This window comes from Paraburkholderia phymatum (assembly GCF_038900715.1).
GTDB classification, from domain to species: domain Bacteria; phylum Pseudomonadota; class Gammaproteobacteria; order Burkholderiales; family Burkholderiaceae; genus Paraburkholderia; species Paraburkholderia phymatum_A.
Genome location: NZ_JAYMRZ010000001.1, coordinates 343,838 through 400,248, shown reverse-complemented (window position 1 = coordinate 400,248; position 56,411 = coordinate 343,838). Strand labels below are relative to the sequence as shown.

General features: G+C 64.4%; 52 protein-coding genes, 4 tRNA genes and 1 riboswitch (2 of these 57 running past the window's edge). Of the genes, 21 read left to right on the top strand and 35 right to left on the bottom strand.

The features are described from left to right. The 6 genes in view from VSR68_RS01810 to VSR68_RS01785 are tightly spaced (at most 2 nt apart) and all read right to left on the bottom strand, a layout consistent with a single transcriptional unit that may run on beyond the window. Window positions 1–210: the start of an AMP-binding protein gene (locus VSR68_RS01810; RefSeq protein WP_342938157.1), read on the bottom strand. It extends 1,494 nt beyond the left edge of the window; 210 of the gene's 1,704 nt are visible here — the first part of the coding sequence; its start codon is at window positions 208–210; the stop codon falls past the left edge of the window. Next, window positions 207–905: a hypothetical protein gene (locus VSR68_RS01805; protein WP_342938156.1), complete on the bottom strand. Its 699-nt coding sequence runs from the start codon at window positions 903–905 to the stop codon at window positions 207–209. The genes VSR68_RS01810 and VSR68_RS01805 overlap by 4 nt, the downstream gene beginning before the upstream one ends. Then, a complete protein-coding gene (locus VSR68_RS01800; protein WP_028369852.1) occupies window positions 905–1,156 on the bottom strand; it encodes an acyl carrier protein in 252 nt (83 codons plus the stop codon). Before VSR68_RS01800 ends, VSR68_RS01805 begins: the two co-directional genes overlap by 1 nt. A 2-nt stretch (window positions 1,157–1,158) precedes the next feature. Continuing rightward, complete coding sequence (locus VSR68_RS01795; RefSeq protein WP_342938155.1) at window positions 1,159–1,458, bottom strand: phosphopantetheine-binding protein; 300 nt, start codon at window positions 1,456–1,458, stop codon at window positions 1,159–1,161. Beyond that, the gene (locus VSR68_RS01790; RefSeq protein WP_342938154.1) at window positions 1,439–2,233 is read right to left on the bottom strand and encodes a lysophospholipid acyltransferase family protein; all 795 of its coding nucleotides are present in this window, start codon (window positions 2,231–2,233) and stop codon (window positions 1,439–1,441) included. The genes VSR68_RS01795 and VSR68_RS01790 overlap by 20 nt, the downstream gene beginning before the upstream one ends. Then, a complete protein-coding gene (locus VSR68_RS01785) occupies window positions 2,217–2,930 on the bottom strand; it encodes a beta-ketoacyl synthase chain length factor (protein WP_342938153.1) in 714 nt (237 codons plus the stop codon). The genes VSR68_RS01790 and VSR68_RS01785 overlap by 17 nt, the downstream gene beginning before the upstream one ends. Window positions 2,931–3,470: 540 nt before the next feature. Then, window positions 3,471–3,655, top strand: a riboswitch (yybP-ykoY riboswitch). A gap of 55 nt (window positions 3,656–3,710) precedes the next feature. Between VSR68_RS01785 and VSR68_RS01780 the strand changes: the two genes are divergently transcribed. Further along, entirely contained in the window at window positions 3,711–4,283 is a 573-nt protein-coding gene (locus tag VSR68_RS01780; protein WP_090867853.1) for a TMEM165/GDT1 family protein, read from the top strand. Between the two features lie 114 nt (window positions 4,284–4,397). On the opposite strand, the gene VSR68_RS01775 is transcribed toward VSR68_RS01780, so the two are convergent. After that, window positions 4,398–5,093 carry a DUF4136 domain-containing protein gene (locus tag VSR68_RS01775; protein WP_342938152.1) on the bottom strand — a complete coding sequence of 232 codons (696 nt, stop codon included), beginning with the start codon at window positions 5,091–5,093 and terminating at the stop codon, window positions 4,398–4,400. A 189-nt stretch (window positions 5,094–5,282) separates the two neighbouring features. Between VSR68_RS01775 and pepN the strand changes: the two genes are divergently transcribed. The 3 genes from pepN to VSR68_RS01760 all read left to right on the top strand — a co-directional run bounded on the left by pepN (window position 5,283) and on the right by VSR68_RS01760 (window position 9,569). Beyond that, window positions 5,283–7,985: an aminopeptidase N gene (gene pepN, locus VSR68_RS01770; RefSeq protein WP_342938151.1), complete on the top strand. Its 2,703-nt coding sequence runs from the start codon at window positions 5,283–5,285 to the stop codon at window positions 7,983–7,985. Window positions 7,986–8,394: 409 nt separating this feature from the next. Beyond that, window positions 8,395–9,411, top strand: coding sequence for a class 1 fructose-bisphosphatase (locus VSR68_RS01765; RefSeq protein ID WP_342932709.1), 1,017 nt, complete (start codon window positions 8,395–8,397; stop codon window positions 9,409–9,411). An 82-nt stretch (window positions 9,412–9,493) separates the two neighbouring features. Then, window positions 9,494–9,569: transfer RNA gene (locus tag VSR68_RS01760), tRNA-Thr, on the top strand. 125 nt (window positions 9,570–9,694) lie between these two features. Here the strand turns inward: VSR68_RS01760 and VSR68_RS01755 are convergent. From VSR68_RS01755 to VSR68_RS01745, 3 genes are all read right to left on the bottom strand, one after another. Then, window positions 9,695–12,781 (bottom strand): autotransporter domain-containing protein, encoded by a 3,087-nt coding sequence (locus VSR68_RS01755; RefSeq protein WP_342938150.1) that lies wholly within the window; start codon window positions 12,779–12,781, stop codon window positions 9,695–9,697. 178 nt (window positions 12,782–12,959) lie between these two features. Beyond that, window positions 12,960–14,099, bottom strand: coding sequence for an acyl-CoA dehydrogenase family protein (locus VSR68_RS01750; protein ID WP_342938149.1), 1,140 nt, complete (start codon window positions 14,097–14,099; stop codon window positions 12,960–12,962). Further along, window positions 14,092–15,324, bottom strand: a complete 1,233-nt coding sequence (locus tag VSR68_RS01745; protein ID WP_342938148.1) for a CoA transferase — start codon at window positions 15,322–15,324, stop codon at window positions 14,092–14,094. The genes VSR68_RS01750 and VSR68_RS01745 overlap by 8 nt, the downstream gene beginning before the upstream one ends. Before the next feature lie 99 nt (window positions 15,325–15,423). On the opposite strand from VSR68_RS01745, the gene VSR68_RS01740 reads away from it, so the two are divergent. Further along, window positions 15,424–16,356 (top strand): LysR family transcriptional regulator, encoded by a 933-nt coding sequence (locus tag VSR68_RS01740; RefSeq protein ID WP_342938147.1) that lies wholly within the window; start codon window positions 15,424–15,426, stop codon window positions 16,354–16,356. 33 nt (window positions 16,357–16,389) lie between these two features. Here the strand turns inward: VSR68_RS01740 and VSR68_RS01735 are convergent, their stop codons facing one another. The 3 genes from VSR68_RS01735 to VSR68_RS01725 all read right to left on the bottom strand — a co-directional run bounded on the left by VSR68_RS01735 (window position 16,390) and on the right by VSR68_RS01725 (window position 20,551). Then, entirely contained in the window at window positions 16,390–16,857 is a 468-nt protein-coding gene (locus VSR68_RS01735) for a TlpA family protein disulfide reductase (protein ID WP_342938146.1), read from the bottom strand. Next, window positions 16,854–18,041: an exo-alpha-sialidase gene (locus VSR68_RS01730; RefSeq protein ID WP_428983445.1), complete on the bottom strand. Its 1,188-nt coding sequence runs from the start codon at window positions 18,039–18,041 to the stop codon at window positions 16,854–16,856. Before VSR68_RS01730 ends, VSR68_RS01735 begins: the two co-directional genes overlap by 4 nt. A gap of 203 nt (window positions 18,042–18,244) precedes the next feature. Continuing rightward, window positions 18,245–20,551: a TonB-dependent receptor gene (locus VSR68_RS01725; protein ID WP_428983444.1), complete on the bottom strand. Its 2,307-nt coding sequence runs from the start codon at window positions 20,549–20,551 to the stop codon at window positions 18,245–18,247. On the opposite strand from VSR68_RS01725, the gene VSR68_RS01720 reads away from it, so the two are divergent. Then, window positions 20,541–20,678: a hypothetical protein gene (locus VSR68_RS01720; protein ID WP_342938144.1), complete on the top strand. Its 138-nt coding sequence runs from the start codon at window positions 20,541–20,543 to the stop codon at window positions 20,676–20,678. The two genes, VSR68_RS01725 and VSR68_RS01720, sit on opposite strands and share 11 nt — an antisense overlap. A 105-nt stretch (window positions 20,679–20,783) precedes the next feature. Here VSR68_RS01720 and VSR68_RS01715 read toward each other — a convergent pair whose 3' ends face one another. After that, entirely contained in the window at window positions 20,784–21,164 is a 381-nt protein-coding gene (locus VSR68_RS01715; protein ID WP_342938143.1) for a DUF2946 domain-containing protein, read from the bottom strand. 220 nt (window positions 21,165–21,384) lie between these two features. On the opposite strand from VSR68_RS01715, the gene VSR68_RS01710 reads away from it, so the two are divergent. Next, window positions 21,385–21,534: a hypothetical protein gene (locus tag VSR68_RS01710; protein WP_342932699.1), complete on the top strand. Its 150-nt coding sequence runs from the start codon at window positions 21,385–21,387 to the stop codon at window positions 21,532–21,534. A gap of 342 nt (window positions 21,535–21,876) precedes the next feature. Continuing rightward, window positions 21,877–22,473, top strand: a complete 597-nt coding sequence (locus tag VSR68_RS01705) for a chorismate mutase (protein WP_342938142.1) — start codon at window positions 21,877–21,879, stop codon at window positions 22,471–22,473. Here the strand turns inward: VSR68_RS01705 and VSR68_RS01700 are convergent. Both VSR68_RS01700 and VSR68_RS01695 read right to left on the bottom strand, forming a co-directional pair. After that, complete coding sequence (locus tag VSR68_RS01700; protein WP_342938141.1) at window positions 22,470–23,657, bottom strand: exonuclease domain-containing protein; 1,188 nt, start codon at window positions 23,655–23,657, stop codon at window positions 22,470–22,472. The genes VSR68_RS01705 and VSR68_RS01700 overlap by 4 nt on opposite strands. A 339-nt stretch (window positions 23,658–23,996) precedes the next feature. After that, window positions 23,997–24,200 carry a cold-shock protein gene (locus VSR68_RS01695; RefSeq protein WP_342938140.1) on the bottom strand — a complete coding sequence of 68 codons (204 nt, stop codon included), beginning with the start codon at window positions 24,198–24,200 and terminating at the stop codon, window positions 23,997–23,999. Between the two features lie 412 nt (window positions 24,201–24,612). Between VSR68_RS01695 and VSR68_RS01690 the strand changes: the two genes are divergently transcribed. Together VSR68_RS01690 and VSR68_RS01685 are read left to right on the top strand one after the other, a co-directional pair. Further along, window positions 24,613–24,855 (top strand): hypothetical protein, encoded by a 243-nt coding sequence (locus tag VSR68_RS01690; RefSeq protein ID WP_342938139.1) that lies wholly within the window; start codon window positions 24,613–24,615, stop codon window positions 24,853–24,855. 524 nt (window positions 24,856–25,379) lie between these two features. Then, window positions 25,380–26,543 (top strand): porin, encoded by a 1,164-nt coding sequence (locus VSR68_RS01685; RefSeq protein WP_342938138.1) that lies wholly within the window; start codon window positions 25,380–25,382, stop codon window positions 26,541–26,543. Window positions 26,544–26,699: 156 nt separating this feature from the next. Here VSR68_RS01685 and greB read toward each other — a convergent pair whose 3' ends face one another. Then, window positions 26,700–27,275 carry a transcription elongation factor GreB gene (greB, locus tag VSR68_RS01680; protein ID WP_342938137.1) on the bottom strand — a complete coding sequence of 192 codons (576 nt, stop codon included), beginning with the start codon at window positions 27,273–27,275 and terminating at the stop codon, window positions 26,700–26,702. A gap of 120 nt (window positions 27,276–27,395) precedes the next feature. Here greB and VSR68_RS01675 point away from each other — a divergent pair. Continuing rightward, a tRNA-Arg gene (locus tag VSR68_RS01675) sits at window positions 27,396–27,472 on the top strand. Between the two features lie 93 nt (window positions 27,473–27,565). Further along, window positions 27,566–27,642: transfer RNA gene (locus VSR68_RS01670), tRNA-Arg, on the top strand. Between the two features lie 142 nt (window positions 27,643–27,784). Here the strand turns inward: VSR68_RS01670 and VSR68_RS01665 are convergent. The 5 genes from VSR68_RS01665 to VSR68_RS01645 form a co-directional block, all read right to left on the bottom strand. After that, a complete protein-coding gene (locus tag VSR68_RS01665) occupies window positions 27,785–28,276 on the bottom strand; it encodes a phage protein NinX family protein (RefSeq protein ID WP_342938136.1) in 492 nt (163 codons plus the stop codon). 76 nt (window positions 28,277–28,352) lie between these two features. Beyond that, window positions 28,353–30,740, bottom strand: coding sequence for a bifunctional (p)ppGpp synthetase/guanosine-3',5'-bis(diphosphate) 3'-pyrophosphohydrolase (locus VSR68_RS01660; RefSeq protein WP_342938135.1), 2,388 nt, complete (start codon window positions 30,738–30,740; stop codon window positions 28,353–28,355). 76 nt (window positions 30,741–30,816) lie between these two features. Then, complete coding sequence (rpoZ, locus tag VSR68_RS01655) at window positions 30,817–31,020, bottom strand: DNA-directed RNA polymerase subunit omega (RefSeq protein WP_087737994.1); 204 nt, start codon at window positions 31,018–31,020, stop codon at window positions 30,817–30,819. A gap of 62 nt (window positions 31,021–31,082) precedes the next feature. Next, window positions 31,083–31,745, bottom strand: a complete 663-nt coding sequence (gene gmk, locus VSR68_RS01650; protein ID WP_342938134.1) for a guanylate kinase — start codon at window positions 31,743–31,745, stop codon at window positions 31,083–31,085. An 18-nt stretch (window positions 31,746–31,763) separates the two neighbouring features. Continuing rightward, window positions 31,764–32,687 (bottom strand): YicC/YloC family endoribonuclease, encoded by a 924-nt coding sequence (locus VSR68_RS01645; protein WP_342938133.1) that lies wholly within the window; start codon window positions 32,685–32,687, stop codon window positions 31,764–31,766. Between the two features lie 394 nt (window positions 32,688–33,081). On the opposite strand from VSR68_RS01645, the gene rph reads away from it, so the two are divergent. From rph to VSR68_RS01605, 8 genes are all read left to right on the top strand, one after another. Then, window positions 33,082–33,822, top strand: a complete 741-nt coding sequence (rph, locus tag VSR68_RS01640; RefSeq protein ID WP_342938132.1) for a ribonuclease PH — start codon at window positions 33,082–33,084, stop codon at window positions 33,820–33,822. Further along, window positions 33,815–34,459 carry an RdgB/HAM1 family non-canonical purine NTP pyrophosphatase gene (gene rdgB / locus VSR68_RS01635; RefSeq protein WP_342938131.1) on the top strand — a complete coding sequence of 215 codons (645 nt, stop codon included), beginning with the start codon at window positions 33,815–33,817 and terminating at the stop codon, window positions 34,457–34,459. Before rph ends, rdgB begins: the two co-directional genes overlap by 8 nt. After that, window positions 34,456–35,670 (top strand): radical SAM family heme chaperone HemW, encoded by a 1,215-nt coding sequence (gene hemW, locus VSR68_RS01630; protein WP_342938130.1) that lies wholly within the window; start codon window positions 34,456–34,458, stop codon window positions 35,668–35,670. Before rdgB ends, hemW begins: the two co-directional genes overlap by 4 nt. Before the next feature lie 57 nt (window positions 35,671–35,727). After that, window positions 35,728–35,817 (top strand) — tRNA-Ser (locus VSR68_RS01625). A gap of 268 nt (window positions 35,818–36,085) precedes the next feature. Then, window positions 36,086–36,592, top strand: a complete 507-nt coding sequence (locus tag VSR68_RS01620; protein WP_342938129.1) for a TonB family protein — start codon at window positions 36,086–36,088, stop codon at window positions 36,590–36,592. A 503-nt stretch (window positions 36,593–37,095) separates the two neighbouring features. Next, window positions 37,096–38,403: an MFS transporter gene (locus VSR68_RS01615; RefSeq protein WP_342938128.1), complete on the top strand. Its 1,308-nt coding sequence runs from the start codon at window positions 37,096–37,098 to the stop codon at window positions 38,401–38,403. Window positions 38,404–38,646: 243 nt separating this feature from the next. Next, a complete protein-coding gene (locus VSR68_RS01610) occupies window positions 38,647–38,826 on the top strand; it encodes a hypothetical protein (protein WP_342938127.1) in 180 nt (59 codons plus the stop codon). Window positions 38,827–39,275: 449 nt separating this feature from the next. Then, the gene (locus VSR68_RS01605) at window positions 39,276–39,506 is read left to right on the top strand and encodes a hypothetical protein (protein ID WP_342938126.1); all 231 of its coding nucleotides are present in this window, start codon (window positions 39,276–39,278) and stop codon (window positions 39,504–39,506) included. A 109-nt stretch (window positions 39,507–39,615) separates the two neighbouring features. On the opposite strand, the gene waaC is transcribed toward VSR68_RS01605, so the two are convergent. Beyond that, window positions 39,616–40,623, bottom strand: coding sequence for a lipopolysaccharide heptosyltransferase I (waaC, locus tag VSR68_RS01600; protein WP_342938125.1), 1,008 nt, complete (start codon window positions 40,621–40,623; stop codon window positions 39,616–39,618). A gap of 387 nt (window positions 40,624–41,010) precedes the next feature. Here waaC and VSR68_RS01595 point away from each other — a divergent pair, with 387 nt between their 5' ends. Beyond that, the gene (locus VSR68_RS01595) at window positions 41,011–42,378 is read left to right on the top strand and encodes a chloride channel protein (protein WP_342938124.1); all 1,368 of its coding nucleotides are present in this window, start codon (window positions 41,011–41,013) and stop codon (window positions 42,376–42,378) included. Window positions 42,379–42,733: 355 nt separating this feature from the next. On the opposite strand, the gene VSR68_RS01590 is transcribed toward VSR68_RS01595, so the two are convergent. The 12 genes from VSR68_RS01590 to VSR68_RS01535 form a co-directional block, all read right to left on the bottom strand. After that, window positions 42,734–43,036, bottom strand: coding sequence for a hypothetical protein (locus tag VSR68_RS01590; RefSeq protein WP_342938123.1), 303 nt, complete (start codon window positions 43,034–43,036; stop codon window positions 42,734–42,736). Between the two features lie 310 nt (window positions 43,037–43,346). Beyond that, window positions 43,347–43,601, bottom strand: a complete 255-nt coding sequence (gene minE / locus VSR68_RS01585) for a cell division topological specificity factor MinE (protein ID WP_007583338.1) — start codon at window positions 43,599–43,601, stop codon at window positions 43,347–43,349. Between the two features lie 15 nt (window positions 43,602–43,616). Beyond that, window positions 43,617–44,432 carry a septum site-determining protein MinD gene (minD, locus tag VSR68_RS01580; protein ID WP_342938122.1) on the bottom strand — a complete coding sequence of 272 codons (816 nt, stop codon included), beginning with the start codon at window positions 44,430–44,432 and terminating at the stop codon, window positions 43,617–43,619. A gap of 89 nt (window positions 44,433–44,521) precedes the next feature. Then, window positions 44,522–45,343 carry a septum site-determining protein MinC gene (minC, locus tag VSR68_RS01575; protein WP_342938121.1) on the bottom strand — a complete coding sequence of 274 codons (822 nt, stop codon included), beginning with the start codon at window positions 45,341–45,343 and terminating at the stop codon, window positions 44,522–44,524. A 219-nt stretch (window positions 45,344–45,562) separates the two neighbouring features. Beyond that, complete coding sequence (locus VSR68_RS01570) at window positions 45,563–46,111, bottom strand: GNAT family N-acetyltransferase (protein WP_342938120.1); 549 nt, start codon at window positions 46,109–46,111, stop codon at window positions 45,563–45,565. A gap of 305 nt (window positions 46,112–46,416) precedes the next feature. After that, complete coding sequence (gene map, locus VSR68_RS01565) at window positions 46,417–47,202, bottom strand: type I methionyl aminopeptidase (protein ID WP_342938119.1); 786 nt, start codon at window positions 47,200–47,202, stop codon at window positions 46,417–46,419. 240 nt (window positions 47,203–47,442) lie between these two features. Then, window positions 47,443–48,039 carry a PqiC family protein gene (locus tag VSR68_RS01560; RefSeq protein ID WP_342938118.1) on the bottom strand — a complete coding sequence of 199 codons (597 nt, stop codon included), beginning with the start codon at window positions 48,037–48,039 and terminating at the stop codon, window positions 47,443–47,445. Continuing rightward, window positions 48,036–49,634, bottom strand: coding sequence for an intermembrane transport protein PqiB (locus VSR68_RS01555; RefSeq protein ID WP_342938117.1), 1,599 nt, complete (start codon window positions 49,632–49,634; stop codon window positions 48,036–48,038). The genes VSR68_RS01560 and VSR68_RS01555 overlap by 4 nt, the downstream gene beginning before the upstream one ends. Beyond that, window positions 49,631–50,983: a paraquat-inducible protein A gene (locus tag VSR68_RS01550; RefSeq protein WP_342938116.1), complete on the bottom strand. Its 1,353-nt coding sequence runs from the start codon at window positions 50,981–50,983 to the stop codon at window positions 49,631–49,633. Before VSR68_RS01550 ends, VSR68_RS01555 begins: the two co-directional genes overlap by 4 nt. Further along, complete coding sequence (locus VSR68_RS01545; protein WP_342938423.1) at window positions 50,980–52,539, bottom strand: efflux transporter outer membrane subunit; 1,560 nt, start codon at window positions 52,537–52,539, stop codon at window positions 50,980–50,982. The genes VSR68_RS01550 and VSR68_RS01545 overlap by 4 nt, the downstream gene beginning before the upstream one ends. Before the next feature lie 58 nt (window positions 52,540–52,597). Next, window positions 52,598–55,849, bottom strand: a complete 3,252-nt coding sequence (locus tag VSR68_RS01540) for a multidrug efflux RND transporter permease subunit (protein WP_342938115.1) — start codon at window positions 55,847–55,849, stop codon at window positions 52,598–52,600. Between the two features lie 39 nt (window positions 55,850–55,888). Next, window positions 55,889–56,411: the final stretch of an efflux RND transporter periplasmic adaptor subunit gene (locus VSR68_RS01535; RefSeq protein ID WP_342938422.1), read on the bottom strand. 749 nt of this gene lie beyond the right edge of the window; 523 of the gene's 1,272 nt are visible here — the last part of the coding sequence; the start codon falls outside the window, past its right edge — the gene reads right to left on this strand; its stop codon occupies window positions 55,889–55,891.

The following is a 56,411-nucleotide window of genomic DNA, read 5'->3' as shown; positions in this document are numbered from 1 at the left end:
CAACGCGCACGCGAAGTCGAACGGATCGTCGATGCACAGCGCGTAGCGTCGCGCATGCGCGCCACGCAAATGCGCGGCGATCGCGGCAACGCGCGCGCGGAACGACGCGAAGTCGATCGTGGCGTTGGCTTCGCCGTCGCGAGATGTATTGCGGCAGACGGGCGCGCGATCGTCATGGCCGCGCGACAGCAAATCGTGCAGCGCGATCATGCCGCCTCCGAACGCCGTGCGCGCGGCTGGATCACCAGATAGCGCCACGCGATTTCGCCCACCAGCAGCACGCCGATCAATGCATACGCAATCGCGCCGTTATAGAGCGACCACGCTTCGCGCGACCAGTACAGCGCGGTGTACAGCGAGAACGCGCCGTTGAGCACGAAGAACACACACCAGATCTGCGTCACGCGGCGCGTGTAGCGAATCGCGGGCGCGCTCAAATCCGGCGTGCCGATGCGCGCGAATTTTTCGATCATCGTCGGGCCGCGCACGAGCGTCGCGCCGAACGCGATCAGCAGACCGAGATTCACCAGCGACGGATAGATGCGCAGCAACAGTTCGCTGTTGGTCCATACGATGGCAGCCGATGCGATGCTCTGCATGAACGCGACACTCCAGTCGACGCGCGTGAGCCTGCGCAGCGACGCACCGAATACGCCTGTGCCCGCGCAACGCTGCAGCCACAACAGCGCGAACAGCAGACAGCCGACATAGCGCGGCGTGTCCCAGAACCACGCGCACAGAATGACAGCGGGATACGCGAGCTTCGCGACGATCGAGAGCGCGAGCCCTGCCCAGCCGGGCCGATTCACTGCGGACGCGCGTGCGTCGTCGTGCGGCCGTTGTGCCGAGGCTTTCATCTGCGCTTCGTCCGAAGCGTCGCGTGCGCGCGAACGTTGCGCGTGCATCAGCCCTGCGCCGCGAGCAGCGACTCGACAGCGACGATCACGTCGCCGACCGTGCGCACCGACTTGAACTCCTCCGGCTTGATCCGGCGGCCCGTCATCTCCTGCAGCTTGATCGCGAGGTCGACGGCATCGATGCTGTCGAGATCGAGTTCCTCGAACAGATGTGCTTCGGGCGTCACGCGTTCGGGCTCGATCGCAAAGTTCTCTTTGAAGATCGCGCGGATGCGCTCAAGAATCTCGGTGTCGGTCACGGTCATTCCCCTTTCTTCGTGGTTTCGCCCGACTCATGCGCGAGTTCGCGCTGGCTCGCCACCAGCGCTGCAAGCGTATTGATCGAGCGGAAGTGCTCTCGCGTGCGTTCGTCTTTCGCCGCGATCGTCAGTTGATAGTGTTTGCGCAGCACGATGCCGATCTCGAGCGCGTCGATCGAATCGAGACCGACGCCGTCGGTATCGAAGAGCGGCGCATCGTCGTCGATGTCGGCGGGCGTCAGGTCTTCCAGATCGAGCGCTTCGATCAGAAGCTGTTTGATTTCAAGCTTTAAAGAATCCATAGTCGAACAGGTGCCGGGTAATGTGTGCTTCGATTGCGCTCGTCACCGCGCGCGCGGCGAGCGCGGGCGGTTCGCCGTGCGCTGCCAGCCCGTCCGCGCCGACGGATTCGAGCACGTTGACGCGCATGCGGAACGCGCGCTCGGGCACGTCGTACCAGCGCATGCCCTTCGTGAATGCCGGCGGATCGCAGTCCATCAGGACGGGCAGGATCGGCGCGCCGGACTTGAGCGCCATGTGCGCGAAACCGCGCGAAAAGGCATGCATCCGGTTGCGTGCCGGGCTGCGCGTGCCTTCCGGAAAGATGATCATCGTGTAGCCGTGCGCCAGTTGACGCGCGCCTGCGTCGACGAGCTCGACGGGGTCGGCGTTGCTCACGTACTCCGCCGCACGCACGACGCCCCAGAAAAACGGATTGCCCCAGTGCGCGCTCTTCACGACGCAGCATGCATGCGGCGTCAGCGACAGCAGCACCATCACGTCGAGCCACGTCGGATGATTCGCGACAACGATCGCGGGGCCCTCGCCGTCGCGGCGCAGCGCTTCGACACCGTGCGCGTCGAGCTCCATCACGCCCGCCCGCTGCAGCACGGCGACGAGCGCGCGGAAGAACGCATGGATGATCGCGGTGACGGCGCGCTGCTTCGACGCGCGATGCGGCCACATCCACGCGATCGGGAACAGGATCAGCGAAAAGCCGAGCCCGCAGACGCCGAACGCCGTGAACGCGAGCGCCGTCGCGACGAGGCGCCAGTGATAGTCAAGCCACGCCTTCATGCCAGCTCCATGCCCAGGCGGCGTGCTCGCCGCGCCACTGCGCGGCCGTGCGCGTGTCGAGGCAGTGATGCACGGCCTGGCTCTGGGTTGCAAAGACGGTGCCCGAGTCGCCCTTGCCGCCTGGCGCGTCCGTTGCAATCGCAACCGTGCGGGCGCAGGTCAGCCGCGCTGTTGCCGCGGAATCTTCGAGCAGGATCGCGAGCGCGCCGCCGTGCACTTCCTCTTCGATCGTGCCGTAGGCGGGATCGGCGGGCTCGTCGGCGTAGACGAGCAGCACGGGCGTCGACGGGTCGGTCGCGTATTGGGCGTGCGCTTCGAGCAGCGCGTAGCCGAGCGTCTCCGCGCCCGCGGACAGCGCGCTTGCCGCCGCTCGGTCGCCGCGCGAGATGCCGAACACGCCCGTCATCGCGTTGAGCACGGAAAGACTGAACGACGTCGGCGAGACGGGCTCGCCCGCGCTGATGTTGCGCAGGATATCGGTCGTGCGGCGCAGCTCGCCGTGGCGCGACGCGAAAACGATCCGCACGTTCGGGTAGTTGGCGGCGCAATCGTGCGCGACCTTCAGCGCAACCCGCGACAGCGTACTCAGACGACGCCGCACCATCGGCTCGATGAAGCCAATGTCGGGGGCGACGGCTGCGACGGCAGGCCACGAAGACCAGCGAGCAACCGGAATTGTCCAGTGCAGATCGGGCATATCGGTGTTCGCGCGTGAAGGCTGCTGGCGCCGTGGGCGCGCCTGCCGTCGACAGCACGTGGGGCGCGCTACTCCGGGGCGGGGCGCGACGTCAAGGTGATTCCAGGTATTGTTTTAAGGAATCACCGAAACACGGCACGCAGCGATGATTATTTAGGGCGGGATGCCAAAACCGGGCTTTCGTCTGGTCATTACCTCGGCCGCCCAAAAAGATAGAGAGCATTCTGGCCGAAATCGGCCAGAAAAGACGTATCCATCTGTATCCGTCTCTTGCACGCGACGAAAGCGTTTTCCTGCGTTTCCCCGCGTTTCCCGTCAGGCGGCAGCCTGTTCCGAGGGGTTTCGCCGCGTCCGGCCGAACGCAGGGACGGAACAGTACCACGCGTTTTGTTACTTCCCCATTCCCGTGGGACGCATACGACGATTCCGTTAAAAATCGACATTCGGGCTCCGCGCCGCAACGACTTGCTGTAAGCGAGCGAAGGGGCGCCACACGTCGAGTAAAACGCGGCTCGGCCGTGCAGGCCACCGTGCTATACTCCGTCGCTCATTGGGGAGTAGCCGCCCCGTTTCTTGCCCGCGCAACGGTTCGGTCAGACCGAACAGCGAGCGCAGCGCGCATGAATAGCGGGGGCGCCTGTCAACAGACTTGGCCGTATCGGCCATGGCAGACGCAGCCTCTGGCCTGGCGAGACCGATGATCCACCACCGCCGCTCTAGGGCCCGGCGCGTCGTGGGTCGTCGCTCGCACACATCTCGGCCCGGGGAATCAATTAAAACGTGGAACAAGCTTTTCTGATCTCGACCGGCGCCGTCGCGCTCGCTGAAATCGGCGACAAGACGCAACTGCTCTCGCTGGTCCTCGCCGCGCGCTACCGCAAACCGCTTCCCATCATTCTCGGCGTGCTCGCCGCGACGCTCATCAATCACGCGGGCGCCGGCGCGCTCGGCGCGTGGCTCGGCTCGCTCGTCACGCCGACCGTGATGCGCTGGGCGCTGGCCGCCTCGTTCATCGGCATGGGCTTGTGGATTCTCGTGCCCGACAAGCTGGAGGACGAGGAAGCGAACACCAGCCGCACGCACTTCGGCGTGTTCGGCGCGACGGTGGTCACATTCTTTCTCGCCGAAATGGGCGACAAGACGCAGATCGCGACCGTCGCGCTCGCGGCGCGCTTCCACGAATTCTTCGGCGTCGTCGCGGGCACGACGCTCGGCATGATGATCGCGAACGTGCCGGCAATCCTGCTCGGCGACCGCTTCGCCCACAAGCTGCCGACGAAGCTCGTACATGGCATCGCGGCGATCATGTTCGTCGTGCTGGGTGCAATGGCGCTGATGGGCATCGGCGTTTGACGATGCGGGCCGCACTTTGTGCGCGGCGTCGCTGAACGAAAAAGCCGCATCGCTCACACGCGATGCGGCTTTTTTCTTCGCGCGAAAACGCGCTTATCCGAAGGTCTTCGGCGCTTACTCGACCGTTTTCGCGCCCGACGCCGGAGCCGGCGGCGCCGCGCCGCCCGCCGCGACCTCGTTCTGCGCGCCTTCTTTGCCGTTCAGAGGAATCTTCACCGTGCGCACCGCGCCGTTACTCAACGGGAAATCGGACATCGCGCTGCGCGCGAGAAAAGGCATTGCGGCGAACAATGACGACTGCTCGTCCGTATTGCGCGCCGTCACGTTGTAGACCTCCTTGCCCGACGCGCGCTCGGTGATGCGAATGCCTAGCAGGTGCGTGTACACCGGATAGCTCTGGTTCACATAGGTCGGCGGGAACGGACCCCACGGGCCCCACGGATCGAATGGCCTTCCCCAGTAGTACGGGCCAGGCCACGGGTTGTAGTAGTAGACGGGCTGCGCGACCGTCACGGTATCGGAGCGCATGCCCCACGCGAGCGCCACCAGATAGCGCGCGTCGTGCGCATCGGCTTGCCGGAACGCATGCAGCGCGAGTTCGTTCGCGACGATCTGTTCGTAGGTGGCCTGTTCGAGATTGTTCTTCTGCTCCGGCGCGCGCGTGAATGCGTAAGTGCGCGTCGTGTCGCTGCCGCTCCAGTCGGAAAAGGCTGTCACCTGCGTCGTGACATAAGTCGTGCAACCCGCCAGCAGCGTAGCGAGCGCCGCCAGCGCGAGTGCCGCGTGGCGGGTCAATCGGTCGAGCTTCATGGTCTACCTCGTTGATATCGTCGCCCGCATCTGCCGCGCGAGCGGCCCGATAATACGCTGACCGATGCGGCCGGTAAAAAGTTCTGTCCGCACGATCCGCACGATCGGCCGAGGCTTTGTACAATGGTCCGACCCGCCCGGCCTGCGCACGACGCTCGCCGGCTTCGAGCTTTCTTCCGTCACGACACCATGGCCGATACCGAAACGCCTCAAGTGATCCGCCGCGCCGACTACGCGCCGCCCGCCTTTCTCATCGATACCGTCGCACTCGAATTCGATCTCGTGCCCGAGCGCACCGTCGTCAGGAATACGATGCGCATCCGCCGCAATCCCGATGCCGTGCGCGCCACGCATCTCGAGCTGATCGGCGAGCAACTGGAATTCGTCGAGGCGTCGCTCGACGGCAAGCCTTATGCCGGCGTGCACGCGCACGAACATGGCCTGACCGTCGACAACGTGCCCGACTCGTTCGAACTGACGGTGACGGGCATCTGCAATGCCGCCGCGAACACGACGCTCTCGGGCCTCTACGTATCGAGCGGCAACTTCTTCACGCAGTGCGAAGCGGAAGGCTTCCGGCGCATCACGTGGTTCCTCGACCGCCCCGACGTGATGGCCACCTACACGGTGACGATGCGCGCCGACAAAGCCACCTACCCGGTGCTGCTGTCCAACGGCAATCTGCTCGAACAGGGCGATCTGCCCGACGGCCGCCACTTCGCGCGCTGGGAAGACCCGTTCAGGAAGCCGAGCTATCTGTTCGCGCTCGTCGCGGGCAAGCTCGTCGCGCTCGAAGAACGCGTGAAGACGAGCTCCGGCAAGGAAAAGCTGCTGCAGGTGTGGGTCGAGGCGCACGATCTCGACAAGACCCGTCACGCGATGGATTCGCTCGTCCATTCGATCCGCTGGGACGAAGAGCGCTTCGGCCTCGAACTCGATCTCGACCGCTTCATGATCGTCGCCGTGAGCGACTTCAACATGGGCGCAATGGAGAACAAGGGCCTCAATATCTTCAACACGAAGTACGTGCTCGCCAATCCCGAAACCGCGACCGATACGGACTTTTCGAATATCGAAGCCGTCGTCGGCCACGAATACTTCCATAACTGGACGGGCAATCGTGTCACGTGCCGCGACTGGTTTCAGTTGAGCCTGAAAGAAGGGCTGACCGTATTTCGCGACCAGGAGTTTTCCGCGGATATGGCAAGCGGCGGCAGCGCCGGCCAGGATCAGGCAGCGCGCGCGACGAAGCGCATCGAAGACGTGCGCGTGCTGCGTCAGATGCAGTTCGCCGAAGATGCCGGCCCGATGGCCCATCCCGTCCGTCCGGAAAGCTACGTCGAGATCAACAACTTCTACACGATGACCGTCTATGAGAAAGGCTCGGAAGTCGTGCGGATGTATCAGACGCTGTTTGGGCGTGAAGGCTTCCGGCGCGGGATGGATCTGTACTTCAAGCGCCACGACGGGCACGCGGTGACATGCGACGACTTCCGTCACGCGATGGCCGACGCGAACGGCCGCGACCTCGCGCAGTTCGAGCGCTGGTACAGCCAGGCGGGCACGCCGCGCATCACGGTCGCAACGAACTACGACGCCGCGCAAAAGCGCTACGCCGTGAAGCTCACGCAGGGCTTCGGCGACGCGTCGCCGGCCGCGCGCGAAACGCAGAAAGGCCCGCTGCTGATTCCGTTCGCGATCGGCCTGATCGGCGCGGACGGCCAGGACTTGCCGCTGCGCCTCGAAGGCGAAGCATCGGCGTCGCCGCAATCTACTCGCGTGCTCGACTTCACCGAGACCGAGCAGACCTTCACGTTCGTCGATGTCGCCGAAAAGCCGCTGCCGTCACTGCTGCGCAATTTCTCGGCGCCCGTCGTCGTCGAATATGACTACACGGCCGCTGAACTCGCGTTCCTGCTCGCGCATGACAGCGATCCGTTCAACCGCTGGGAGGCCGGCCAGCGACTCGCGACGCGCGAGCTGCTGACGCTCGCCGAGCGCGCGGCAACGGGCAAGACGCTCGAACTCGACGATACCGTCGTCGCCGCGTTTGGCCGCGTGCTGAACGACGAGACGTTGTCGCCGGCGTTCCGCGAACTCGCGCTGATGCTGCCGTCGGAGGCGTATCTCGCCGAGCAGATGGACGAGTCGAACCCGGCCGCCGTGCATAGCGCACGGCAGTACGTGCGCAAGCGTCTCGCATCGGCGCTCAAGAGCGACTGGCTCGCCATCTACGAACGGCATCAGACGCCGGGCGCGTATGAGCCCACGCCGAAAGCGGCCGGCCATCGCGCGCTGAAGAATCTGGCGCTCGCCTATCTCGCCGAACTCGACGATCCCGCCGATGCCGTGCGTCTCGCGAAGGCGCAGTACGACGCGGCGGACAACATGACGGATCGCGCGTCGGCGCTGTCGGCGTTGCTGACGGCCGCAGCATCGAACGGCAGCGCGGCCGCCGCCGATGCGCTCGACGACTTCTATCGCCGCTTCGAGAACGAACCGCTCGTCATCGACAAATGGTTCGCGCTGCAAGCGATGCAGCGCGGCACGAAACAGCGCCACGTAATCGACATCGTGCGCAAGCTGATGATGCACCCCGCATTCAACCTGAAGAACCCGAACCGCGCGCGCTCTCTTATCTTCAGCTTCTGCTCGGCGAACCCGGCGCAGTTCCACGCGGAAGACGGCTCGGGCTACACGTTCTGGTCCGAGCAGGTGATCGCACTCGACGCACTCAATCCACAGGTCGCGGCCCGTCTCGCGCGAGCGCTGGAGTTGTGGCGGCGCTTCACACCCGCGCTGCGCGAACAGATGCGCGCGGCGCTGGAGAAGGTCGCGGCTCAGGCGAAGTCGCGCGACGTGCGCGAAATTGTCGAGAAGGCTTTGGCCTAGCTTTTGCCTGATTCTTTAGCTTGTCTTTAGGTATTTGCGGCAGTCGAAAGCCGGCATACGTGCCGGCTTTTTTTCGTCCCTTCATCTGACCTTGCTGTCGCTAATCGGCTTGGATTGACCCGTTCGACGCGGTGGTTGTATCCGGCAAAACGCACGCCTCGTCCCTTCTTCGATTTTTCATTAACCTGCTTCAACATTGAGCCGGCAATGAGCCGTTCGCGACCCGCGTCCCAGCATGCGAGTCCTTGCACAAGCCGCGCCGTCGATCTGCCGCAGATCTACGCGATTGAAAGCACGCTTGGAAGCAGGCGGCTATGCGCCCCCAGATCCGTCCAGTTCATAAAGTCACGGAACCCGCACATCGAAAGGTTAAAATCTAGGAATTCCCAAGCCTCTCCGGAGTACAGCAATGTCTTTGCAACGTCGTACCACTCTCACCAAGTATCTGATCGAGCAGCAGCGCGAAAACAACAACCTGCCCGCCGATCTGCGTCTGTTGATCGAAGTCGTTGCGCGCGCGTGCAAGGCCATCAGCTATCACGTCAGCAAGGGCGCGCTCGGCGAAGCGCTGGGCACGGCCGGCAGCGAGAACGTCCAGGGCGAAGTGCAGAAGAAGCTCGACATCCTGTCGAACGAAATCCTGCTCGACGCCAACGAATGGGGCGGCAACCTCGCCGGCATGGCGTCGGAAGAGATGGAACAGTTCTTCCCGATCCCCGCGAACTATCCGAGGGGCGAGTATCTGCTGGTGTTCGATCCGCTCGACGGCTCGTCGAACATCGACGTGAACGTGTCGATCGGCACGATCTTCTCGGTGCTGCGTTGCCCGGACGGCCAACAGCCGACGGAGCAATCGTTCCTGCAGAAAGGCACGCAGCAGGTCGCGGCGGGTTATGCCGTGTATGGTCCGCAGAGCGTGCTCGTGTTGACGACGGGCAACGGCGTCAACTGCTTCACGCTCGATCGCGAGCTGGGCTCGTGGGTGCTCACGCAAAGCGACATGCGCATCCCTGTCGAGACGCGCGAGTACGCGATCAACGCGTCGAACCAGCGCCACTGGTATGAGCCCGTCCAGCAGTACATCGGCGAGCTGAACGCAGGCAAGGACGGTCCGCGCCAGGCCGACTTCAACATGCGCTGGATCGCGTCGATGGTCGCCGATGTGCATCGCATCTTGAGCCGCGGCGGCATCTTCATGTATCCGGCCGACAAGCGCGATCCGTCGAAGCCCGGCAAGCTGCGCCTGATGTACGAAGCGAACCCGATGGCGTTCATCGTCGAGCAGGCGGGCGGCGCCGCGACCAACGGCGAAAAGCGCATTCTCGACATCCAGCCGAAGAGTCTCCACGAGCGCGTCGCAGTGTTCCTCGGCTCGAAGAACGAGGTGGATCGCGTGACGCGCTACCACCTGGAAAAGAAAAGTTAAGAAAGCACTTGCCAACTGAAGAAACGTCACTCTATAATCTTGCTTCTTCGTTGCTGACGTTTGAAACGAAAGCAACAACGGGGCCGGAATAGCTCAGACGGTAGAGCAGCGCATTCGTAATGCGAAGGTCGGGGGTTCGATTCCTCTTTCCGGCACCAGCAGATACAAGCAAAAAGCCCAGTCCTCGCGACTGGGCTTTTTGCTTTTCCGTGATCGTTCTGCCTGATCGGATCACCAGCGCGGATCACCAGCGCGGATCACCAGCGCGGATCACCAGCGCAAATCACCAGCTCCATCTCACACCCACGTTCCCGCCCACGACGCTCCGATGTGATCCGTTCACATTCATTGTGTACGCGACTCTCGCGAACGCGCTCGCGCGCCTGCTTGCCTTCGCAACCACGCCGACATCGAATTGCAGCGCAGTCGCCGCATCGCTGACGGAAAGCGCCGTCGGACCCAGCGTCGCGTAATCGGTGCCGCCGAAGTTGCGCCACAGGTTCACAGTTGCGAAAGGCTGGAACGCGGCGCCGCCCTGCTCGAACTGTCCTTGCACGCGCGCGCCGATCCGCCCGACGACGCTGTTCGCCGCATGAAACGACACGTTCGATACGCCGTCGTTGAGATCGTCGATGCCGACGTGCTGCACGATCAACTGGATCTGCGGCTCGACACTCAGGCTCGCGGTCAGCGGAACCGGAAAGCCCCCTTCGATCGACGCCCCGATTTCATAGCCGTTCGTCGACGTCGAAATGCCTTCGTTCGACGACGGCGATACCGACAGTGAGCTGCCGACGATCACGGCATCCGTGTACCAGCCGCCCGGCCCGATATGCGTCCAGTACGCGCCCGCTCCCGTCGAGTTGATCGACAGATGCCCGGCGGCGAAATCAGGGAAGCCCAGCGCGAAGCCATTGACATCGCCTGTCGCGCGCACGAAAGAAAAGAACACGCCGTAGTGATTGCGATGGCCGTCGGGCGTGCCGTCCGCGTACAGATCATGGCCCGCCTGCACGCCGCCGATCGTGCCGCTGAACGCGGGCTCGACCGTGCCGCCGCTCGTCGCTTCCGCATGCTCGCCCCACGCGCGCACCCACGCCGCGGGCAGCGTCCCCGTCTCGTTCAACGGCATCTGCGCGCCTTGCCGCTCGTGAAACGTGCCCATCTGTTCGACGCCGACCGCCCGCGCGACGACGGGTACGGCGGCATAGACAGGCGCTTCCATCCGATAGAGCGGAATCGGCGGCGAGCCGGGCGGTGGCGGCGGCGGCAACGGCGGCGTGCCGGCGGCTGGCATTGGCGCCGGCTGCGGTGAAGGTGGCGGCGTGGGCGTGGGCGTGGGCGTGGGCGTGGGCGTGGGCGTAGGCGCAGGTGTCGGCGCAGGCGCGGCGACACTTGACCGCAGATACCAGTTGTCCGCAGTACCCGCATCGACACCGCCCTTGAACAGATAGTAGACGTACGCGCCCGCCATCAGCGGCGACGACAAAGTGAATGCACTCGCCGCCGTCGTTCCGCCGTTGATCGCCTGGACGACGAGGATGCCATTCGCGATCGTCGCGCCGCCGCCTCCGCCGACGTTCGTCACGCCGATCGCCGTGCTCCCCGTCGCCGCGCCGTGAGAGATGACGAGCCTGTCTGCCGGCGAGCCGTCGCCGCCTAGCAGGCTTTGCAGCAGCAGGCGTCCCTTCATGCCGGCATAGTTGCCGTTGATCACGAGCGTATCGTTCGTGCTCGATCCGCCGTCGGTCAGGTCGATCGTACCGGCATTGTTGACGGTGACGAGTTGTCCCGCCACCGCCGGCGAAATGGGCGGATCACCGAGCCCGCCTGCGAACAGCGTGCTCGTCGGATCGACGTTCAGCGTGCCCGTGGCCGTGCCGCTGTCGCCGAGCGTGAGACCGCTCTTGTCGAGCGTCAGCTGGCTGGCGTTCGTGAGATTCACGCTCTCCCAGCCGACGAACCGCGACGACCCGCCGAGCCGGCTGTTCGACAGCGTCAACGCGTCATTGCCCGGTCCGCCGTCGAGCGAAGTGAGCTTCGCGAGATTGCTGTCGGCGACGCCCTGCAACGTAGCCGTATCGTTGCCCGCGCCGAGCGTCACGGCACCCGCGATCGTGCCGCCCAACCAGACGAACGTATCCGCGCCGCCGCCCGTCGTGACGCCCTGGCCGACCGCGCCACCGCTGATCGTCGCCGTATTGTCGCCATCGCCGAGATCGACGGCGCCCGTCGTCGAGCCTGCCGTCATCGTGAATGCGTCGTTGCCCGCATCGGTACCGACGGCCCGCAACCCGCTGAGACTGCCGGCGTTGACGATCGTTATCGCGCCAGTGCCGTGCGACAGGATCGCGGCGCTCGCCGTGCTGGCGATCGACCCGGTGTTCGTCACGGTCGCAGGGCCGCCCAGCGTGATGCCGTCGCTCAGCGCCTCGATCGTGCCCGCGTTGGTGAACGTGCCGCCGCCATTCGCGATGATGCCGTTCGCCTGTCGGCTGATCACGCTGGCGCCTGCCTCGTTGTTGAACGTCACGCTGCCGACGATGAACGCGCCGAGGCCGCCCCCACCGCTTGCAATGATCGAACCTCTGTTGGTGATGGCACCGGGCGTTGAGTCCACCGAAACAATACCGTGCGCGTTCGCGCCGGATACCGTGATCGTGCCGCTGTTCGTGATCGTATTATTGCCGGACGAGCCCACCGCGCCGCCGTTCGCGAAGATGCCGTGCGCGTTGGGGCCACTCGTCGCGATCGTGCCGTTGTTGGTCAGCGTGTCGTCGCGCGTGAGCGCGGCCATGCCGTATGAGCCGTCGCCCGTCGTCGATATCTGTCCGTTGTTGGTCAGCGTCCCGCCGCCCGGGCTCAGGAAGTCGTGCATGCCGACGGCGTTGTTGCCACCCGTATGGATCACGCCCGTCGTGTCGTTCAGCATCGTCACAGCGGCGGCGCTGTTGAACATGCCTTCCGATAGCGGGCTGATCGTCGAGATCATGCCGCGATTGACGAGCACATTGCGCCCTGCACCCGTGCCCTGCGCGGAGATGCCATCGAAGTCGTTGGCCAGCACGTTCAGCGTGCCGAGATTCGTGACCGTGCTCGCATCGCGCACGAGGACGGCATTGCCCGTGCTGACGTCGAGTTCGGCGCCAGCCTGCACGTTCACCGTTACGTTGACACTGCCGGGCAAAGCGACGACCGGCGTCGTCGAAGGGTTCGGAGACGCGGAGCTGCACGTCGCGGTTTCTCCCGACGCCGGCGCCGCGTTATCGCATGCTGCAAACGCGACGTCATAGCGCAGCGCGCAGACGAAGCTGAGCGCCGAGGAAACCACGCGCCACAACAGAAGAAGCGGCAAGCGCGTGCGGCACATGGATGATTGACGAGTTAGAAATTATCCTGCGCTCCAGCCGATGTCTAGAGCAACGCATGGCCATCGGATCTCCGCTCCGCGGTGCCCGCATTTCAAATCAGCATAGACAATTATTCGCGCAACACAAGGCGCGCCCAGTTCTGTTGCGCTAAAGCAATAAATAAGTGCTTCGAATCATTCACGCCAAAACCGAACGCGCAATCACCGTTCGCTGTATCTCCGGCGAGCCCTCGTAGATGCGCAGAATGCGTGCATCGCGTACGAGCCGCTCCAGCGGCATCTCACGTGTGAAGCCGTAGCCGCCATGCAACTGCAACGCGGCATCGGTGACGAACGCGGCCATCTCCGACGCGTAGAGCTTCGCCATCGACGCATGCTGCGTGAACGGCTCGCCGGCCATACGCCTTGCTGCCGCCTGCAACGTCAGCAGCCATGCGGCTTCGAGACGCGTCTTCATATCGGCGATCGTCCATTGCAAGCCTTGCTTGTGCGACAGGGGCTCGCCGCCGACATGCCGTGTCTTCAGCCATTCGACGGCAAGCGCCAGCGCCGCCTCTGCAATGCCGATGCTCGTTGCAGCGACATCGAGCCGGCTGTTGTCGAGCACTTTCATCGCCGTGCGAAAGCCGCTGCCCTCAGCGCCCAGTCGATTCGCAGCGGACACATGGCAATCGAGCGCCACTTCGTGTGCCGGCGCGCCGCGTATGCCCATCAGTTTTTCGGCGGGCGCAACGTCGACGCCCGGCGTTTCCCGATCGACCACGAATGCGCTGATGCCGCGCGTGCCGGCGTCGACATCTGTCTTCGCGTACACGACGATAAAACCCGCCGCGTCCGCGTTCGAGATGAAGTGCTTGACGCCCGTGATCCGATAGCCGTCGCCGTCGCGTGTCGCACGCGTGGCCATGTCGGCGGGATTCGAGCCGGCGCGCGGCTCCGTCAACGCGAAAGCGCCGAGCTTGCGGCCCGAAGCCGCGTCGGGCAGATAGCGCTCGCACACGTCATCGTCTCCGCCGATCAGGATCGAGTCCGTCGCGAGATAGTGCGCGCCGATCATCGACGACGTCGATGCGCATGCCTTCGCGATCTCCACGAGTGAGAGCACGATCGCGACCGCGGACGCATCCACGCCGCCCCAACGCTCGGGCAAATTCATGCCCATGACGCCGAGTTCGGCGAGCTGCGCGACATAGCGCGTGCTCGACAGCTCATCGCGGTCGACTTGCGCGGCACGCGGCGCAAGTTCGCTTTGCGCGAAACGCGAGATCGCGTCGGCGATCTCCAGATCGCTGTCGTCGATACCCAGTCGCTTATGCATGATTACGCTCCTCGTTGTTCGATGCACCTGCACCAAACGCGCCACGCTCGCGCAACGAAGCGATGTCCTCGGCGTCGTAGCCGAGTTGCTGCAACAACGCGTCGGCATGCTCGCCAAGCGCCGGCGCAGGCGACACGCGATTGACCTCATACGCGGAAAACTTGACCGGCTGCGAAGGCAGGCGCGCCGCGTGCCTGCCGTCGCGTTGCACCTGCGTCAGCAGCGCGCGATGCGCCGCGTGATCGCTCTCCAGCGCTTCCTGCAGATTGCGAATCGGCGCGACGGGAATGCCCGCGTCACCGAGCGTGCGATTGACTTCGCCGACGGTGCGCGACGCCGACCACGCTTCTATCGTCGAGCGCAGATCGGCTTCGTGAATGCAGCGCGACGCATCGTTGGCGAAACGCGCATCGCTCGCGAGATGCGGCGCGTCGATGGCATGCGCGAAGGCGTCGAACAAGCGGTTGTTCAGCACCGCGACGACATAGAAGCCGTCGGCCGCGCGATACGCGCCGAACGGCGCCGACGACGGATGTCGGTTGCCGACGCGGCGCGGCGCGATTCCCGTGGCGGCGTAACGCGCGACGAGCGTCGCGCTCATGCCGAGCGTCGCATCGAACATCGACACGTCGACATGCGTGCCTTTGCCGTTCCGCTCGCGCGCGAGCAGTGCCGCGAGCACGCCCCACGACGCAAAGAGACCGCTGACGACGTCCGATACCGATTCGCCGATCATCGTCGGCGGTCCGTCGGGCGAGCCCGTTGCGTCCATGAGTCCGCACATCGCTTGCAGGATGATGTCGTATGCGGGGCGATGCGATTCGGGTCCGGTTTGCCCGAAGCCCGACACGCTTGCATACACGAGCGACGGATTCACATCGCTCAACGCGGCATAACCGATGCCGAGCTTGTCGGCGACGCCCGGCCTGAAGTTCTCGACGACGACATCGGCCTCGGCGCACAACGCGCACGCAAGTTCGCGCCCCGCATCGGTCTTCAGATCGAGCACGATGCTTCGCTTGTTGCGGTTCATCGCGGCGAACAGACCGCTCTCGCCGTCTTCGGTGAACGGGCCGACTACGCGATAGTCGTCGCCCGCGGGCGGCTCGATCTTGATCACGTCGGCGCCCAGATCGCCGAGCAGCGCCGTGCAATAAGGGCCCGCGAGCACGCGCGAGAAATCGATCACACGCAGCCCTTCGAGCGGCAGATTCGAACGGAACATCGACGGCTCCTTTCACCAGGGGTTCGATGCACCGATTCTCGGCCTGCACAGCCTATCAAGTAAAATATCGATTCAAACTAGCACCTATAGGATTTTCCGATGCGTGTCTCGTTGCGGCTTCTGCGCTATTTCACGGCGACAGCGGAAACAGGCAGCACGACAGCCGCGGCGAAACAGCTGAACGTCTCGCAACCGTCCATTTCCGTCGCGATACGCGAACTCGAATCGCTATTCGACGACACGCTCTTCACGCGCGAAACGGGCGCGAAGATGACGCTGACGCGCTTCGGCGTGCGCAAGCTCGCGGAAGCGCGCCAACTGCTGAACGCCGCCGCATCGTTCGAAGCCGACGACAGCGGAGACGCGGCATCGGGGGAAGTGCAGATCGGCGTCTTCAGCACGATTGCGCCCGTCTATCTGCCCGCGCTGCTGCGCATTGCGCGCACGCGCTTTCCGGACCTGTCGATACGGTTCGTCGAAGGCGATCTGGTGCAGCTCGAAGAAGGATTGCGCAGCAGCCACATCGAACTCGCGCTGATGTACGACGTCGGCCTGCCCGCCGATATCGAACGCGAATGTCTCGCGGAGCTGAAACCCTACGCGCTCGTGCCCGCTGCATCGAAGCTCGCGAAGAAGGCGGGCAAACTTTCGCTGCACGAGCTTGCGAAGGAGCCGCTGATCCTGATCGATCTGCCGCACAGCCGCGAATTCCTGATGGCGCCGTTCTGGCAATGCGGGCTCGCGCCCGAAGTGCGCTATCGGGCGACGTCGCTCGAACTGGTGCGCAGCATGGTCGCGCACGGGCTCGGCGTGTCGCTGCTGATCACGCAGAGCGAAACGGCTTCGTCGTCGACGGGCGCCATCGAGCGGCCCATTCGCGAAGAGACCATACGCCAGCCACTCGTGATTGCGCGGCCCGCGCGCGCGTCGCGCACGAAGGCGTCGGAACTCGTTGCGCAGTGCATGCGCGACGCGGTGAACGAGGCGATGTCCGCACGCGCGGGACATACGCGCCGCCGGTCGCGCGCTTGAAGCAGGAAGCGCCGAAGCCTGGCTCGCCGCGCGCTACCGGTGCCAGGCGTCGAGCACGGCGGGCTGCAACAGCCCGCTCCTCGACTGCCGTGCGCCGTGTGCGTCGATCAGCAGCGTGCGCGGCATCTCGCCGTGCCAGTTGGGATCGAGCGCGCGGCGCAGCTTGTCGGGGATCGCCTCGGCGTTCGCGTAGAGCGCGGTCTGCGACGGCAACGGCAGCGACGCAAGGACTTGCGAAAGCGCCGCTGCGTTGTCGTCGATGGGGTCCATCGCGATCATCGTCAGCCGCACATCGCGATGGTTCTTCTGCCATTCGACGATCCGTGCCGCGTTCTCGCGGCAGTAGCTGCAATCGAGCGACCAGATTTCGACGATCTGCGGCTTGCCTTGCGGCGCAGCGAAGAGCGCGTTCACATCCGCTGCGCGAAGCGGCTCGAGACTGCCTGCGTGTGCGCCGACGGCGATGAAGGCGCCGGCGAGCGCCATCCAGATTCGTTTCATTGATTGCCCTCCCCGGCCTGCACGAGCATGTAGCCGTCGTTTTGCGTGCGCCACGACAGATAGACGCGCCCTGCGTCGTCCAGCAACTGCGGATTGTCGCTGCCGCCCGCCGTCTGCGCGAGCATGCGCGGCGCGCTCCAGTGCGCGCCTTCGTCGTCGGAACGGCGCAGCATCAGACGCATCGTGTCGCCGTCGAAGTCCTTCCACGCGAGCCACAGCGTCTTGCCCTGCGCGATCAGCGCCGCGTGCGACGCCTGATCGTCCGCCTTGCCGGTGTCACCGAACGCCCACGGCTCGCCGATCGGCTTGCCGTTCGCGTCGAGGCGCGAGTAGTAGACGTCGGCGCGTCCGTTGACGACGCTGAACCACGCCATGTGCCGCACGCCGTCCGGCGTGATCGCGAGCGCCGGGCCGTGCTCGGGGCACGCTTCCATATGCCAGCCGGAGAACGTCGCGCGAACCGGCACGACGGCCTCGCGCGAATCAGCGGGCAGCACGGCGAGCGCGTGATCGCGGGTCTGGCCGTCGAACACGTTGCGCCACATCGCCTGCACCCGGCCTTTGTTGTCGAGCGCCAGCGCGATCCGGCAGCACTCGCACGTGTGGTCGGCGACCTTGCGCTCGGGCTGGAACGACTGTCCGCCGTCCGTCGATACCGCGTAGTAGACGGCCGCGCCGTCATACGCCTTGCCCGCTTTCTTCGCCGCCGTCAGATCGCGCTTGTCGATCCATGCGACGAAGATGCGCCCCTGTCCGTCGACGATCATCGAATCGAAGCGATGCGTGATCGGCTGACGGTCGCCGTGGGCAGTGGCGGGCACGCTCCACGTCGCGCCGCCGTCCGTTGAGCGCGAGAAGCGCACCATGCCCGTGTACGGCGCGTCGAGCGGCATCGACCATGTGACGTAGACCGTTTTCGCGTCGGGGCTCGCGGCGATCTTCGGACGGTTCTCGGCGCTCGTGTAGATCGGCTCGGGCATCGCGTTGACCACGACGGGCGGCGACAGTGTGCGGCCCGCTTTGTCGGCGTGGCTCGAATGCGCGACGACGACATGCTGTCCTTCGACCCACGCGACCCACAAGCGATGCTGCGCGTCGAACGCGGCGCCTGTCGCGAGCGGCGCTTTGGCTACGTTCGCGGCTTTCGCGCCTGGGCCCGATCCCATGCGGCTCATGCCACTCATGCCGCTCATGCCGCTCATGCCGCTCATGCCACTCATGCCACTCATGCCGCTCATGCCACTCATGCCACTCATGCCGCTCATGTCCTTCATGTCCATCTGCATCGCATGCCCCGCGTGCGGATCGTTCGAAGCGTCATGCGCCATCGACGGCTGCATCGTCAGCATCAGCGAGAAGCCAGCGGCCAGCGCCGCCGTCCATTTTCTTAAAGCGACCATTTGAGTTCTCCGTAGAACGTGCGTCCCGGATACGGGTGAAAGACGTAGTAGCGGCGGTCCGTCAGGTTGTCGATGCCGACCGACGCGAGCCAGTGCTTGCCCATCTGGTAACGCGCCTTCAGATCGACGACCAGGAACGAGCTCGTGCCGCCGTAGACGTCGGGATTGATGTCGCTGTTGTCGAGCGTGTTGTACTGGCGGCCGGAATAACGTATGCCGACGCTGCCCTGCCATTGCGGGTTGAAGTGGTAGTTGGCGAGCAGATTCGCGCGCATCACGGGAATGCGCGGAAAGCGCTTGCCGACATACGACGGATTCGCCGAGTCGGCCAGAATGCGCGCGTTGGTCGCCGAGACGTTCGCGTCGAGATCGAGCCCGCGCAGCAGCACGTTCTGCCCCGAGAACGCCAGCTCGACACCGCGCGCACGCACGCGATCGACGTTCGAGATGTTCGTGACCGTCGATGCGCCGTTGACCGTCGTCTGGCTGTAGATCGAGTCGCGCAGGTCGCTCTGGAACACGCTCGCCCGCACCACACCCACGCCGACGTCGCGCTCCGCCGTGAAGTCCCAGTCGATCGCCTTCTCGGGGCGCAGGCCCGGATTGTTGTTGACGATCGCATTGTTCGAGATCGTCCCCTGGAACAGCTCGCCGACGGTCGGAAAGCGCGTGCCCGTCGCAAACGACAGGCGGAACAGCCAGTCTTGCGTGGCCTGCCATTGCACCGACGCTTTCGGCGACAGCGCGTTCGCGCTGCGGTCCGCGTAGCCGAACCTCGACGTGCCGTTGCCGAGCGCGCCGTCGTAAGCGTCCCAGCGCTCGTAGCGCAGGCCGAGCGTCGCGAGCCAGCCGGGCGCGAAACGCCACGCGTCCTGGCCGTAGAGCGCCTGAGTGCGCGTGTCGCCGCGATACGTGCTGGCGAGCGTCGATGGAGAGCCGTTCAGCCAGTCGGCTGTGTTGTATGTCTGATTGCGCAGGAAATAGTTGTCGAAGTGATAGCCGACGGTCAGCGCGTGGCCCGCGTACAACGGCGATTCCGCTTTCAGGTCGAGCGTCCGCCAGCCGGTGCCGTCGCCGAAGAAGATCGTGCCGGGGCCGCCGCCATAGGCAGCGGGCGGCGCCGTCGTCGACGAGCGCAGCACGTCGCGCGACACGTCGTACGCCGATACGACGCCCGACAGCTTCCAGCCCGAATCGAGCCGCGCGTTCAGGCCGAACGCGTAGAGCCAGTTCTCCTGATCGCCGTTGGCGGGCGAAAACGCCGTCGGCGCGATCGTGTAGTTTTTCCCGCCGATCGTCACGTTGCCCGCATAGACCGGGTTGCCGGCGGGATCCGTCAGGAAGGTCTGCGCGCGATCCTTGTAGTGGTTCTCCCAATGGCCGAGCGTGAGCGTCGCGTCGACGTGATCGGTCAGCGCGTAGCCCATGCGCACGGATTCGCCGATCTGCTCGGTGCGCTCCATCATCTGCGGACCGACGATCACGCGTGGCTGGCCGTTCGGGCCGGTATCCGTCGCCGCGCCCGTCACCGCGACGGGCGCGCCCAGCTTCGCGTTGTACGCGCTGCTCGGGCTCGCGTACTGGAGCGGCTGACTGTTGTTCTCGAGACGGTCGAGCGTCAGCGAATACCAGAAGCGGCCGATGCGATCGGCGATATGCGCCGACTCGTGATTGCCGCCGAAGCTTTTCGTGAAGCCATACGGGTCGTCGTAATGCTGCGTGAAAAGCTGCGTATCCAGCGACGCTTCGAGCTCCTCGGGCTTGCGCGTCGTGATCTGTACCGTCGAGCCGATCGAGTTGCCCGGATACAGCGCCGAGAACGGCCCGTACAGCACCTCGACCTGGGCGATGTCGTCGGGCGCGATCAGCGACCAGCGCGGCGGGTAGGCATAGCTGGAACCGAGCAGGTTCGACAGCAGCAGCCCGTCGGCATAGACGAGGCCGCGCGCGCTCTGCAACTCGTTGAAGTCGCGGCCCGCGAACACCGAGTTGCGGTCGCCCGTAAAGCGCTTGCGCACCATGACGTTCGGCGCGTACTTGAGCGTGTCTTCCGTATTGACGATGTTGCGCGCGTCGATCTGCTCGCGCGTGACCGTTTCGACGACGCCAGGCGTATCCGGCGCAAACGCGGGCGCGGCGCGCGCGGCCGTGACCCTGACGGCTTGCAGCGTGCCGGCCGGTTCCGTCAACGAATCCGTGGAATCGCTCGTTACAGAAGAGTGGGAGACCGAAGTATCCGGGGTGGCACGATCGGTCGTACTTTGATCGGCCCACGCAGGTTGAATGGCGAACACTGCCGCGCAAGCCACTGAGAGCGGCGTGCGTGCGGACAGCGCAGCGGAGGCGATGCGCATGAAGAGTCCTGGGAACGTGATCGAAGACGCCCTGCCGGTGCGCATGCCCAAGCCGCCCGCCGCATGACTGACGCGGCAAGCGGGAAACACGGAGCAAAGGCACGCACGGCGGTTCGCCACCCGCTACGTCTTGGTGACGTCAGGCGCAGGCGAACGAGGGGCTGAAAGGGCTTCAGATCGACGTGACGGGAGGGGCACGAGGTTGTGCGACGCGGACGCTGCGGCGCACAAAAACGACTTCGGGTTCGACGGCGCGCGCGTAAGCAAGCGCACGGACGGGAGGCGGGACGAACGGGACACTGGCGCCAAGTGCGAAGTTCGCAGCGAAGCCCGGACAGTAGACGCAGTGGGGAATGACGAGGTGCGACTTCGGCGTGCTGTCGTGCGAATCGCCGAGGTCGACGACGACGTTCTTCGCGCCGGCCGCATGACAGAGTTCGACGGAGAGCGGACCTTGCGAGCCGGGAGCACGCGCATAGCCGATGACGGGCGACAGTACGTTGAGTACCAGCGCCAGCCATACGAGACTGATCCAGCGTGTCGGGCGTGCCATCGCTACCTGAAAGAGTGAGCGCGCAGTATAGCAACGGCCGCGAGAGGGTGTTTAGACGTACTGCAAAGGCAATCGTTAAATTCTAAACAACGCGCGTCAATGCCTGGGACCCTGTGCCGTTAAAGCAACAGGGGGTGCGCCAAAACATCGGCTGTGTGCGGCAGCGCTGGTCCGACGCGCATGCCAAGGAAGATAATGATTTCGTAAAGGAGAAGACATCATGGATACCAAACCGCCGAAGATTCCGACCCCCGACAAGGTCTCGAGCCCGGATCCGGAACCGGCAGGCGTCGAATTTCTGAGCGCGGAACTGCCCGAGCACGTTCGCGCGTTCTTCGACGAACAACGCAAGTCGTGCGAACCGAAGTAACGGTTGACGTGTGCATTGCAGCATCGGGGCCCGCGCATCGGATGAATGCGCGCAATGTCGATGCACGTCCGTGCGCTTCGCATATCGAGGCGCGGAATCTGCGCGCGCCTGTGCTTGTGCCTGTGTTCGCGCCTCACTCGCCGTTGGTTTCGCTCTCCATCTGAGCGACGGCTAATCGCGCGTCAACGTGACGCACGCGCGCTCGTTCGTACTCGCTGACCTCTTCCCTGCGTTTTGCCCGGCTGCGGCGCGGCCGTCGATGTGCATGCGCAAACGCATGCCGCGCGCTTCGTCTATTCTCTTGTGTTTTCCTTCCTGCGCAGCTTCGGGCTGTCTAGCTCAATGATCCGTTCGCTTCACCTCGGCGCGCCTGCCGCGATCGTGCTCTCCTTTGCCCTCGCCTTCGCCCCGACACCCGCGCGCGCCGATGGCGACGACACCGCGCTCACCAATCTGATCGCGCTCGCCTCGCAGCGTCTGTCGCTGGCCGAGCCTGTCGCGCGCTACAAGTGGGCGCATCATCAGCCGATCACCGATACGCCGCGCGAACAGGCGCTGCTCGCCGACGTCGAGAAGCGCGCGACGAAAGCGGGCGTCGATCCCGCATTCGCGCGCGCGTTCTTCCAGGATCAGATCGACGCGAGCAAGGAAGTGCAGAACGCGCTGTTCGATTCGTGGCGCGCCACCCGGCCGCCCGAAGGCGCGGCACCCGATCTCGCGGCCAGCCTGAGGCCGCAACTGGACAAGCTGACGCAATCGCTGATCGCTGCGCTCGCGCGCATGCAGACGCTGCGCGCGCAGGACGATTGCCCGACACGCGTCGCACGCGGCATCGACAACTGGAAATCGCTCACCCGCTACGACAACACGCGCAATGCGGCGCTCACGCGAGCGCTTGGGCATGTGTGCGAAGCGGGGGGCGTCGGGGCGACGGGCTAGGCGGCGTCGATGGCCGCCGTAGCAGGCGCGGCCGCGGCGGCGGCGCTGTTGGCGTCGCCCGATGCGCGGGACAGCGGCAGCACGCGCAGTCCGCGCGCGAGGTGCGTCTGGAGGATGCGCCATGTCGACAGCTCGAACGCGCCGCGCGAGTCGGCGGCAAACAGCGCCGAGGCTTCGGCCAGCGACGGCGCGTGCCCGAGATAGCGCCATCCGTCGACGACATGGAAGACACGCGCGCCTTCCGACGCATCGCGCTCTTCGAACGCAATCGCACCTTCGTAAGGCCACGGAGCATCGATGGGATCGGCGCGGCTCACGCGCGGCAAACGGTTGAGCGGCGGGCGAAGCGTCGCGATCCACTGCGCTTCCGCGAGCAGCGCGCCGATCTCGCCGCCCGTCGCGCGCCACTCGACGCGCCGCACCTGCTGCGCAAGCCTGATTTCTTTCGACGAACGGCGCTCGCCCGTCAGATGCGAACGCAGACGCTGCCGCACGCGCACGCTTCGGCCGACGTACAGCGGCGCGTCGTTCTCGCCATAGAACGCATACACGCCGCAGCCGGCCGGCGCGGTATCGAGCAGATCTTCGGTGATATCGCCCGCCAGCTGATAACGACGCATCGTCTTGTCGATCTGCGCGCGCAGCACGTCGACGGGGACGAGACCATGCAGGCGCTGCCAGAACTGCCAGAGCAGATCGGCGTCGGCAAGGGCGCGGTGTCGGTCGGACGGCACGAGCGCATGCCGCTCGACAAGCGCATCGAGTCCGTGGCGCTTTTCCGCCGGGAACAGCGCGCGCGACAGTCGCACGGTGCACAACACGTCCGGATTGAACGCGTAGCCCGCGCGCTGGAACTCGTTGCGCAGGAATCCGCGATCGAAACTGGCGTTGTGCGCGATAAAAAGCTTGCCGTCGAGCCGCGCGAACAGATCGGCTGCAATCGATTCGAACGTGGGCGCGCCGCGCACCATGTCGTCGGTGATGCCCGTCAACTGCTGGATGAAGGGGGGAATCGGCTGGCCGGGATCGACGAGGGTGGTCCAGCTGGACGCGCCGTCCGGCCCGAATTCGACGATGCCGATTTCCGTGATCCGATGCGTGCCTACGGAGCCGCCTGTAGTTTCGAGGTCGACGAAGGCAATCGGCACGTCGAGGGCCGGATCAAGCAGGAACGGTACGGACATGAGAAAAACTTGTGCAATGCGGGACTTGGTACAAGTATGCCCTATCGACGGCACTGCTTGCGCGCGCGATTTTCATGTCATGGGAATTTGCGCTCGACCCTTTTACTGCATTCGCCGGATTATATTTATTCCACTTGCTTGTCATAAATAAATCATCAATCAGGGATAACGCCTACCCGTCGGCGTTAATCCGGATCGATTCGCACGCGAAAGGAAACGTTTTCGAACTCTGTCCGCTAAGGCGGCATCGGATTCGGACGCTGCATTAACGTTCGTCGCGCCGCAAATAAAAAACCCTCGCAATGCGAGGGTTTATCCTGGGCGAACGTTCGACGCAGATCAGAGCGGCTGGATGTTGGCAGCCTGCTTGCCCTTCGGCCCTGCCTTGATGTCGAACGACACGCGCTGGTTCTCCTTCAGCGACTTGAAGCCTTCCGAACGGATCTCCGAGAAGTGCGCGAAGAGATCCTCGCCGCCCGTGTCGGACGTGATAAAGCCATAGCCTTTAGCATCGTTAAACCATTTGACGATACCGGTTTCCATATTCCACTTTCCTCGATATTTGACTAAACAGGCAATGCCCTTTAATGCCGATTACGATTCACGAATTTCAAAAAACGGAAATATATGCGTAAAGCACAGATTAGCGTCCCGCTATCGAAAATCCAGCATGGCATTTATACGGGGAACCAGATGGAGGCGTCAAGCGGTTTCAAATTGGTGTTTGGGCGTTCGTCAAACCCGTCATAAAAGCGAACGTGAGCACGAAAATTTCTTAAAGTATGCGGAATAAAATCGGTCTGTATTGCCGGTTTTTGTCTGCTATAACGAAGACAGATGGGCAAATTTTTCCGCCGTGTAACAAATCGTGTCTTTCGTAAGTGTTTCCACGGGTTGTTAAGGTAACACGTGAATCGCAAGATTCTAGCCAGCAGTTCGCAATTGGAGAAATGCCATGCTGTTCGATACCTTCCTCCGCATCGCCGCCCAACTGTTCCACTCCCCGAAAGACGCACCGCGCGCTGACGGCCCCGCGCAGCGCACGTCCGCGCTGGAGTTCGATCCGATGTGGCACGGCGATCACTGGCAGAACCTGCTGTCATCCCCAATGGACGCGCGTCACTATGTGATCGAAGATTGGAGTCTGACGCCGGGACTCGAATTTGCTCCCGTCGTTGCGGATGGAAAGCATCAATAAATCGATGCTGTAAGTGCAGGCAAAAAAAAGCGCGACTTGGAGAAAGTCGCGCCGACAAAGGTTTGGAGATCTTTTTCGTCAACGAAAAAGTCTGCTTCGAAAAGCAGAACTTTCAGTATAGCGTTGGATACGGATTTGAATAGATGCGCATCTCGCAAACTACTATTTCAATGTTGACAACAATCTGAATTCCGCCATTTTCGCGTTGTTTTCGCACATCATTTCGTGTCGTAATTGAACAACGCGTAAAGGTTGACACCCTCCCCTGGCACGACTCAATCAGCCTGAAAGCCTTTCTGAATAAGGCTTTCAGGCTTTCGCTCGATAATTTCCTATCCCGTAATACTTTATTGCGAAATTCGGAACAGCCATCTGGCGAGTCACGTCTCTACACTTTGCCTACCCGGAAACGAACGCACGTCGGTCACCGTGCGTTGTTCACGCGATTTGCCTCTCGCAGCGCTCGCGTGAAGTTTCCTTCAAGCCTGGGTACTAAAACCCATCCTGTTCTCGGAGTTACAAAGATGAAAAAGACTCTCATGGTCGCTGCCCTGACGGGCGTATTTGCAACGGCTGCGCATGCGCAAAGCAGCGTCACGCTGTACGGCTTGATCGACGCCGGCATCACCTACACGAACAACCAGGCAACTGGCCCGAACCAGGGTCACAGCAACGTCCAGATGACGAGCGGCTCGGTGAACGGCAGCCGTTTCGGTCTGCGCGGCGCTGAAGACCTCGGCGGCGGCCTGAAGGCGATCTTCACGTTGGAAAACGGCTTCGGCATCAATGACGGCACGCTGAAGCAAAGCAGCCGTCTGTTCGGCCGTCAGGCGTTCGTCGGTCTCGCAAGCGACCAGTTCGGCGCCGTGACCCTCGGCCGTCAATATGACAGCATGGTCGACTACGTCGGTCCGCTTTCGCTGACGGGCACGCAATACGGCGGCACGCAGTTCGCCCACCCGTTCGACAACGACAACCTGAACAACTCGTTCCGCGTCAACAACTCGGTCAAGTACCAGAGCGCGAACTACGCTGGCTTCAAGTTCGGCGCGTTGTACGGCTTCTCGAACCAGGCTGACGGCTTCGCAAACAACCGCGCATACAGCGCTGGCGCGTCGTACAGCTTCGCAGGCTTCAACCTCGCTGCTGCTTACCTGCAACTGAACAGCAACGGCGCAACGGGCGCGGCGGCGGCATTCAATGGCAGCGGCGCAGTCACGGGCGACAACACGTTCTTCGCTGGCCGCCAGCAGACGTGGGGCGCAGGCGCGAACTACACGTTCGGCCCGGCAACCGTCGGCCTCGTGTACTCGCAGACGAACCTGTCGCAGTGGGCAGGCATCAACCAGGGCGCGTCGGGTAACCAGGGTCTGCAGAACCGCTTCGGCGGCAACAGCGGTCACTTCCAGAACTTCGAAGCGAACGCACGCTACGCTCTGACGCCGGCTATCAGCATCGCCGGTTCGTACACGTACACCCGTGCGAGCATGGCTGGCGAGCGCCCGCACTGGAACCAGTTCAACCTGCAAACGGCCTACGCACTGTCGAAGCGTACCGACGTCTACCTGCAGGGCGAATACCAGCAAGTCAGCGAAAACTCGCTGGTCAACGCGAACATCAACGGTCTGAACGCGTCGGGCAACGAGAAGCAAGTCGCTGTGACGGCTGGCCTGCGTCACCGCTTCTAAGCATCGGCAGTACTCGCAGCATGAAAAAGGCGCCGCTTGCGGCGCTTTTTTTCGTCCTCGCTTTTCGCGCAGGTCCTCGTTTTGCAGGTCCTCGTTTTTCGGTCGTCGCCGCGCTTCATCGGCGACGCTGCGGCGCACGCAGGCCGTCAGGGCCGCCTACGCGTCCCCCTCTTCCTCGCGCGTCGGATAGATCACGTCCAGCACGTCGATCGTCTGCGGTCCTGCGGGCGTATGCAACGTCACCTGATCGCCGATCTTCGCCTTCAGCAACGCGCGCGCAACCGGCGAAATCCAGCTGACGTGCCCCTCGTCCAGATTCACCTCGTCGATGCCGACGATCTTCACCGTGTGCGTCTCGCCGTCTTCCGTCGCGTATTCGACGGTCGCGCCGAAGAACACCTGATCCGTGTTTTCCTGCCGGCTGCTTTGCACGACCTCGGCCAGATCGATGCGCTTGGTCAGAAAGCGGATACGACGGTCGATTTCGCGCAGCCGCCTCTTGCCGTAGATGTAGTCGCCATTCTCGGAGCGGTCGCCATTCGATGCCGCCCACGACACCAGCTTGACCACCTCCGGCCGCTCATCGTCGATCAGATGCAGCAGTTCATCGCGCAAGCGCCTGTAGCCGGCCGGCGTGATGTAGTTCTTCGCGCCCGCGGGCACGTCGGGTTGAGCGGCTTCGAGATCGTCGTCGTTCTCGTCAGTCGATTCTTTGACAAAGGCTTTGTTCATGATGATTCAGCGTTCAAGCGGACATCCATATAGCAAGGGTACATGATACGGCTACTGTCACAAATTTCAGGGTTAGCCCTTCCCTTTTTCCGAGACATTGCTATAATCTCATTTCTGCGTGCGGCTGTAGCTCAGTTGGATAGAGTACTTGGCTACGAACCAAGGGGTCGTGGGTTCGAATCCTGCCAGCCGCGCCACCTCCTTCGAGGGCCTTCCTTCAGGAAGGCCCTTTCGTTTCACCGGGTTGTACGCAATGCAGTGTGCGCAACCCAGCAGTTCAAGCTTAGCGTGCGGCTGTAGCTCAGTTGGATAGAGTACTTGGCTACGAACCAAGGGGTCGTGGGTTCGAATCCTGCCAGCCGCGCCACCCATGAAGGGCCTTCCATCCGGAAGGCCCTTTGTCTTTCTGCGACCCTTTTCTGCGGCCCCTTTCTGCGGCCCCTTTCTGCGGGCGTTTTTGCCTTCCGGTTTTGCCCTTTCCCCGATCGTGCTGCGCATGAGGCCTCGTGTCAACGCGGCGTCGACTTGATATCGCCGATTTCGCCATCCGGCTTCGGCAGTTCGTTCTCGATACCCAACGGCGACGCCTGCTCGCCGATCGGCGTCGCGCGCATCCCAAAGAGCGCCTGAGGCTGGCGCAGCACGTCGTCGACGGTATCCCCGAACCGGCTGATCACGAAGGCCCTCAGCAGCGCGTTACGCAGCGAGTCGCCATGCGCCGACACCGGCCCGTGCCCGCCCTCGAAGTCGGCGACGCAATGCGCCGCGCCCTCGCGCGTGCGCTCGCGCACTTCGAGCCGCTGCGCGCGTTCGAGCACGACGGCCGCCGCTTCCCACGACGTCGACGGCGTGAAGCGTCCATCCCACGGACGGCCGCGGTCGTTGCCGCGTATCGAGACGACGCGGCCGCTATCGGTGAAGTGGATTTCGCGCACGAAGTCGTGCAGGCTGCGTGCAACCCAGTAGTCGAGCGCGAGGCCGGAGAGATCAGCTACGTTCATCGCGTTGTTCCCGTGAAAACAGGCAGAGGCTTGCGCGCAGTGGTGCAAACGGCGCGCCCGCCGCTCAACTTCGATTTCAGTAATCGGCGCGCTCGCGTTCGATCCGCATGCCGCCGTCGTGATGACGGTGCCCTTCTTCGCTCGGACGTTCGCGCGCGATGCGCATCACGTCGGGATTGGTCCGCACGCGGCGCATCACGTTCGCGAGATGCACGCGGTCGCTGACCTGAATGACGAAGCGCAGGACCGTCGATTCCTGCGACTGGTCTTCGTCCATCGCAATGTGGACGATGTTCGCGTCGGCGGACGTGATATCCGCCGCGACGCGCGCGAAAACGCCCTTGGTGTTCTTGACCAGCACCTTGATCGCGACGTCGAACAGACGCCCCGGCTGCGGCGCCCACGCGACGTCGATCCAGCGGCCCGGGTCGCGCCTGTGGATACGCTGGGCGACGCGGCAATCCGTCGTGTGGATCGCCATGCCGAGGCCGATGCCGATATAGCCCATGATGTCGTCGCCGGGAATCGGCCGGCAGCACGCGGAAAGCTGCACCGACATTCCTTCCGTGCCCGTGATGACAACGGGCGGCGCGCTCGGCGTCGCGCCCTGCTCGGCACGCGGATTCTCGTCGTCGGCTTCGTGGCCTTCGCGGCCGCTCATCAGTACCTCGATGCGCTTGGCCATCACTGCGGCGACACGCCGGCCGAGGCCGATATCCGCGAAAATTTCCTGACGATTCTTGTTGCCCGTCCACAGCACGAGCTTGTCCCACACTTCCGGCGTGACGTCGGTGAGCGACAGCCCATAGCCCTTGAGCGACTGATCGACGAGGCGTTCGCCCAGCTGCACCGACTCGTTCAGGCGCATCGTCTTCAGATAGTGGCGGATCGCGGTACGCGCCTTGCCCGTGCGCACGAAGCCCAGCCATGCGGGATTCGGCTTCGAATACGGCGCGGTGATCACTTCGACGATATCGCCGCTCTTCAGCTCGGTGCGCAGCGGCAGCAGTTCGTTGTTGATCTTCACCGCGACGCACTGGTTGCCCAGATCGCTGTGGATCGAATACGCGAAGTCGAGCGCCGTCGCGCCGCGCGGCAGCGCCATGATCTTCGACTTCGGTGTGAACACGTAGACGGCGTCCGGGAACAGATCGATCTTTACGTGCTCGAGGAATTCGCTCGAATCGCCGACTTCGCTCTGAATGTCGAGCAGCGATTTGAGCCACTGATGCGCGCGCTTCTGCACGTCGTTCAGATCCGCGCCGCCGTTCTTGTACAGCCAGTGCGCGGCGACGCCCGCTTCCGCGATCTCGTGCATCTTGCGCGTGCGCACCTGGAACTCGATGGGCGCGCCGAACGGGCCCACGAGCGTCGTATGCAGCGACTGGTAGCCGTTGACCTTCGGAATCGCGATGTAATCCTTGAACTTGCCCGGCACCGGCTTGTAGAGCGCGTGCAACGCGCCGAGGCACGTATAGCATTCGAGCGCGCTCTCGACGACCACGCGGAAGCCGTACACGTCGAGCACCTGCGAAAACGACAGCTGCTTGTCGCGCATCTTCTTGTAGATGCTGAAGATGGTTTTCTCGCGGCCCGTCACTTCGGCGTCGAGCTTCGCATCCGAAATCGCGCGCTGCACGGATTCGAGAATCTTGCCGACCACTTCGCGGCGATTGCCGCGCGCCGCCTTCACGGCCTTTTCGAGCGTCGCGTAACGATGCGGATTGAAGTTCGCGAAGCTCAGGTCCTGCAGCTCGCGATACGTGTTGTTGAGGCCGAGCCGGTGCGCGATCGGCGCGTAGATGTCGAGCGTCTCGCGCGCGACGCGGCGGCGCTTTTCAGGCGGCACAGCGCCGAGCGTGCGCATGTTGTGAAGCCGGTCCGCGAGCTTCACGAGAATCACGCGCACGTCGCGCGCCATCGCGAGCAGCATCTTGCGGAAGTTCTCCGCCTGCGCTTCCTCGCGATTGCGGAACTCCATCTTGTCCAGCTTCGACAACCCGTCGACCAGCTCCGCGACCTTCGCGCCGAAGCGCTCCGCGAGTTCGGTCTTGGTCACGCCCTGGTCTTCCATCACGTCATGCAGGAGCGCGGCCATGATCGACTGCGCGTCGAGCTTCCAGGCCGCGCAGATCTCCGCGACAGCCACAGGGTGCGTGATGTAGGGTTCGCCGCTTTGACGGTATTGCCCGAGGTGGGCTTCGTCGCTGAAGTGGAAAGCCGCTTTGACTTCCTTGATCTCTTCCGGGCTGAGATAGCCGGATAGCGCGGACGTCAGCTTGGCAATCGAGACGACGTCATGCCGGCGCGGCTGCTCCGGCGTGGCGGTCGGCCCGAACAGATGGCGAAACGATTGTTCGAGGACCGCGTCGATGTACTTGCGTGCAGACGATGGCGATTCGCTATCGTGTTCGTGGGCAGCGTGTTCCACTTCCGTTGCGGATGGCGAGGGGTTAGTGCTCATGGTCGCCTCCGTTTGCGATTGTGCCGTCTGCACGCGTTGGGTTGAGTTACATGACGATCGAAACCTGAAGCGCGCCTTAGACAGGCACCTTCTTCAGCATTTCGACGCCAACCTGGCCAGCCGCAATCTCACGCAGCGCGAGGACCGTGGGCTTGTCGCGGCTTTCGATTTTCGGCGTGTGGCCTTGAGCGAGCTGACGTGCGCGATAGGTCGCGGCAAGCGCCAGTTCAAAACGATTCGGGATCTGTTTCAGACAGTCTTCGACGGTAATGCGGGCCATGTTGAAAATTCCTTCTCTGTATGTCGGTTATTCTACCTTATGTCCTCGACAGCTCGCCCGTATCAGGCGTGCGGCAAGTGAATGCCGAGCTGCATGAAGAGCTCCGTGTGGCGCGCGTATTGCGACGTGAAGCGCGAACGTGTCGCCGAGACGAGGCACTGCAGTTCGGCGAGCGCGTGATCGAACTTCTCGTTGATCACGACATACTCCGCTTCCGCTGCATGCGCCATCTCGCTGCCCGCTGCGAGAAGGCGTCGCGTGATCACGTTCGGCTCGTCCTGGCCACGCTTCTTGAGGCGCTCTTCGAGCGCTTCGAGCGACGGCGGCAAGATGAAAATCTCGACGGCATTGCGGAACTGCTTCTTCACCTGCTGCGCGCCCTGCCAGTCGATTTCGAGCAGCACATCATGGCCGCTCTTCATCTGCTCTTCGATCCACACACGCGAAGTCGCGTAGTAGTTGCCGTGCACTTCCGCGCTTTCGAGAAACTCGCCCGCGTCGTGACGCGCAAGGAAATCTTCGACGGTCGTGAAGTGATAGTGCTCGCCGTCCTGCTCCTTCGGACGAGGCGGACGCGTCGTGTATGAAATCGACAGACGGATCGCGGAGTCGCGCGCGAGCAGCGCGTTGACGAGCGTCGACTTGCCGGCGCCCGACGGCGCGACGACCATGAACAGGTTGCCGGGATAAACGCCTGCGTATGGATTGCGTTTGGTTTCGGTCATGCTGGTGAGACTCCCGTATTACTCCAGGTTTTGTACTTGTTCGCGCATCTGCTCGATGAGCAGCTTGAGCGTCATCGACGAATCGGCGAGTTCCTTCGCGGCCGCCTTCGAGCCGAGCGTGTTCGCTTCGCGGTTCAGCTCCTGCATCATGAAGTCGAGACGCTTGCCGACCTTGCCGCCCTTCTGGATGACGTGGCGCGTTTCGTTCAGATGCGCGGTGAGGCGTGACAGCTCTTCCGCGATATCGATGCGAATGCCGTACATCGTCACTTCCTGACGGATGCGCTCCGCGATCTCTTCGCGCGACACGATCGTTGCCGCCGTATCCGGCGCGGCGATGCCGAGCGCTTCCTGCAGACGCTCGACGATCTTCTGCTGATGCTTCGCGATCAGTTCCGGCACGAGCGGCGTGATCTTCGTGACGATGGCTTCCATCTCGCCGACGTTGTTGAGCAGCATCGTCGCGAGCTGCGCGCCTTCGCGGCCGCGCACGTCGATCAGATCGCCGATCGCCTGCTTGCCGCATTCGAGCACGGCATCGCGCAGCACTTCCGGCGACACGCCGCTCTCCGCGAGCACGCCCGGCCAGCGCAGGATTTCGCCCGTGCGCAGACGTCCCGCGTCAGGAAACGCATCGAGCACCGCGCGTTCCAGCACCGCGAGCTGAGAGAGCGCATCGCGGTTGAGCGCGCCCGCGTTCGCCGCCTGCTCGCTGCGCTGCAGGTTGATGCGGATGTCGACCTTGCCGCGCGAGAGCTTGTTCATCAGCATTTCGCGCAGCGTCGGCTCGCAGACGCGCACGTCTTCCGGCATCCGGAAGTTGAGGTCCAGGAAGCGCGAATTCACCGTGCGCAACTCCACGGACACGCTGACGCCGCCGTTGCCCGATGCCGCTGCGAGTTCGCGTGTGGCGCTCGCATAGCCAGTCATACTGTAGATCATGATAGGTCCCGCGATTTGCGGTCGCGCGAATGTGCGATCACATCGCACGACCAGGGATTCGAGTCGCCCGGCGTGTACGAGACGCGAGGCGGGGAACGCGCATTATCCCATTTTTGCCGGGCCGGCCGGGCGCACGGAGCCGCCGGACGGCGCCCGCGGCCGAAGCCGGCCATCAGGCATTTTGCATGCGCTGCGACGCGAGCAAAAATCACATGGCGCGGCGACGCATGCATCGACGTCGTTCGGCGCGCGTGCTCGCCGTGCATGCGCCGATGCATCGGGCCGCGTGGCCATCCGCGAGCCGGCCGGAAAACAGTTGCGCACGGGCGTCGCCGGACCGATCGGCGGTAAAATTGCGGTTTCCTTCCGCCCTTTCTTCCCTTTGATTCCGACGATGAACGACATCACGAAACGCCCCAGCGGCCGCGCCGCCGATCAGCTGCGCGACGTGCGCATCACGCGCCACTATACGAAGCACGCGGAAGGCTCCGTGCTGGTCGAGTTCGGCGACACCAAGGTGATCTGCACGGCGAGCATCGCCGAGACCGTGCCCGCGTTCCTGCGCGATCGCGGCCAGGGATGGCTCACGGCCGAATACGGCATGCTGCCGCGCGCCACGCACACGCGCAGCGACCGCGAAGCCGCGCGTGGCAAGCAGACGGGACGCACGCAGGAAATCCAGCGCCTGATCGGCCGCGCGCTGCGCTCCGTGTTCGATCTCGAACGCCTGGGCACGCGCACGCTGAACATCGATTGCGATGTGATCCAGGCCGACGGCGGTACGCGCACGGCGAGCATCACGGGCGCCTTCGTCGCCGCGCACGATGCCGTCGCGAAGCTGCTTGCGACGGGCCGCATCGAAACGTCGCCGATCACCGACTATGTCGCGGCCGTGTCCGTCGGCGTGTACGACGGCGTGCCCGTGCTCGATCTCGACTACGACGAAGACTCGCAGTGCGACACCGACATGAACGTCGTGATGACGGGCGACGGCGGCTTCGTCGAAATTCAGGGCACCGCGGAAGGCGTGCCGTTCTCGCGCGGCGAAATGAACGCGCTGCTCGATCTCGCGCAAAACGGCATCGCGACGCTGATCGCAAAGCAGAAGGCCGCTCTGGAGATAAAGGATGAATGACCGTCGCGACAGCGCGGCACTTTCGATGCAGCCGGCGCTGCACAAGATCGTCCTCGCGTCGAACAACGCGGGCAAGTTGCGCGAGTTCGCGGCGCTCTTCGGCAAGGCGGGAATCGAGCTGATTCCGCAAGGCGCGCTGAACGTGCCCGAAGCGGAAGAGCCGCATCCGACCTTCGTTGAAAACGCGCTTGCGAAGGCGCGCCATGCGTCGAAGCTGACGGGCCTGCCCGCAATCGCCGACGACTCCGGCTTGTGCGTGCGCGCGCTGCGCGGCGCGCCGGGTGTGTATTCGGCACGCTACGCGCAGCTCGCGGGCGGCGAGAAGAGCGACGGGGCCAACAACGCGCGCCTCGTCGAGCAGTTGAAGGACGTGAACGACCGCCGCGCGTACTACTTCTGCGTGCTCGCGCTCGTGCGCCACGCGGACGACCCCGAGCCGCTGATCGCCGAAGGCCGCTGGCACGGCGAGATGCTCGACGCGCCGCGCGGCGCGAACGGCTTCGGCTACGACCCGTACTTCTATCTGCCCGCGCTGAACGCGACGGCGGCAGAACTCGACCCCGCCGTGAAGAACGCGAGCAGCCATCGCGCGATCGCGTTGCAGCAACTGTTCGCGCGGCTGAAGGAGGAAGCGTGAGCCATGCATCGACGACGGGAGCCGGCGTGATCAAGGCGTTCACGTCGCCCGGCAGCATCCGCCTGACGTCGCTGCCGCCGCTCGCTCTCTACGTGCATTTCCCGTGGTGCGTGCGCAAGTGCCCGTACTGCGATTTCAACTCGCACGAGTCGAAGGGTGGCGCGTTTCCCGAGGACGATTACCTCGACGCGCTGCGCAGCGACCTCGAACAGTCGCTGCCGCTCGTGTGGGGCCGGCAGGTGCATACGGTGTTCATCGGCGGCGGGACGCCGAGTCTGATGTCGGCGAAAGGACTCGATCGGCTGCTGTCCGACGTGCGCGCGCTGCTGCCGCTCGATGCCGACGCCGAGATCACGCTCGAAGCGAACCCCGGCACGTTCGAAGCCGACAAGTTCGCGCAGTTTCGCGTGAGCGGCGTGAACCGGCTGTCGGTCGGCATCCAGAGCTTCAATGAAACGCATCTGAAGGCGCTCGGCCGCATTCACGATGCCGCGCAGGCGCGCCATGCCGTCGAGGTCGCGGCGAAGACGTTCGACAATTTCAATCTCGACCTGATGTTCGCGCTGCCGAAGCAGACGCTGGCCGAATGCCAGGCGGACATCGAGACGGCGCTGTCGTTCGCGCCGCCGCATCTGTCGCTGTATCACCTGACGCTCGAGCCGAACACGCTGTTTGCGAAGTTCCCGCCGCCGCTCCCCGACGACGACGCTTCCGCCGACATGCAGGACTGGATTCACGAGCGCACGCGCGAAGCGGGTTATGAGCGGTACGAAGTGTCGGCGTATGCAAAGCCGCATCGGCAGAGCAAGCACAACCTGAACTACTGGCGCTTCGGCGACTATCTCGGTATCGGCGCGGGCGCGCATACGAAGCTGTCGTTTCCGAACCGTATCCTGCGGCAGATGCGCTTCAAGCATCCCGCGACGTTCATCGATGAAGCGCGCTCGGGTAACGCCGTGCAGGAAGAGCATGAAGTCGGCGCGCGCGATCTGCCGTTCGAGTTCATGTTGAACGCGCTGCGGCTGGTGGAGGGCTTTCCTGTGCATCGGTTCATCGAGCGCACGGGTCTGCCGATGACGTCGATCGAGCCGGCGTTGCAGGAAGCGGAGCGTCGCGGCCTGATCGCGCGCGACTATGAGAAGATCGCGCCGACGCCGCTCGGGCAGGCATTCCTCAACGATCTACAGGCGCTGTTTCTGAAGGAGCCTTGATCGGCTCCTTCGTTTGTTGCCCGTGAGCGTAGCGTTTCAGGTTACAATTTCGGGCTCGGAGGGTTGGCAGAGCGGTTGAATGCACCGGTCTTGAAAACCGGCAAGGCTTTACGGCCTTCGTGGGTTCGAATCCCACACCCTCCGCCACCTCGCCTCAAGCAGCACTTCGAGCGCCCAAGCTGTTGCACCTCTTCGTTCGCCGACGAGCAAACCTCCCCGCTCAAAGCCCGATCCTACGCGCCGCATACGATCAAACAACGCACGCCGCTCAAGCAGTCAGTGCATGATGGCAAGCGCCGCGATCCGCGCCCAGACGCCCCCATTGCGTGCTACCACGCACATCGGTAGCAACGCTCATTGAATCGCAATATGCATCGCCTACGATGAAGAGACATCTCGCGTGCGAGTCATTGCGATGCCCACCCTCTCGCTTCACAGCCGCATCCATCCAGCAATCAGGCGAGCGGCGGCACTCGCTCTCGCGCTGTTCGGTACGGCAGCGTGCAACTTCACGCTCACTCCGCCTCAACGGCCGGCGGCTGTCGTGCCGCCCGCCGCGATCAACAGCGCGACGCTCGATCAGTACCGCTCGGCCGTCGCGCAACGCATCGTCGAGCGCAACCCGTCGTATGTGCTGCGCGGCAATCCGCAGGCGATGCTGCGCTCGCTCGTCGTCGTGTCGTTCGTCGTCGATCGCAATGGACAGATCGTGGCATCGTCGGTGTATCGCACGAACGGCGACGACGAAGCGGAGGGCACCGCGCTCGCCACGTTGCGACGCTCGGCGCCGTTGCCGTTGCCGCCCGCGAAACTGCTGAATGCGAAAGGCCAGGTCGAGCTGTTCGAAGACTGGCTCTTCAACGACAACGGCAAATTCCAGTTGCGCACGTTCGCATCGCCGCAGGCGCAGACCATCGACTGACAGCAAAGCGCGCCGCAACCGGCCGTGCTCCGAACGCGCGCCTTGCTGCGCGCCGCCCGCCGTCGCTATAATTTTTTAAACGCCCGCCGGATTCGCCGGCAATCGCTGCGTGCCGCGAGCCTACCCGCTCGCCTCGCGCAGCCCGACCGTCACGTTGCCGCGCCACCCGCGCGCGCGTCCGTCCCGTTTGCATCGCGCATCGCTTCGACGCCACGCGTTGTTCGCGACGCTCGAAGCCGTCAGCACGATGCAAGCTGTCGAATCGTTGCAGTTGCAACGTCTCGCGTCGCGAGTCCGCCGCCTGAATCGAGCTTGCATCGAGCCCGGACCATCTGCATCGCCGTTTGAGCCACGCTTCGCATCGCAGGCAGTGCCGCTGTTTGCACCGCTTGCATGCACCGCCGTTTGCACGATTCGCGCGCGAACCCGCGACGCTCACACCAGACACACAAAGACGCACCGCCCGCCCCTCGCGGCAGCGTCACGACATTTGGAGACCCTGCATGTCCACCTCGCCCCTCTCCCGCGCGCAGTCCGGCGCGGGCCGCCAGAACAGCGCTTCGCGCGTGATCTTCGCGAGCTTCATCGGCACCGCGATCGAGTTCTACGACTTCTACGTGTACGCGACGGCCGCCGCGCTCGTCATCGGCCCAGTGTTTTTCCCGCATGGCTCGGCGACGGCTCAAGCGCTGTCGGCGTTCGTCACGTTCGGCATCGCGTTCATTGCGCGGCCCATCGGCTCGTTTCTGTTCGGGCACTTCGGCGACCGCATCGGCCGCAAATCGACGCTCGTCGCCTCGCTGCTCGTGATGGGCCTGTCGACGACGCTGATCGGCTTCGTGCCCGGCTACGATTCGATCGGCAGCCTCGCGCCCATCCTGCTGTGCGTCCTGCGCTTCGGCCAGGGCATCGGCCTCGGCGGCGAATGGGGCGGCGCGGCGCTGCTCGCCACCGAGAACGCGCCCGCGGGCAAGCGCGGCTGGTTCGGCATGTTCCCGCAACTCGGGCCGTCGATCGGCTTTCTCGCGTCGAACGGCCTGTTCTTCGGTCTCGCGCTGTCGCTGTCGGACGAGCAGTTTCGCAGCTGGGGCTGGCGCGTGCCGTTCATCGTCAGCGCGGTGCTGGTCGCGCTCGGCCTGTACGTGCGCCTGAAGATCGCCGAGACGCCCGCGTTCCAGGCCGCGATCGAACGTCAGGAGCGCGTGCGCGTCCCGGTCGCGACGCTGCTCGGCCGTCATCTGTGGCCCGTGCTGCTCGGCGCGTTCGCGATGGTCGTCTGCTACACGCTGTTCTATATCTCGACGGTGTTCTCGCTGTCGTATGGCGTGTCGACGCTGCACTTCTCGCGTCAGAGCTTCCTCGGCATGCTGTGCGTTGCCGTCGTGTTCATGGCGCTCGCGACGCCGCTCTCCGCATGGGCAAGCGACCGCTTCGGCCGCAAGCCGGTGCTGATCGTCGGCTGCGTCGCCGCGATTCTGTCGGGCTTCGCGATGGCGCCGTTGCTCGGCAGCGGCTCGATGCCGCTCGTGCAACTGTTCCTCGTCATCGAGCTGTTCCTGATGGGCGTGACGTTCGCGCCGATGGGCGCGCTGCTGCCCGAACTGTTCCCGACCAACGTCCGTTATACGGGCGCCGGCGTCGCCTATAACCTCGGCGGGATTCTGGGCGCGTCGGTCGCGCCGTACATCGCGCAGATGCTCGCCGCACAGGGCGGCCTGTCGTGGGTCGGGCTGTATGTGTCGGCTGCCGCCGTGCTGAGTCTGGTCGGCGTGCTGTGCATGCGCGAGACGCGCGATGCAAGGTTGATGTAACCCTTCGCGCCGCCGTCCATTCCGACGACGCAAACGGCCCCGGCGCAAGCGATTTGCGCCGGGGCCGTTCTCGTTCTGTTCGAAGCCCGGAGCAAGCCGAAGCCGAAAGCCGTCGCCCGATACAAGAACCCGCGCGGAAAACCGTACTCCGGGCGAACGCGGACAGGGAAACCCCCGTTTTCGCCGCCCTTTTTGGCATGCCTATACTCGAATCGACAACAAGGCGGTTTGAGGGAGGCATCGATGGACATTCATCTTCACAACGCGGACATCGTCGTGATTATCGCGCTGGCGCTGCTGGGCTCGCTGCTGCTCGCGCTGCGCTTCAAGCCGGCGACGTGGAAAGGCATCGTCGTCGAAGCGGTTGCGGCGAACGCGGCGGCCATCGCCGCCGTCGTCGCCTTCGAAATGCTGATGGCCTGAGCAGCGGCCATCGGCGTCCGCTACCCGATCAGCGGTAGTAGTAGTCGTGATGATGGTGATAGCCGCCGCCGTCCGGCACCACGATACAGCCACTGAGCGATGCAGCCAGCAGCGCGCCCGTCACCAGAGCCAACATCAAGCGTTTCACGTTTTTTCTCCCTTTGAGTCAGTGTCGTTATTCGAGCGAACCCCGAATGACCTCGATTGAACACGAACCCTTCAGCGACGATCGTTGCAATTTGTAAGCGTCCACTGGGGTTGTGTTACACGGGAGAAAATGCCTCGCGACCCGCCGGGCGGTCCTTCTGCCGCCAATCCGTGCGCCGCGACTCGACCCAATCCGCATGAAGACCGCCCGCAAAGCCTCGGCAGGCACGGCAATGCGCGATCGATGCAGCGGCTGTGCAACGGGCCGACACGCATTGGCCCGAAGGCGGCGCCGACGCCGAATGAAAAGCGACAGTTTTAACAGCCGTGTAATGCGAGAAAGCGGTGGCGAGCGAGATGGGCGCGAAGCAAACGGACGGCGGCAGCGGACGAACGACCGCGAAACCGGCATTAAACCGGGCCCTAAGGCCGCGGAAAAAAACAATGAAACAGTTGAACTTGTCCGTACCCGCGTGGTCTTTACGGATGTTGTACCGGTTTGTTCTGCAGGTTTCCTCTCGGTCCGCGCTTGAGGCGCGGGCTTTTCAGAGGCGTTTCGCGACAGCGTCCGAAATTGGGCGAACTGCGCGTGCGCCTCTTTTCTTTTTTGGCGGACCGGCCTGCTCCACGCGAACAGACGCCTCAGGCCGCTGCTACCGACTTTCCGTGTCCGTCCAGTGCCAGCGGGTCCGTGTGCACGTGGTCGATGGCTGCAAGCGCCTCGGCAATGGGCGGCACCGAGTTGCCATCCCCAATCGATACCGACCGGAACGGCACGTTGTTGCCGAAGATTTCGCGCGACGTCGCGATGAAGATCATCACCGTGCGCTTCTGGAGCGCGTGCGCGAGATGGACGAAGCCGGTGTCGACGCCGATCACGAACTCCGACGCCGCGATCACCTGTGCGATTTCGGTGACGCTCAGTTGCGGCAGCAGTTCCGCGCCTTCCACTTCGTTGACGATCGCGAGGCCTTCATTGCGCTCGGCAGTCGAACCCCACGGCACGGCGACGTAAAAGCCGCGCTGCACGAGATCGCGCGCGATTGCGATCCAGTGTTCGGCCGGCCACTTCTTGTCGTCCTTCGATGCAGCGTGGAACAGCATTGCGAGCGGCCGGCCACCCGTGTCGACGAGCGGCTTTGCGGGCGCGGGAATGTGCAGGTTGTAGTCGGGGGGGCCTTCGAGCGGATAGCCGAGGGCCGTGCTCACCGTCTCGCGCATGGCGTTCCAGGCGTTCCTGTCGCGCGGCGGCGCGAAGCGGCCGGTGTACGCGAACGCGGCGCCGCGCTCGCCCAGGTCTTTCGACCGGTAGCCGAGCCGTCGCCGCGAACGCGACAGGAACGAGATGATCGCGCTCTTGTAGACGCCGTGAATATCGAGAGCGAAGTCGTAGCGGTGCGCGCGCAATTCGCCGATGGACTGCGCGATCGCCTTGAAGTCGCCCCAGCGGCGCGCCTTCTTGAAGCGGCGCAGCGGCGCGCAGAGCACGCGGTCGGTGCCCGGATTCCAGCGAGCGATTTCCGCAAAGGATTCGTCGACGGCCCAGTCCACCTCGACGCCCGGAAACGCGCGCTTGAGATCCGACACGATGGGTTGCGCCTGTATCACGTCACCCATGGAGGTGACTTTGACGATGAGAATTCGCTTCATTGATTGCCCATTGAGCCTGCGCGGTCGCAATCGACAATTTTAGCCCAGATCAAAAGATTTGCCTGAAAACTGCGCAGCGGGAAAGCTTGCCAGATCCGCTCTGCCGTTACCGGAGGTTACGGGCCTTGACAGACGGTCGCTCCCCGGCGCCCGCGAGGCAGCGTGCAGGCTCGCGGTTGTCGCGGTTCTTTCGCATTCTTGTCGATGGCCTTCGCGCGCCTGTCTCGTGTTCTTGTCGATGGCCATCGCGCGTCAACCGCGCGTTCGTATCGAGCCCATATCCGTATCGAGTGCATCGAGTGCATCTCGCGCCCGCATCGCGCCCTTTCGCGGCGCCGTCACCGCTCGCGCCGCTATAATCGGCGCTTTGCCCTTCGCCCGATTCCCATGTCACGGACACCCATGCTGTCCTCGAGCATCGGCCGGCGCGTACGGCGCCTCTGGCGCCAGTACGGCATCTTCTGGCTGGGCGCGATCGCTGTCGGCCTGACGGCCGTCTTTTATGCGCGGCTCATCGATCTGGGCTACAACGCTTTCCTCGATCTACAGAAACAGCACTGGTGGCTGCCGCTGGTGTTGACGCCCGCCGTCGGGGCCGCGTCCGTGTGGCTCACGCGGCGTTTCTTTCGCGGCGCGGAGGGCAGCGGCATCCCTCAGGTCATCGCGACGCTGCACACGAATCCAGGCACATCCGGCGCGCGGCTGCTGACGTTCCCCATTCTGCTCGGCAAGATCGCCGTTTCCTTTCTCGCGATTCTCGGCGGCTTCACGATCGGACGCGAAGGGCCGACCGTGCAGGTCGGCGCGGCGCTGATGTTCAACCTGCGCCGGCTCTACCCGCGCTCGAACGCGCAGATCGAACGGCGGCTCGTGCTGGCGGGTGCGGCGGCGGGTCTGTCGGCGGCGTTCAACACACCGCTCGCCGGAATCGTCTTCGCCATCGAGGAGCTCACGCGCAGCTTCGAGGCGCGCGCGAGCGGCGTGCTGATCACGGCGATCATCATCGCGGGTATCGTCGCGCTCGGACTGAACGGCAACTACACGTACTTCGGCACGATCGATATCGGCACGCACTTTCCCGATCTGTTCGCGGTGGCCGTCGTCATCACGGGCATCGTCACGGGCATTGCAGGCGGCGTGTTCGGCTGGCTGCTGCTCAACACCGCGCGCTGGATCCCCGCGCCGCTGCGCCAGTTGCACGCCGAGCGGCCGGTCGCGTTCGCTGCGCTGTGCGGCGTCGTGATTGCGCTCGTCGGACTGATCTCGGGCGGCACCACGTTCGGCAGCGGCTACTCGGAAGCACGCGGACTGCTGTACGGCAGCGAGCATCTGTCGGTGTTCTATCCGGTGCTGAAGCTGGTGTCGGTGGTCGGCTCGTATCTGCCGGGCATTCCGGGCGGCATTTTTGCGCCTTCGCTGTCGATCGGCGCGGGCTTCGGCAACGTGCTGCACATGCTGTTCACCGACATGCAATTGCCGATGCTGATCGCGCTCGCAATGGTCGGCTATCTCGCGGCTGTGACACAATCGCCGATCACGTCGTTCGTGATCGTGATGGAGATGATCAACGGGCACGCGCTCGTGATTTCGCTGATGGCGACTGCGCTGATTTCGAGCCGCGTCGCGAGGCTGTTTGCGCCGCCTTTGTACGAAGCGCTTTCGTTGCGCTATATGGCGCCGCTGCCGGCGCCCGCCGCTTCGCCTGAACTGCCAGTGGAGCGTTCCGGGTCCGAAGCGCAAGGCGAGCGTGAGTAGCTGGCAACCGACAGCAAACAATAGCGACCAACAGCAACCGCTCGGCAACAGCACCAGGCCCGCGAAAAAATCGGGCGCCGTCCCATGCGGAACGCGCGCCCGACCTCCCAAACGTCAATACACGACGACGCCCATCGGATGATAGTAGACAGGACGTGCCGGTACGACGACGCAACCGGCCAACGTGACCGCCAGCACGGCGATCGCGAGCAAGGTTCTTTTTCTCATGTGATGACTCCCTTGATGGTTGCGTAAGCGCGCGCTCTCGGGCGCGTTCAGGCAACGGACATCGACGTGCCGCACGCGATGAACTCAACGCGCCGCATCGGCATCCGCTGGATGTAGATTCAGCCGATCAGGCCCAGTGGCCCTCGACCCATCGCCAGTTCGGACCATGCGCGACCCAGTGGCCAGGCATCCAGTGATACCCGACGCGCTGGACCTGCCAGTGACCCGGCACCCACGCGTAACGTCCGTGGTCCCAACGCCAGTGACCCTTGTCCCATGCGTAGCCCGCGCGCGGCGCGGGGACGGCTTCGAAGCGCTCGACGGGCGGCGCCACGACAACCACTTCGGCAGCCGACGCTGATGCGACAGCGGACAAGCCCGACACCACAAGCACAGCGGAAGCGGCGAGCAGACGAATCGATCGGTTCATGTTTTCACCTCATGTGTCAGCGCCGGATGATGGCGTTGTCCGTTCAATGCGCGAGGTGACGAAGGGGCTGACAGAAGCCGTGTTACGGCATGCCCTCAAGTGCAACGGTTTATTTCGGGGAGCGCGGAAAGTGATGCGGAAAGAAGCGAAGAAGAAATTGCAGAAAAGAGCGTGAAGCAACGGCGCGCGATGAAAACGCACACTACGGGGACGCACGCCGACGACGCGCAAAACGCAGACACGAAAATGCGCGCCACCGTACGACGATGGCGCGCATCACGCGATAGACGAAGCTGAAGCTACAGACCGGTCAGGCCTGTGGAATCTCGATCTTGACCTCGAGCACTTCGAGATCGTCGTGGCGTTCGAGATTGACGCGGATATCGTCGTCCGAGATCTTCACGTACTTCGAAATCACAGCGACGAGTTCGCGTTGCAACGCGGGCAGATAATCAGCGGGCGCTTTGCCGCCCACGCGCTCATGCGCGATGATCAGCTGCAGGCGTTCCTTCGCAATCGACGCGGACTTCTTTTTCTCGCCCAGCAAAAACGAAAGAATCGACATCAGATGCGCCTCCCTTTACTTGGTGCCGAAGAGGCGCTGCAACAGGCCCGGCTTCTGGTAATCGGTAAAGCGAAGCGACTTCTGCTCGCCGAGGAAACGCGACACGACGTCCTTATAGGATTCGGCGACATCCGTGCCATCCATGTGCACGGCGGGCAGGCCCTGGTTCGACGCGTGCAGCACGGCTTCCGATTCCGGAATCACGCCGATCAGATCGATGCGCAGGATTTCCTGAATGTCGCTGAGCGACAGCATCTCGCCTTCGCTGACGCGCTTCGGGTTGTAGCGCGTGATCAGCAGATGCTCCTTGATCGGCTCCTTGCCTTCGATCGCGCGCTTCGTCTTCGACGACAGGATGCCGAGAATGCGGTCCGAGTCGCGCACCGACGACACTTCCGGGTTCGTCACGATCAGCGCCTCGTCGGCGAAGTGCATCGCGAGCAGCGCGCCCGACTCGATACCCGCCGGCGAATCGCAGACGATGTATTCGAAGTCCATCTTGATCAAGTCGTTGATGACCTTCTCGACGCCTTCCATCGTCAGAGCATCCTTATCGCGCGTCTGCGACGCGGGCAGGATGTAGAGGTTCTCGCACTTCTTGTCCTTGATCATCGCCTGGTTCAGATTGGCTTCGCCCTGGATCACGTTGATCAGGTCGTACACCACTCGACGCTCGCAGCCCATGATGAGATCGAGGTTGCGCAGGCCGACGTCGAAATCGATCACCGCCGTTTTCGAGCCGCGCAGCGCGAGACCCGAGGCGAAACTCGCGCTGGTCGTCGTCTTGCCTACGCCACCCTTGCCCGAAGTCACCACAATGATTTTTGCCATTACCCTTTACCTTGTGTTCGTCAATTCGTCTATTGAGGCCGGCAGTAGTTCCATCGCGCGACACACGCACTGCATGCGCGGCCCACGCATCACGTGAGCCGCAGCGGCTCGATCATCAGTTTTTCGTCTTCGAGCCAGATCTGCACCGGCTTGCCGTACACGTCGGCGGACAGCGGGGTTTCGGTCGTCCGGTAAATGCCCGCGATCGAAATCAGTTCCGGTTCGAGACACGTGCAGAAAATGCGTGCGTCGTGATTGCCGTGCACGCCCGCGAGCGCGCGGCCGCGCAACGGCGCATAGATATGGATATTGCCTTCGGCGATCACTTCCGCGCCGTTGCTCACCATGCCGAGCACGACGAGATCGCCCTTCGCATAGATGCGCTGGCCCGAGCGCAGCGGCTTGTCGACCACCATCGTCTGCGACGAGATGCGCACGGGTTCGGCAGCGGCCGACGGCGCCTGTTCCGGCTCGCGCGCCGCGCTTTCGGCTGCGGGCGCCGCGCTTTTTTCCGCCGCGCTCCTGCCTGCTTCTTTGCCCGCTTCATTGCCTGCTTCTTTGCCCACTGTGTCGCCGTTGCCTTTGCTTGCGCGCGGATCGCGCGCGTCGAGCAGCGGCAGCCCCGCTTCGTTCGCCCACGCGTGCTGCGCGCTGTCGGCGACGACGCCGATCGGCCGCATGCGCACGCTGTCGAGCAGCTTCGCGATGTCGGCGAGCGGCACGCGTTCATTCTCGGCGAGACGGCGCACGTCGATCGCGACGGTATCGTTGGCGAAGAATTCGGGCGTCGCCTCGAAGCGCCGGGTCAGTTCGGCACGCATCTCGGCGAGGTTGGTCGTCTTGACGACAAACAGCAGCGTGTCGACCGCGCCACTGCGCAGTTCAAAAAATGGCGATTTCCTGGGCGACATAGCGTTCGGCAAAAAATTTTGCGTATTTTACAGGCGTCCAGGCGAACGGTGAGCTTTTTTGCCAATAAGTCTTCACGCGACAGCCAGATGCCGCGTGCGCGCTAGATCGGCGCGGGACAGATCGACAAAAAGCGTGAAGAACCAGCGGCGGAAGATGGGGATGAAGCTGGCGGGAGCGCGCTGGACAGGCGCCCCGCGAAGCCGTCGAGCACGAGGCGGCTAGCCAGGCGCGTCGGTATCGACGCCCGATGCCGCGTGGTGCGGCACGTGCCGCACGAGCAGTGTCTGGAACTGGTCCGGCGCGCGCGGAATGCGTTCGCGCTCGCCTGTCGGGCCGAAGCCGAGCCGCTCGTAGAAGCGCATCGCGTTGCGGTTTTCGTCGGCGATCCACGCGTAGATCTCCGCCGCCCCGCCTGCCGCGAGCCAGTCGCTCGCCGTGTTGACGAGCAGCTCGCCGCCGCGCAGATGCCGCACGGCGGGCGCCACCCACAGCTCGCTCACGAACGCGCGATGCGGCGCGGCGTCTTCGAAGCAGGCGCCGATCAGGCCGGCAGGATGACCTTCCGTGTAGAGGATGAACGACGTCGACGTGGTCGAAGCAGCATGCCGCGCGGCCGTCTGTTCGAACCTGGACGCATCGGCCAGCATCGCTTCTTCCAGTGTTTCGTCGAATGCGTAAGGCGCTTCGCGCAGCGATGCGGTACGTAGCTCACGGAAGACAGCACCCTGATCGGCTGCGATGCGGCGAACGGTCAGTGAAGGACTCATGCGGTCGAAATCCCTTGAAATCCCTTATGTCATCCGGGTAAAGCTGTAGGGCGTAGCTTCAACCGAACGGGCGCGCGAGTCAAATCTTTAATTCGGCGCAGTGCGGGCAGGCGCGCATCGGTTGACAGCCGACAACAAAGCCGGCGCGCCTGTACGCGGGTTTTTGTGCATTGCGGCGGGCGCAGTGCGCGCCGGCCGTCCGCTCAGGGCTCTCCGCGCGCAACGACGCGAGATGCGAGACGCCAGAGGTGAAACGCGAGACCCGAGCCGGCCGGCACAGCGCGATCCCCGCGCCTCATGGCGCGTCAGGGCGCCTCGTAGCGCCCCGTGCCGTCGGGCCACGGCGTGAGCAGTTCGTAGCCGTCATCGGTGACGGCGACCATGTGCTCCCATTGCGCGGACAACGAGCGGTCCTTGGTGACGACCGTCCAGCCGTCGCGCATCACCGTCGTGCCCGCGCGGCCTGCGTTCACCATCGGCTCGATCGTGAACACCATGCCCGGCTTCAGGCGCACGCCCTGCCCCGGCTGGCCGTAGTGCAGCACCTGCGGGTCCTCGTGATAGACCTTGCCGATGCCGTGTCCACAGTAGTCGCGCACGATCGAGAAGCCCTCGCGCTGCGCAAGCTTCTGGATCGCATGGCCGACATCGCCGAGCGTCGCGCCCGGCTTCACCTGGCGGATGCCCGCGAGCATCGCTTCATAGGTCGTGTCGATCAGCAGCTTCGCGACCGCGCTCGGCTCGCCGACCGTGTACATGCGGCTCGTGTCGCCGAAATAGCCGTCCTTGATGACGGCCACGTCGATGTTGATGATGTCGCCGTCCTTGAGAACCTCGCTGCGATCGGGAATGCCGTGGCACACGACGGAGTTGACCGACGTGCAAACTGTCTTCGGAAAGCCCATATAGCCGACGTTCGCGGCAATCGCCTTCTGCGTGTTGACGATGTAGTCGTGGCAGATCGCGTCGAGTTCGCCCGTTGAGATGCCGGGCTTCACGTGTTCGCCGATCATCGCGAGCACATCGGCGGCGAGCCGCCCGGAAATGCGCAAACGCGCGAGGTCTTCGGAAGTCTTGTAGGTGATGGCCATGTCGGAAAAACGTTGGCGGCACGCAGCGCGCGGCGCGCGCAGGCTGTGCGATCAGGCGATCGTGCTGGCGCGCCGTCTTGCGTTGCCGGCGCTGGACGCGGCCCGCATTGCGGCCCTGCGTCCGGTTGTCGATCAGTCCATTGTACAGAGTCTGTCCGCGAGGCCGGCCCGCACTATGCGCCAAACCATAAGCCAAACCATGCGCCAAACCACGCACCGGCCACGCCCGTCATGGAGCGCTCACCCCGGCGGCGAACGCCGGATCGCCTCTGCGATGTCACGGCTCACCGACGCCAGCGCCCGGCTGTGCGCCGCGACGAGCGCCGCCTCGTCCGCGCCCTGCACCTGTTCGCGCACCGTCGAGCGGCCCGTCAGCAGCGCCTTCTGGCCGGCGAGGCGCACGGTCCACAGCGCGTCGATCGCGACGGCCTCGCCCGGCATCGAATCGAACCGCACGATATCGACGCGCACGCGGCACGCCTCCGTGCCCGCCACCGTTTGCGACGACACCGACACGCGCTGCGAGCCGAGCAGCCGCGACAGATCGGAGGCGATCACATCGGCGACGCCGCTCTTGAGCGGCTCGCCCCAGCGCGCGTATTCGTTGAGCTTCACCTCGTTGCCCGACACGCGCGTCACGAGCTGCGGCCGGTCGACGAGTTCGGGCACCGTCACGGGACCGACCACCACCGTCACGGACAGCGGTGCGCCCGTGCTTTCGAGCGTCGCGTCGGAGCTCAACGTATAGAAGTTCGAGCGCGGCGAACCGCACGCGGCCAGCACCGCCGCTGCCGCGACGCAGAGGCACGCGCCGCGCGAGAGCATCGATCGCTTCACTTTGCGTCCCCCGGTTTGCCGCGCAGCAGCGCTTCGGGATGCTGCTGCAGATAATCGGACAGCGCGCGGAACGATGCCGCCGTGCGCGCCAGCTCGCGGATCGCATCGCTCGTGTCCTGCTGCAGCGCCGAGTCGGGCTGGAGCGCGCTGTTCGCCGTATTGAGCGTGGTCTGCGCGGCCGACAGCGCGCTCTTCGCCTGCGGCACGACCTGCGTGTTGAGGCTTTGCAGCAGCGCGCTGGCATTGGCGAACGTCTGCTGCGTGTTCTTGCCGATCTGCTCGAGCGGCAGCTTGTCGATGCGCGCTACGATCCGGTTGACCGAGTCCTGCAGCGATTGCAGGCCGCTCGGCTCGGTCGGCAGCTCGGGCGGCGTGCGGCTCCAGTCGATCTTCGCCTGCGGCGCGTGCTGGAAGAAATCGAACGAGATGTACAGCTGGCCCGTCAGCAGGCTTCCCGTCCTGAGTTGCGCGCGGAAGCCGCGCGACACGAGGAAGTCCGCCACTTCTTTCGGATCTTTCACGAGGCGCCCTTCGGACGGCTCCTCGTGACGCGCCGTGAAGCGCTCTGGATAGAACTTGATCTCGACAGGAATGCTGATCTCCTTCGTCACGGGGTCGAAGCGCGTGTAGATGCCCGATACTTCGCCGATCACGATGCCCCTGAAGTCGACGGGTGCGCCCACAGTCAGGCCGCGCACCGACTGCTTGAAGTCGAGCACGTACGTATCGACGATGCGGTCCTGCACCTTCAATGCATCGGCGCGCGTCGGGAACAGCGTGAACGACGTGCGCACCTGCGCTTCGGGCTCGCTGAGCGACGACGAAGGCGTTTCGAATGCGAGCCCGCCGATCAGGATCGACACCAGCGATTGCGTGTTGATCTTCACGCCTTCCGTGCCCAGCGCGACGTCGATGCCGCCCGCCTCCCAGAAGCGCGAATCGGTCTTCACGTATTGGTCGTACGGCGCGTTGACGAAGATATGCATCGTGACGCCGCCGCCGTTCTTGTCCAGTTCGAACGACGTGACCTGGCCCACGCGCAAGCGCCGGAAATAGACGGGCGAACCGACGTCGAGCGATGCGAGATTCTCCGCGTGCAGTACGAACTCGCGGCCCGGCACGTCGCTCGCGAACACAGGCGGCGTCTCGAGTCCGACGTAGTCGCGCCGCTCCTGCTTCGCATGGCCGATGTCCATGCCGATGAACGCCCCCGACAGCAGCGTGCTGATGCCCGACACGTTGCCGCCCGCGATACGCGGACGCTCGACCCAGAAGCGCGTATCGTTGACCAGCATGTCGGTCGCGTCGCGCGTCAGTTCGGCCGTGGCGATCACGTTCTTGTAATCCCGCGAAAGCGCGACCTTCTTCACGACGCCGATATCGACGTCCTTGAACTTGATCTTTGTCTTTCCCGCCTCGAGCCCTTCGCCCGTCTTGAACTGGATCGTGATGGTCGGACCTTGCGACAGCACGGCTTGCACGGCAAGCCAGATGCCGATCAGCACCGCGACGACGGGCACGAGCCAGATCCACTGGATGCGCCAACGCTTGGGCGGCACCGCGACCGCGTCGGGCAGATCGGGCGGCCTGCTCATTGTGTTTCCCTCGTATCCCAGATGAGCCGCGGATCGAACGACATCGCGGCGAACATGGTCAACACCACGACCGCGCCGAACGCGATCGCGGCGGGACCCGCGCGCACGGTGGCGAGCGCGTCGAATTGCACGAGCGCCGTGAGCACGGCGATCACGTAGATGTCGAGCATCGACCAGCGCCCGACCAGCTCGACGATGCGATAGATGCGCGCGCGCTGATCGGGTTGCCACGTCGAGCGGAAGTTGGCCAGCAGGCAGAGAAAGCTGATCGCGAGAATCTTCAGCATCGGCACGGCGATGCTCGCGATGAAGACCAGCACGGCAAGCGGCCACGAACCCGACGTCCACAGATAGACGACGCCGCTCATGATCGTGTCCTTCTGCGCGCCGAACAGCGAGCTCGTATCCATCACGGGCAGCACGTTCGCCGGGATGTACAGGATGATCGCCGCGATCAGATACGCCCACGTTCGCGCGAGACTATCGGGCTTGCGCAGGTGCAGATGCGCGCCGCAGCGCGGGCAATGCCCGGAATGCGCGTGCAGATGCACGGACGCATGCACGTTCGCGTAGTCGCGCGCGTCGCGAGCCTCTGCCGGCGCGGCGCGCGTGAGCAGGCCGCAGTCGTGGCACACGCACAGGCCGCAGGCCGCGGCCGTCGCGGCGGGAAACGGCGTGTCGCTGTCGAACGCGGGACCGGCGTCGGGCATCCCTTCGAGACGCGTCCACAGATCGCGCGCGTCGAACGCAGACGCGGCGGCCGCGAGCATCAGCATCAGCGCGCCGAACGACCACAATGCCGGGCCCGTCACCACCGCCGCGATATGCGCGAGCTTCACGAGCGCGACGAGCAGGCCGAGAATCAGCACTTCCGTCATGCCCCATTCCTGCGCGATGCGCAGCGTGCGAAACACGGCGTCCGCGCGATACGGCGTGCGCCCGAGCCGCAACGGCAGCATGAGCCACACGAGACCGAGCGCCTGGCAGGCGGGCATCAGCATCGTCGTGATGAAGATCAGCGCCGACAGCGGCCACATGCCGTCCTTGTACAGAACGCGCACGGCGCCGAACATCGTCGTTTCGACGAGATCGCCGTTCACCGCAAGCCCGACGATCGGAAACGAGTTCGAGATGACCCACAGCGCGCAAGCCGCAAGCGCATACGCGAGCGTGCGATCGAGGCTGTTCGCATGACGCCGGTACAGCGTCGCGTGGCAGCGGCAGCAACGCAGCACGCCTTCCGGCGGCACATCGCTTTCGCGCTGGAGCAGATCGCATTCGTGGCACGCGATCACAGGCATCGTCCGCGCCACATGCCCGAGATAGCCGGAAGACGTTGCGTCGCTCATTTCACGTCCTGCGGCAGAGCATCGGCGGAACGGGCGGCGTCGCCCGCATGCGCCGGCTGCGCCGATGCTTGTGTCGCTTGTGCCGCTTGTGTCGCCTGTGTCGATGCTTGCGTCACCTGTTTCACTTGCCCCGCTTGTGCCGCCTGCGTGGTGAGCCCTTCCGCATCGACGACCCAGCCGCCGCCCATCGCCTTGTACAGATTCACATACGACACCAGCACGCCCGCCTGCGTCTGCGTCTGGCTCAGCTGCGCATTGAAGAGACTGCGCTCGGCATCGAGCACTTCGATATAGCTCGTGTAGCCGCCCTCGTAGCGCAGCCGCGCAAAGTGCGCGTAACTGACGAGCGCATCGACCTGGCGTCCCTGCACGTCGAACTGCTCGCGCAGTTTCTGCGACGAAATCAACGCGTCGTCGACTTCCTGGAACGCGACCTGGATCGCTTTGCGATACGAATACAGCGCCTGCTGCTGCACCGCTTCGGCCTGCTTCACCTGGCCCGTGATCGCGCCGCCCGTGAAGATCGGCTGCGTGACGGCGCCTGCGAACGACCACACGCGCGTCGGCCCGGTGAAGAGCTTCGAGAACTGGCCGCTTTGCGTGCCGAACAGGCCCGTCAGCGAAATCTGCGGGAAGTACAGCGCCTTGGCCGCGCCGATCTGCGCGTTCGCCGCGATCAGGTCCTGCTCGGCCTGGCGCAGATCGGGGCGCCGCTCGAGCAGATCCGATGGCAGCCCCGCGGGCACCGCGGGCGCCACGAGTTCGGCGAGCGCGCGTCCGCGCAAGATGTCGCCCGGATTGCGCCCGAGCAGCACCGACAGCGCGTCTTCCTGCTGCGCGATCTGCGACTCGATCTGCGGAATCCGCGAGCGCGAGTCTTCGTATTCGGACTGGCTCTGCGCAAGCTCCATCTGCGAGACCTCGCCGCCCTTGAAGCGCAGCTCGAACACGTGCACGGAATCGGCGCGGCTTTCTGTGGTCGCCTTCGCGATCTCCAGTTGCCGGTCGAGACTGCGCAGATTGATATACGACGACGCCACCGATGACACCAGCGTCAGGATCGTGCCGCGCTTCGCTTCCTCGGTCGAGAGCAGGCTCGCGCGCGCGGATTCCGTCAGCCGCCGGTTGTGGCCGAACAGATCGATTTCCCACGACGCCGACAACGCCGCCGTGTACGTGTTGAACACCGGGTTGTTCACGTTCGCGAGCAGCGGCGAGCCCGTCGGCAGACGCTGGCGCTCGGCGTCGAAGCTCGCGCCGACCTGCGGCAGCAGCGCCGCGCGCGTCGTGACGAACTGGCCGAGGAACTGGTCGACGCGCGCGGCGGCGATCTTCACGTCGTTGTTGTTCGCGAGCGCCGCCGTGATCAGGTCGTTCAGCACGGGATCGTCGAACTGCTTCCACCATTCGGTGTTCGCCACATCCGACGCGTAGTTGTCGGGGAAGCGATACGTCGCGGGCACGTCGACTTGCGGGCGCGAGTAGTTCGGTCCGAGCAGGCAGCCGCTCAGCGCGAAGGCGCACAGCACGCACGCGAGCGCGCCGGCGACGGGCATAGGCGAAGCGCGGCGCAAGCGGCGCACGCGGAGCACAGGCAGAGGAACGCGGCGCATGTCAGTCGCCCTCGCGTGGAGCGGACGGCGTGATCGTCGGTCCGCCCGTGCCCGCTGGTCCCGGCACCGAAGGCGGCACCGCCGTCGAAGAATGGGATGCTTCGGGCGAAGCCGGCGGCGTCTCCCCCGTTTTCTTCTTGCCGCTCTTCTCCGACATCGATTCGAGCGCCCAGAAGAACATCGGGATGAAGAACACGGCGATCGCCGTCGCGCCCAGCATCCCGCCGATCACGCCCGTACCGATCGAGTGGCGGCTGTTGGCCGACGCGCCCGTCGCGATCGCGAGCGGCACGCAGCCGAGAATGAACGCGAGCGAGGTCATCACGATCGGGCGCAGCCGCTCCTCGGCCGCCGTCATCGTCGCCTCGAACACCGACTTGCCCGCCTCGCGGTTGATCACTGCGAACTCGAAGATCAGGATCGCGTTCTTCGCCGCGAGCGCCACCAGCATCGTCAGGCCGATCTGGAAGTACACGTCGTTGTTGAGCCCGCGCAGCATGATCGCGAGCAGCGCGCCGAACAGCGCGAACGGCACCGCCATCAGCACGCCGAACGGCAGGCTCCACTTCTCGTACTGCGCCGCGAGGATCAGGAACACCATGATCAGCCCGAACACGAACACGAGCCCCGACGTGCCGCCCGACTGCTTCGCCTCGAACGCCTCGCCGCTCCACGCGATACCGTAGTCCGACGGCATCGACGCAGCGAGTTCCTCGAGCGCGCTGATCACCTGGCCCGATGCGTAGCCGGGCGCCGCGTTCGCAGTGATCTTCACGGCGGGGAAGTTGTTGAAGCGCGTGATCAGGTCTGGGCCCGTTACGTAGTGCGACGTCACCACCGACTTGAGCGGCACCATGCTGCCCGACTTGCTGCGCACGAAGATCTGTGTGAGATCCTCGGGCTTGAGCCGGTACGACGGTTCCGCCTGCAGGATCACCTGCCACAGGCGGCTCGAACGGTTGAACTGCGATACGTACAGCGAGCCGAACATCGTCTGCATCGCGCTGTAGACGTCCTCGACGGGCACGCCCAGCGTCTCGGCCTTGTCGCGGTCGACGTCCACCAGCAGTTGCTGCGAGTCCGCGTTGAAGGTCGACGTGACGCCCGTCAGCTCAGGGCGCTGCTTGGCCCTCGCGACGAAATCGTTGACGACGGCGGCGAACTGCGCGATGGTCGCGTCGCCCTTGCTCTGAATCCACATCTCCGTGCCACCCGTGGTGCCGAGACCGGGAATCGACGGCGGATTGAGCGGCACGACGATGCCCTCGCGGACCTGCGACAGCGCCTTGTACGCGTCGACGAGCACGGCGCGCGCATTCTGCGTGCGGATGTTGTCCGACTTGTAGCGCTCCTCGAAACTCTTGAAGCCCACGAAGAAGGTCGACGAGTTGTTCTTGTTCTGGCTGTCGAGAATGCTGAAGCCGTCGACGGTCGTGATGCTGCCGACGGCCGGCTGCTTCATGAAGTACTCGGACACGCGGTCCGACACCTGGCCCGTGCGATCCAGCGACGCCGCATCGGGCATGATGACGGCGCCCAGCAGATAGCCCTGGTCCTCGGGCGGCAGAAACGCGGTCGGGATCGAGCGCATCATCATCACGGACAGTGCGATCATGCCGGCAAAGAGCAGCAGCGCGATCACGAAGCGCTTGATGATGACGCGCACCGCGCGCGTGTAGCCCGCCGTCATCCGCGCGAACTGGTTGTCGAACCAGCGGAAAAAGCCCTTCTTCTCGTGATGCCCCGGCTTGAGCAGCAGCGACGCAAGCGCAGGCGACAGCGTGAGCGCGACGAGGCCCGAGATCACCACCGAGATCGCGATCGTGATCGCGAACTGCTTGTACATCTGCCCGGTGATGCCGCCGAGAAACGCCACGGGCACGAACACCGCGCACAGCACGAGCACGATCGCGACCACGGGGCCCGCCACTTCGTCCATCGCCTGCTTGGCGGCCGTTTTCGGATCGAGCTTGTGCACCGTCATGTTGCGCTCGACGTTCTCGATCACGACGATCGCGTCGTCCACCACGATACCGATTGCGAGCACCATGCCGAACAGCGTGAGCATGTTGATCGAGAAGCCGAGCGCCTCCATACCCATGAACGTGCCGACGATCGACACGGGCACGGCGAGCACCGGGATCAGCGTCGCGCGCAGGCTCTGCAGGAACACGAACACGACGATCACGACCAGCACGACGGCCTCGAAGAACGTGTGCACCACGTCGGAGATCGACGCTCGCGTGAACTCGGTGGTGTCCATCGCGATCTCGTAGTCGATGCCCTCGGGGAACGACTTCTTCATCTCGGCGAGCGTCGCGCGCACCTGCTTCGACACGTCGAGCGCGTTGGCGCCCGGCTGCTGGTAGACGGCGAGCACGGTCGCGGGCTTGCCCTGGAAGCGGCTGCGGATCGAATAGTCCTTCTGGCCCAGTTCGGCGCGCCCGATGTCCTTCAGGCGCACGATCGCCGCGCCCCCGCTCTGCGCGCGGATGATGATGTTCTCGAACTCGGACGGCTCGGTGAGCCGCCCCGACGTGGTGACGGCGAACGACTGCTCGACGGCGGCACCCGTCGGCGATTGCCCGAGGCGCCCGACCGCGAACTGCTGGTTCTGGTTGGCGACGGCGCGCTGCACGTCGGCGGCCGTGATGCCTAGCTGCGCCATGCGATCGGGGCGCAGCCAGATGCGCATCGCGTAGTCGGGCGTGCCGAAGATGCTCGACTGGTTCGCGCCGGGTATGCGCTTGAGCGCGTCGAGCACGTAGACGTTCGCGTAGTTCGCGATGTACGTCGCGTCGTAGCGCTCGGTGGGCGAGTAGATCGCGATCACCATCATGAACGCCTGCGACTTCTTCTGCACCTGCACGCCCTGCGCCGTCACCGATTGCGGCAGCTGCGGCAGCGCGAGGTTCACGCGGTTCTGCACGTCGACTTGCGCGAGTTCGGGGTTCGTGCCGATCTGGAAGTACGCGTTGATCGTCAGGTTGCCCGTCGACGAGCTCGACGAGCTCATGTAGATCATGTTGTCCGCGCCGTTGACCTGCTGCTCGATCGGCGCGGCGACGTTGTTGGCGACCACGTCGGCGCTCGCGCCCGGATAGGTCGCGGAGATCGTGATCTGCGGCGGGGTGATGTCCGGATACTGCGCGGTCGGCAGAGCGAGCATCGTCAGCGCGCCGCCCAGCGTGATGACGATCGAGATGACCGAGGCGAAGATCGGACGGTCGATGCAGAAGTGAGAGATGTTCATCGGATCGGTTGCGCCGGACGGCGTCGGGTCGTCATCGGATCAGGGACTAGCGCTGGTGCTCGTTCCGCTGCTGCCGGGATGCGCCTGCGTTTGTGGCTGTGCCTGTGGTTGCGTTTGCGCTTGAGCCAGCGTCGATGCCGTCGCCGACGCCGCAGCGGCGGGCGCCGATGCGGCGGCAGGAGCGCCAGGCGCAGTGGGCGCGCTCACCACCTTGATCGTCGAATCCGACGACACGCGGATCGCGCCGTCGACCACCACGCGCTCGCCCGCCTTCAGCCCTTCGTTGACGAACCAGTCGTCGCCGTGCCAGTCGCCGACGTCGATCACGCGCTGATGCGGCTTGCCGTTCTGGTCGAGCACCCACACGAAGTGGCTCTTCGCGCCCTGCAGCACCGCGCGCTGCGGCACGAGAATCGCGTTGGGCCGCACGGCGCCCGTCACCTTCGCGCGCACGAACTGGCCGGGCTTGAGCGTGCCCGCGGGATTCCCGAACACGGCGCGCACGAGGAAGGTGCCCGTTTCCTGGCTGAACGCGGGGTTCGTGAAGTCGATGCGCCCCTGC

Excerpts from the sequence above, each read along its gene's own strand:
- minC (WP_342938121.1), bottom strand. The coding sequence starts at position 45,343 with ATGTCGCCCAGGAAATCGCCATTTTTTGAACTGCGCAGTGGCGCGGTC.
- VSR68_RS01750 (WP_342938149.1), bottom strand. The coding sequence starts at position 14,099 with ATGCATAAGCGACTGGGTATCGACGACAGCGATCTGGAGATCGCCGAC.
- VSR68_RS01710 (WP_342932699.1), top strand. The coding sequence starts at position 21,385 with ATGGATACCAAACCGCCGAAGATTCCGACCCCCGACAAGGTCTCGAGC.
- VSR68_RS01720 (WP_342938144.1), top strand. The coding sequence starts at position 20,541 with ATGGCGAACACTGCCGCGCAAGCCACTGAGAGCGGCGTGCGTGCGGAC.
- VSR68_RS01705 (WP_342938142.1), top strand. The coding sequence starts at position 21,877 with ATGATCCGTTCGCTTCACCTCGGCGCGCCTGCCGCGATCGTGCTCTCC.
- VSR68_RS01755 (WP_342938150.1), bottom strand. The coding sequence starts at position 12,781 with ATGTGCCGCACGCGCTTGCCGCTTCTTCTGTTGTGGCGCGTGGTTTCC.
- VSR68_RS01730 (WP_428983445.1), bottom strand. The coding sequence starts at position 18,041 with ATGAGTGGCATGAGCCGCATGGGATCGGGCCCAGGCGCGAAAGCCGCG.
- rph (WP_342938132.1), top strand. The coding sequence starts at position 33,082 with ATGAACGACATCACGAAACGCCCCAGCGGCCGCGCCGCCGATCAGCTG.
- VSR68_RS01745 (WP_342938148.1), bottom strand. The coding sequence starts at position 15,324 with ATGTTCCGTTCGAATCTGCCGCTCGAAGGGCTGCGTGTGATCGATTTC.
- map (WP_342938119.1), bottom strand. The coding sequence starts at position 47,202 with ATGGCCATCACCTACAAGACTTCCGAAGACCTCGCGCGTTTGCGCATT.
- rdgB (WP_342938131.1), top strand. The coding sequence starts at position 33,815 with ATGAATGACCGTCGCGACAGCGCGGCACTTTCGATGCAGCCGGCGCTG.
- rpoZ (WP_087737994.1), bottom strand. The coding sequence starts at position 31,020 with ATGGCCCGCATTACCGTCGAAGACTGTCTGAAACAGATCCCGAATCGT.
- pepN (WP_342938151.1), top strand. The coding sequence starts at position 5,283 with ATGGCCGATACCGAAACGCCTCAAGTGATCCGCCGCGCCGACTACGCG.
- minE (WP_007583338.1), bottom strand. The coding sequence starts at position 43,601 with ATGTCGATTCTTTCGTTTTTGCTGGGCGAGAAAAAGAAGTCCGCGTCG.
- waaC (WP_342938125.1), bottom strand. The coding sequence starts at position 40,623 with ATGAAGCGAATTCTCATCGTCAAAGTCACCTCCATGGGTGACGTGATA.
- VSR68_RS01715 (WP_342938143.1), bottom strand. The coding sequence starts at position 21,164 with ATGGCACGCCCGACACGCTGGATCAGTCTCGTATGGCTGGCGCTGGTA.
- VSR68_RS01685 (WP_342938138.1), top strand. The coding sequence starts at position 25,380 with ATGAAAAAGACTCTCATGGTCGCTGCCCTGACGGGCGTATTTGCAACG.
- VSR68_RS01550 (WP_342938116.1), bottom strand. The coding sequence starts at position 50,983 with ATGAGCGACGCAACGTCTTCCGGCTATCTCGGGCATGTGGCGCGGACG.
- greB (WP_342938137.1), bottom strand. The coding sequence starts at position 27,275 with ATGAACAAAGCCTTTGTCAAAGAATCGACTGACGAGAACGACGACGAT.
- gmk (WP_342938134.1), bottom strand. The coding sequence starts at position 31,745 with ATGACCGAAACCAAACGCAATCCATACGCAGGCGTTTATCCCGGCAAC.
- VSR68_RS01645 (WP_342938133.1), bottom strand. The coding sequence starts at position 32,687 with ATGATCTACAGTATGACTGGCTATGCGAGCGCCACACGCGAACTCGCA.
- VSR68_RS01785 (WP_342938153.1), bottom strand. The coding sequence starts at position 2,930 with ATGCCCGATCTGCACTGGACAATTCCGGTTGCTCGCTGGTCTTCGTGG.
- VSR68_RS01615 (WP_342938128.1), top strand. The coding sequence starts at position 37,096 with ATGTCCACCTCGCCCCTCTCCCGCGCGCAGTCCGGCGCGGGCCGCCAG.
- VSR68_RS01610 (WP_342938127.1), top strand. The coding sequence starts at position 38,647 with ATGGACATTCATCTTCACAACGCGGACATCGTCGTGATTATCGCGCTG.
- VSR68_RS01690 (WP_342938139.1), top strand. The coding sequence starts at position 24,613 with ATGCTGTTCGATACCTTCCTCCGCATCGCCGCCCAACTGTTCCACTCC.
- VSR68_RS01695 (WP_342938140.1), bottom strand. The coding sequence starts at position 24,200 with ATGGAAACCGGTATCGTCAAATGGTTTAACGATGCTAAAGGCTATGGC.
- VSR68_RS01605 (WP_342938126.1), top strand. The coding sequence starts at position 39,276 with ATGAAAAGCGACAGTTTTAACAGCCGTGTAATGCGAGAAAGCGGTGGC.
- VSR68_RS01805 (WP_342938156.1), bottom strand. The coding sequence starts at position 905 with ATGCACGCGCAACGTTCGCGCGCACGCGACGCTTCGGACGAAGCGCAG.
- VSR68_RS01790 (WP_342938154.1), bottom strand. The coding sequence starts at position 2,233 with ATGAAGGCGTGGCTTGACTATCACTGGCGCCTCGTCGCGACGGCGCTC.
- VSR68_RS01740 (WP_342938147.1), top strand. The coding sequence starts at position 15,424 with ATGCGTGTCTCGTTGCGGCTTCTGCGCTATTTCACGGCGACAGCGGAA.
- VSR68_RS01555 (WP_342938117.1), bottom strand. The coding sequence starts at position 49,634 with ATGAGCAGGCCGCCCGATCTGCCCGACGCGGTCGCGGTGCCGCCCAAG.
- VSR68_RS01775 (WP_342938152.1), bottom strand. The coding sequence starts at position 5,093 with ATGAAGCTCGACCGATTGACCCGCCACGCGGCACTCGCGCTGGCGGCG.
- VSR68_RS01665 (WP_342938136.1), bottom strand. The coding sequence starts at position 28,276 with ATGAACGTAGCTGATCTCTCCGGCCTCGCGCTCGACTACTGGGTTGCA.
- VSR68_RS01735 (WP_342938146.1), bottom strand. The coding sequence starts at position 16,857 with ATGAAACGAATCTGGATGGCGCTCGCCGGCGCCTTCATCGCCGTCGGC.
- VSR68_RS01545 (WP_342938423.1), bottom strand. The coding sequence starts at position 52,539 with ATGCCCGTCGCCGGCGCGCTCGCGTGCGTGCTGTGCGCCTTCGCGCTG.
- VSR68_RS01590 (WP_342938123.1), bottom strand. The coding sequence starts at position 43,036 with ATGAACCGATCGATTCGTCTGCTCGCCGCTTCCGCTGTGCTTGTGGTG.
- VSR68_RS01765 (WP_342932709.1), top strand. The coding sequence starts at position 8,395 with ATGTCTTTGCAACGTCGTACCACTCTCACCAAGTATCTGATCGAGCAG.
- VSR68_RS01620 (WP_342938129.1), top strand. The coding sequence starts at position 36,086 with ATGCCCACCCTCTCGCTTCACAGCCGCATCCATCCAGCAATCAGGCGA.
- VSR68_RS01540 (WP_342938115.1), bottom strand. The coding sequence starts at position 55,849 with ATGAACATCTCTCACTTCTGCATCGACCGTCCGATCTTCGCCTCGGTC.
- VSR68_RS01700 (WP_342938141.1), bottom strand. The coding sequence starts at position 23,657 with ATGTCCGTACCGTTCCTGCTTGATCCGGCCCTCGACGTGCCGATTGCC.
- minD (WP_342938122.1), bottom strand. The coding sequence starts at position 44,432 with ATGGCAAAAATCATTGTGGTGACTTCGGGCAAGGGTGGCGTAGGCAAG.
- VSR68_RS01660 (WP_342938135.1), bottom strand. The coding sequence starts at position 30,740 with ATGAGCACTAACCCCTCGCCATCCGCAACGGAAGTGGAACACGCTGCC.
- VSR68_RS01595 (WP_342938124.1), top strand. The coding sequence starts at position 41,011 with ATGTCACGGACACCCATGCTGTCCTCGAGCATCGGCCGGCGCGTACGG.
- VSR68_RS01795 (WP_342938155.1), bottom strand. The coding sequence starts at position 1,458 with ATGGATTCTTTAAAGCTTGAAATCAAACAGCTTCTGATCGAAGCGCTC.
- VSR68_RS01570 (WP_342938120.1), bottom strand. The coding sequence starts at position 46,111 with ATGAGTCCTTCACTGACCGTTCGCCGCATCGCAGCCGATCAGGGTGCT.